53 protein-coding genes and 2 pseudogenes (1 of these 55 running past the window's edge) are annotated in these 48,565 nt (G+C 64.0%); 21 read left to right on the top strand and 34 right to left on the bottom strand.

The genetic code is table 11. The features are described 5' to 3' along the window. Positions 1-165: 165 nt before the first annotated feature. Positions 166-810: a glutathione S-transferase gene (locus LCM4576_RS22430; RefSeq protein ID WP_071034695.1), complete on the top strand. Its 645-nt coding sequence runs from the start codon at positions 166-168 to the stop codon at positions 808-810. A gap of 77 nt (positions 811-887) precedes the next feature. On the opposite strand, the gene LCM4576_RS22425 is transcribed toward LCM4576_RS22430, so the two are convergent. Continuing rightward, entirely contained in the window at positions 888-1,331 is a 444-nt protein-coding gene (locus tag LCM4576_RS22425; protein WP_071034694.1) for a MarR family winged helix-turn-helix transcriptional regulator, read from the bottom strand. A gap of 149 nt (positions 1,332-1,480) precedes the next feature. Here LCM4576_RS22425 and LCM4576_RS22420 point away from each other — a divergent pair, with 149 nt between their 5' ends. Next, positions 1,481-2,353 (top strand): alpha/beta fold hydrolase, encoded by an 873-nt coding sequence (locus LCM4576_RS22420; protein WP_071034693.1) that lies wholly within the window; start codon positions 1,481-1,483, stop codon positions 2,351-2,353. Positions 2,354-2,435: 82 nt separating this feature from the next. On the opposite strand, the gene LCM4576_RS22415 is transcribed toward LCM4576_RS22420, so the two are convergent. Continuing rightward, on the bottom strand, positions 2,436-3,665 hold the full coding sequence (locus LCM4576_RS22415) for an MFS transporter (RefSeq protein ID WP_071034692.1): 1,230 nt from the start codon (positions 3,663-3,665) through the stop codon (positions 2,436-2,438). Positions 3,666-3,827: 162 nt separating this feature from the next. On the opposite strand from LCM4576_RS22415, the gene LCM4576_RS22410 reads away from it, so the two are divergent. Continuing rightward, positions 3,828-4,697 carry a helix-turn-helix domain-containing protein gene (locus LCM4576_RS22410; RefSeq protein ID WP_040989658.1) on the top strand — a complete coding sequence of 290 codons (870 nt, stop codon included), beginning with the start codon at positions 3,828-3,830 and terminating at the stop codon, positions 4,695-4,697. 125 nt (positions 4,698-4,822) lie between these two features. Then, positions 4,823-5,390: pseudogene (locus LCM4576_RS22405) on the top strand (dihydrofolate reductase family protein). Here the strand turns inward: LCM4576_RS22405 and LCM4576_RS22400 are convergent. The 8 genes from LCM4576_RS22400 to LCM4576_RS22365 all read right to left on the bottom strand — a co-directional run bounded on the left by LCM4576_RS22400 (position 5,391) and on the right by LCM4576_RS22365 (position 11,785). Next, the gene (locus tag LCM4576_RS22400) at positions 5,391-6,326 is read right to left on the bottom strand and encodes a ribose-phosphate pyrophosphokinase (RefSeq protein WP_071034691.1); all 936 of its coding nucleotides are present in this window, start codon (positions 6,324-6,326) and stop codon (positions 5,391-5,393) included. A 183-nt stretch (positions 6,327-6,509) separates the two neighbouring features. Beyond that, positions 6,510-7,133: a hypothetical protein gene (locus tag LCM4576_RS22395; protein WP_040989655.1), complete on the bottom strand. Its 624-nt coding sequence runs from the start codon at positions 7,131-7,133 to the stop codon at positions 6,510-6,512. Between the two features lie 55 nt (positions 7,134-7,188). Further along, positions 7,189-8,340, bottom strand: coding sequence for a Xaa-Pro peptidase family protein (locus tag LCM4576_RS22390; RefSeq protein ID WP_071034690.1), 1,152 nt, complete (start codon positions 8,338-8,340; stop codon positions 7,189-7,191). A gap of 1 nt (position 8,341) precedes the next feature. Further along, positions 8,342-9,130, bottom strand: coding sequence for a peptidoglycan editing factor PgeF (pgeF, locus tag LCM4576_RS22385; protein WP_071034689.1), 789 nt, complete (start codon positions 9,128-9,130; stop codon positions 8,342-8,344). 86 nt (positions 9,131-9,216) lie between these two features. Next, positions 9,217-10,284, bottom strand: a complete 1,068-nt coding sequence (locus LCM4576_RS22380; protein WP_071034688.1) for a class I SAM-dependent methyltransferase — start codon at positions 10,282-10,284, stop codon at positions 9,217-9,219. Beyond that, positions 10,281-11,135 carry a prolipoprotein diacylglyceryl transferase gene (gene lgt / locus LCM4576_RS22375; protein WP_116390099.1) on the bottom strand — a complete coding sequence of 285 codons (855 nt, stop codon included), beginning with the start codon at positions 11,133-11,135 and terminating at the stop codon, positions 10,281-10,283. Before lgt ends, LCM4576_RS22380 begins: the two co-directional genes overlap by 4 nt. 90 nt (positions 11,136-11,225) lie before the next feature. Continuing rightward, positions 11,226-11,528 carry a type II toxin-antitoxin system RelE/ParE family toxin gene (locus LCM4576_RS22370; RefSeq protein WP_041012784.1) on the bottom strand — a complete coding sequence of 101 codons (303 nt, stop codon included), beginning with the start codon at positions 11,526-11,528 and terminating at the stop codon, positions 11,226-11,228. Then, entirely contained in the window at positions 11,525-11,785 is a 261-nt protein-coding gene (locus LCM4576_RS22365; protein WP_041010205.1) for a type II toxin-antitoxin system ParD family antitoxin, read from the bottom strand. Before LCM4576_RS22365 ends, LCM4576_RS22370 begins: the two co-directional genes overlap by 4 nt. 138 nt (positions 11,786-11,923) lie before the next feature. On the opposite strand from LCM4576_RS22365, the gene LCM4576_RS22360 reads away from it, so the two are divergent. From LCM4576_RS22360 to LCM4576_RS22350, 3 genes are all read left to right on the top strand, one after another. Then, entirely contained in the window at positions 11,924-12,226 is a 303-nt protein-coding gene (locus LCM4576_RS22360) for an accessory factor UbiK family protein (RefSeq protein ID WP_071034687.1), read from the top strand. Positions 12,227-12,539: 313 nt separating this feature from the next. Further along, positions 12,540-13,040, top strand: coding sequence for a YbjN domain-containing protein (locus tag LCM4576_RS22355; RefSeq protein ID WP_040989643.1), 501 nt, complete (start codon positions 12,540-12,542; stop codon positions 13,038-13,040). Between the two features lie 18 nt (positions 13,041-13,058). Beyond that, complete coding sequence (locus LCM4576_RS22350) at positions 13,059-13,418, top strand: tRNA-binding protein (RefSeq protein ID WP_040989641.1); 360 nt, start codon at positions 13,059-13,061, stop codon at positions 13,416-13,418. On the opposite strand, the gene LCM4576_RS22345 is transcribed toward LCM4576_RS22350, so the two are convergent. The 4 genes from LCM4576_RS22345 to LCM4576_RS22330 all read right to left on the bottom strand — a co-directional run bounded on the left by LCM4576_RS22345 (position 13,410) and on the right by LCM4576_RS22330 (position 17,388). Beyond that, entirely contained in the window at positions 13,410-14,474 is a 1,065-nt protein-coding gene (locus LCM4576_RS22345) for a glycosyltransferase family 1 protein (protein ID WP_083361467.1), read from the bottom strand. The genes LCM4576_RS22350 and LCM4576_RS22345 overlap by 9 nt on opposite strands. 207 nt (positions 14,475-14,681) lie before the next feature. Further along, positions 14,682-16,097, bottom strand: a complete 1,416-nt coding sequence (locus LCM4576_RS22340) for an ATP-binding protein (protein WP_116390098.1) — start codon at positions 16,095-16,097, stop codon at positions 14,682-14,684. A 51-nt stretch (positions 16,098-16,148) separates the two neighbouring features. After that, on the bottom strand, positions 16,149-16,868 hold the full coding sequence (locus LCM4576_RS22335) for a response regulator (protein ID WP_071034686.1): 720 nt from the start codon (positions 16,866-16,868) through the stop codon (positions 16,149-16,151). After that, complete coding sequence (locus tag LCM4576_RS22330) at positions 16,855-17,388, bottom strand: MarR family winged helix-turn-helix transcriptional regulator (protein WP_071034704.1); 534 nt, start codon at positions 17,386-17,388, stop codon at positions 16,855-16,857. Before LCM4576_RS22330 ends, LCM4576_RS22335 begins: the two co-directional genes overlap by 14 nt. Before the next feature lie 260 nt (positions 17,389-17,648). Here LCM4576_RS22330 and LCM4576_RS22325 point away from each other — a divergent pair, with 260 nt between their 5' ends. The 3 genes from LCM4576_RS22325 to LCM4576_RS22315 all read left to right on the top strand — a co-directional run bounded on the left by LCM4576_RS22325 (position 17,649) and on the right by LCM4576_RS22315 (position 19,771). Next, positions 17,649-18,542, top strand: coding sequence for a branched-chain amino acid aminotransferase (locus LCM4576_RS22325; protein ID WP_071034685.1), 894 nt, complete (start codon positions 17,649-17,651; stop codon positions 18,540-18,542). Between the two features lie 146 nt (positions 18,543-18,688). Next, positions 18,689-18,997 (top strand): hypothetical protein, encoded by a 309-nt coding sequence (locus tag LCM4576_RS22320; protein WP_040989635.1) that lies wholly within the window; start codon positions 18,689-18,691, stop codon positions 18,995-18,997. Between the two features lie 132 nt (positions 18,998-19,129). Then, positions 19,130-19,771: an MBL fold metallo-hydrolase gene (locus LCM4576_RS22315; RefSeq protein WP_041010202.1), complete on the top strand. Its 642-nt coding sequence runs from the start codon at positions 19,130-19,132 to the stop codon at positions 19,769-19,771. An 85-nt stretch (positions 19,772-19,856) separates the two neighbouring features. Here the strand turns inward: LCM4576_RS22315 and LCM4576_RS22310 are convergent, their stop codons facing one another. The 3 genes from LCM4576_RS22310 to LCM4576_RS22300 all read right to left on the bottom strand — a co-directional run bounded on the left by LCM4576_RS22310 (position 19,857) and on the right by LCM4576_RS22300 (position 21,162). Further along, the gene (locus LCM4576_RS22310; RefSeq protein WP_040989633.1) at positions 19,857-20,270 is read right to left on the bottom strand and encodes a BA14K family protein; all 414 of its coding nucleotides are present in this window, start codon (positions 20,268-20,270) and stop codon (positions 19,857-19,859) included. Positions 20,271-20,501: 231 nt separating this feature from the next. Further along, positions 20,502-20,714: a cold-shock protein gene (locus LCM4576_RS22305; protein ID WP_006202521.1), complete on the bottom strand. Its 213-nt coding sequence runs from the start codon at positions 20,712-20,714 to the stop codon at positions 20,502-20,504. A gap of 235 nt (positions 20,715-20,949) precedes the next feature. Continuing rightward, positions 20,950-21,162, bottom strand: coding sequence for a cold-shock protein (locus LCM4576_RS22300; RefSeq protein ID WP_071034684.1), 213 nt, complete (start codon positions 21,160-21,162; stop codon positions 20,950-20,952). A 453-nt stretch (positions 21,163-21,615) separates the two neighbouring features. Here LCM4576_RS22300 and LCM4576_RS22295 point away from each other — a divergent pair, with 453 nt between their 5' ends. Next, positions 21,616-22,008 carry a Kazal-type serine protease inhibitor domain-containing protein gene (locus LCM4576_RS22295; protein ID WP_071034683.1) on the top strand — a complete coding sequence of 131 codons (393 nt, stop codon included), beginning with the start codon at positions 21,616-21,618 and terminating at the stop codon, positions 22,006-22,008. 298 nt (positions 22,009-22,306) lie between these two features. Beyond that, positions 22,307-23,941 (top strand): tetratricopeptide repeat-containing sulfotransferase family protein, encoded by a 1,635-nt coding sequence (locus tag LCM4576_RS22290; protein WP_071034682.1) that lies wholly within the window; start codon positions 22,307-22,309, stop codon positions 23,939-23,941. 145 nt (positions 23,942-24,086) lie between these two features. Here LCM4576_RS22290 and LCM4576_RS22285 read toward each other — a convergent pair whose 3' ends face one another. The 7 genes from LCM4576_RS22285 to LCM4576_RS22255 form a co-directional block, all read right to left on the bottom strand. Next, positions 24,087-24,440, bottom strand: a complete 354-nt coding sequence (locus LCM4576_RS22285) for a DUF1428 domain-containing protein (RefSeq protein ID WP_071034681.1) — start codon at positions 24,438-24,440, stop codon at positions 24,087-24,089. 100 nt (positions 24,441-24,540) lie between these two features. Further along, on the bottom strand, positions 24,541-24,957 hold the full coding sequence (locus LCM4576_RS22280; RefSeq protein ID WP_071034680.1) for a glyoxalase/bleomycin resistance/extradiol dioxygenase family protein: 417 nt from the start codon (positions 24,955-24,957) through the stop codon (positions 24,541-24,543). A 150-nt stretch (positions 24,958-25,107) separates the two neighbouring features. Continuing rightward, positions 25,108-25,290 (bottom strand): hypothetical protein, encoded by a 183-nt coding sequence (locus tag LCM4576_RS22275; protein ID WP_040989628.1) that lies wholly within the window; start codon positions 25,288-25,290, stop codon positions 25,108-25,110. Between the two features lie 93 nt (positions 25,291-25,383). Beyond that, a complete protein-coding gene (locus LCM4576_RS22270) occupies positions 25,384-25,773 on the bottom strand; it encodes a nuclear transport factor 2 family protein (protein WP_071034679.1) in 390 nt (129 codons plus the stop codon). 111 nt (positions 25,774-25,884) lie between these two features. After that, positions 25,885-27,411 (bottom strand): ABC-F family ATP-binding cassette domain-containing protein, encoded by a 1,527-nt coding sequence (locus tag LCM4576_RS22265; RefSeq protein ID WP_071034678.1) that lies wholly within the window; start codon positions 27,409-27,411, stop codon positions 25,885-25,887. Between the two features lie 437 nt (positions 27,412-27,848). After that, positions 27,849-30,944, bottom strand: a complete 3,096-nt coding sequence (gene uvrB, locus LCM4576_RS22260; protein WP_071034677.1) for an excinuclease ABC subunit UvrB — start codon at positions 30,942-30,944, stop codon at positions 27,849-27,851. Positions 30,945-31,260: 316 nt separating this feature from the next. Then, positions 31,261-32,511, bottom strand: a complete 1,251-nt coding sequence (locus tag LCM4576_RS22255; protein WP_407067391.1) for a hypothetical protein — start codon at positions 32,509-32,511, stop codon at positions 31,261-31,263. Between the two features lie 236 nt (positions 32,512-32,747). Here LCM4576_RS22255 and LCM4576_RS22250 point away from each other — a divergent pair, with 236 nt between their 5' ends. Further along, positions 32,748-33,662 (top strand): CapA family protein, encoded by a 915-nt coding sequence (locus LCM4576_RS22250; protein WP_320411868.1) that lies wholly within the window; start codon positions 32,748-32,750, stop codon positions 33,660-33,662. An 82-nt stretch (positions 33,663-33,744) separates the two neighbouring features. After that, on the top strand, positions 33,745-34,716 hold the full coding sequence (locus LCM4576_RS22245) for a DUF3137 domain-containing protein (protein WP_071034674.1): 972 nt from the start codon (positions 33,745-33,747) through the stop codon (positions 34,714-34,716). 3 nt (positions 34,717-34,719) lie between these two features. On the opposite strand, the gene LCM4576_RS22240 is transcribed toward LCM4576_RS22245, so the two are convergent. Beyond that, the gene (locus tag LCM4576_RS22240; protein ID WP_071034673.1) at positions 34,720-35,202 is read right to left on the bottom strand and encodes a YegJ family protein; all 483 of its coding nucleotides are present in this window, start codon (positions 35,200-35,202) and stop codon (positions 34,720-34,722) included. Between the two features lie 179 nt (positions 35,203-35,381). Between LCM4576_RS22240 and LCM4576_RS22235 the strand changes: the two genes are divergently transcribed. Then, positions 35,382-36,008, top strand: a complete 627-nt coding sequence (locus LCM4576_RS22235) for a hypothetical protein (RefSeq protein WP_041012796.1) — start codon at positions 35,382-35,384, stop codon at positions 36,006-36,008. A gap of 9 nt (positions 36,009-36,017) precedes the next feature. Here the strand turns inward: LCM4576_RS22235 and LCM4576_RS22230 are convergent, their stop codons facing one another. Together LCM4576_RS22230 and LCM4576_RS22225 are read right to left on the bottom strand one after the other, a co-directional pair. Continuing rightward, entirely contained in the window at positions 36,018-36,533 is a 516-nt protein-coding gene (locus LCM4576_RS22230; protein ID WP_071034672.1) for a hypothetical protein, read from the bottom strand. 140 nt (positions 36,534-36,673) lie between these two features. Beyond that, positions 36,674-37,801, bottom strand: coding sequence for a hypothetical protein (locus tag LCM4576_RS22225; protein WP_071034671.1), 1,128 nt, complete (start codon positions 37,799-37,801; stop codon positions 36,674-36,676). A 1,037-nt stretch (positions 37,802-38,838) separates the two neighbouring features. Between LCM4576_RS22225 and LCM4576_RS22220 the strand changes: the two genes are divergently transcribed. After that, on the top strand, positions 38,839-39,777 hold the full coding sequence (locus LCM4576_RS22220) for a diacylglycerol kinase family protein (protein WP_071034670.1): 939 nt from the start codon (positions 38,839-38,841) through the stop codon (positions 39,775-39,777). Positions 39,778-39,848: 71 nt separating this feature from the next. Here LCM4576_RS22220 and LCM4576_RS22215 read toward each other — a convergent pair. The 3 genes and pseudogenes from LCM4576_RS22215 to LCM4576_RS22205 form a co-directional block, all read right to left on the bottom strand. Continuing rightward, a pseudogene (locus LCM4576_RS22215) lies at positions 39,849-40,765 on the bottom strand (NAD(P)-dependent oxidoreductase). Continuing rightward, the gene (locus LCM4576_RS22210; RefSeq protein WP_071034669.1) at positions 40,762-41,973 is read right to left on the bottom strand and encodes a mandelate racemase/muconate lactonizing enzyme family protein; all 1,212 of its coding nucleotides are present in this window, start codon (positions 41,971-41,973) and stop codon (positions 40,762-40,764) included. Before LCM4576_RS22210 ends, LCM4576_RS22215 begins: the two are co-directional and overlap by 4 nt. Further along, positions 41,970-43,586 (bottom strand): GMC family oxidoreductase, encoded by a 1,617-nt coding sequence (locus LCM4576_RS22205; protein ID WP_071034668.1) that lies wholly within the window; start codon positions 43,584-43,586, stop codon positions 41,970-41,972. Before LCM4576_RS22205 ends, LCM4576_RS22210 begins: the two co-directional genes overlap by 4 nt. 189 nt (positions 43,587-43,775) lie before the next feature. Here LCM4576_RS22205 and LCM4576_RS22200 point away from each other — a divergent pair, with 189 nt between their 5' ends. Next, positions 43,776-44,171, top strand: a complete 396-nt coding sequence (locus tag LCM4576_RS22200; protein WP_040989615.1) for an acyl-CoA thioesterase — start codon at positions 43,776-43,778, stop codon at positions 44,169-44,171. Positions 44,172-44,289: 118 nt separating this feature from the next. Beyond that, positions 44,290-44,493, top strand: a complete 204-nt coding sequence (locus tag LCM4576_RS22195) for a hypothetical protein (RefSeq protein WP_052469074.1) — start codon at positions 44,290-44,292, stop codon at positions 44,491-44,493. Positions 44,494-44,661: 168 nt separating this feature from the next. Here LCM4576_RS22195 and LCM4576_RS22190 read toward each other — a convergent pair whose 3' ends face one another. After that, positions 44,662-45,030, bottom strand: coding sequence for a helix-turn-helix domain-containing protein (locus tag LCM4576_RS22190; RefSeq protein WP_040989613.1), 369 nt, complete (start codon positions 45,028-45,030; stop codon positions 44,662-44,664). Positions 45,031-45,120: 90 nt separating this feature from the next. Here LCM4576_RS22190 and LCM4576_RS22185 point away from each other — a divergent pair, with 90 nt between their 5' ends. Both LCM4576_RS22185 and LCM4576_RS22180 read left to right on the top strand, forming a co-directional pair. Continuing rightward, complete coding sequence (locus LCM4576_RS22185; RefSeq protein WP_071034667.1) at positions 45,121-45,726, top strand: NADPH-dependent FMN reductase; 606 nt, start codon at positions 45,121-45,123, stop codon at positions 45,724-45,726. Positions 45,727-45,912: 186 nt separating this feature from the next. Continuing rightward, positions 45,913-46,278 (top strand): avidin/streptavidin family protein, encoded by a 366-nt coding sequence (locus LCM4576_RS22180; RefSeq protein WP_071034666.1) that lies wholly within the window; start codon positions 45,913-45,915, stop codon positions 46,276-46,278. Positions 46,279-46,405: 127 nt separating this feature from the next. Here the strand turns inward: LCM4576_RS22180 and LCM4576_RS22175 are convergent, their stop codons facing one another. Beyond that, a complete protein-coding gene (locus LCM4576_RS22175; protein ID WP_083361465.1) occupies positions 46,406-46,813 on the bottom strand; it encodes a helix-turn-helix domain-containing protein in 408 nt (135 codons plus the stop codon). A 98-nt stretch (positions 46,814-46,911) separates the two neighbouring features. Here LCM4576_RS22175 and LCM4576_RS22170 point away from each other — a divergent pair, with 98 nt between their 5' ends. Beyond that, positions 46,912-47,892: a zinc-binding dehydrogenase gene (locus LCM4576_RS22170; RefSeq protein WP_071034664.1), complete on the top strand. Its 981-nt coding sequence runs from the start codon at positions 46,912-46,914 to the stop codon at positions 47,890-47,892. A 34-nt stretch (positions 47,893-47,926) separates the two neighbouring features. Here LCM4576_RS22170 and LCM4576_RS22165 read toward each other — a convergent pair whose 3' ends face one another. Then, on the bottom strand, positions 47,927-48,244 hold the full coding sequence (locus LCM4576_RS22165) for an autotransporter outer membrane beta-barrel domain-containing protein (protein ID WP_071034663.1): 318 nt from the start codon (positions 48,242-48,244) through the stop codon (positions 47,927-47,929). A 244-nt stretch (positions 48,245-48,488) separates the two neighbouring features. Continuing rightward, positions 48,489-48,565, bottom strand: the 3' portion of a protein-coding gene (locus LCM4576_RS36860; protein ID WP_071034662.1) for a hypothetical protein. The gene runs 118 nt beyond the window's last position; 77 of the gene's 195 nt are visible here — the last part of the coding sequence; its start codon lies beyond the right edge, outside the window; it ends in the stop codon at positions 48,489-48,491.

Below are 48,565 nucleotides of genomic sequence, written 5' to 3'. Positions count from 1 at the left end.
CCAAACCGGACAACTTGATTAGCTACCGACAGCGCTTGGGCTGGAAGGCTTGGCAGGGGCGGTTTCCAGCGACGAAAGCATAACCGGAAGTCCCATTTGCAACAATGTAGGATCGGGCGGTTCCCAGCCGTCCTGCGGCATGCAACCAGACCCCAGGGGACCAATATGAAACTCCTGTTCAGCCGCAATCCCAATCCTCGCCTCGCGGTCGCGACGGCACGCTATCTCAAGGCCAAGATCGCGTTCGCGTTCRCATCGCCGATGGCGCCCGGGYAGGCCGAGCGCTACCATGCGCTCAATCCCAACCTGACCTTGCCGATATTGGTCGGCGCGGGATGGAGCCTGTGGGAGGCGGACGCCATCGCCTGCCGGCTTTCGCGCGAGATGCGTTCGGATTTCTGGCGCAGCGGGGACGACGAGCCGGACATGATCCGCTGGATGAGCTGGGGCAAGGAGCGGTTCGCCTTCGCTTGCGACATGGTGCATTTCGAGCGCGGCACCAAGCAGCGCTATGGGCTGGGTCCCATCGACCAGGCGCTGGTCGAGGAGGGGCTGAGGCAGTTCCACAAGGCCGCGGCAGTGCTCGAGCCCGAGCTTTCCGCGCGGGAGTGGCTGGTCGGCGCTTCGATCTCCTATGCGGACTTCCGCATGGCGACGTTCCTGCCGTTCAATGATGTCRCCGGATTGCCGCTCGACGACTATCCGGCGATCCGCCGCTGGTACGGCYGGCTGGAGGCGATCGACGCCTGGCGCGACCCATTCCAGGGGTTGGAAGCGCCGCAACTGCCGCCGGTCAAGGTCGAGGCGTGACCCGCATATGCTGAACCTATCAAGGCGTCCGGGACGCAAACCCGCCCGGTCGAGCCCGCTCTCTTTTTTCGTATATCTCAGGCGGGGTCGACCTCCAGGCCGCCATTCAGCGCATCGCGCAATGCCTGGATTTGCCGGTTCAAGGCATCGAGCTCAGCCAATTTCATGCCTGAGCGCTCGATCAGCGTCTCGTTCAAGCAGTTGCACTGGACGAGCAGAGCCCGGCCGCTGGGGGTCAGGTCGACCTGGACTTGGCGCTCGTCGGCCTGGCTGCGCTGCCGGGTGACAAGGCCAGCCTGCTCCATTCTTTTCACCAGCGGCGTGATGGTGCTCGATTCCAACGCGAGCCGATGCGCGATGCTGCCCACCGACATGCCGTCCGCCTCTCCCAGCGCGTTGAGCACGAGATATTGCGGATAGGTGATGCCCATCCCGTCCAGCATGGGCTTGTAGGTGCGGTTGATCGCCATCGAGGTGGCATAGAGCGTGAAGCAGAGCTGATTGTCCAACGGGAGAGGCACGGCGCATTCCTTTTGCCGACTGAGAACTCATTGTATACCACGAAAAATGATATCGCGATACATATTCTTGTGGACAAGGCTTCCGATCTCCGTTACGCATATAGTTATCGCGATATTGTTTATCGTGATATCAACTGAAGGAGATTGAGATGAGCTTGCAGACCACGTCAGGGCAGACCAATTCAGGCTCGGGCAGCGGCACGGTCACCACCAAGGACGGAACGCAGATCTTCTACAAGGATTGGGGGACGGGCCAGCCGATCGTCTTCCACCATGGCTGGCCGCTGAGCAGCGACGACTGGGACGCCCAGATGCTGTTCTTCCTGTCAAAGGGTTACCGCGTCATCGCGCATGACCGACGCGGCCATGGCCGTTCCAGCCAGACCGACACAGGCAATGAGATGGACACCTATGCCGCCGACGTGGCGGCGCTCGCCGCGCATCTCGACCTCAAGGACGCCATCCATGTCGGCCATTCGACGGGCGGCGGCGAGGTGGCGCGCTATGTCGCGCAATATGGCGGYGCGGGCCGCGTCGCCAAGGCCGTGCTGATCGGCGCGGTGCCGCCAATCATGTTGAAGACGCCCGCCAATCCAGGCGGCTTGCCGATCAAGGTGTTCGACGGTTTCCGCGCGGCGCTGGCGGCCAACCGCGCCCAGTTCTTCCATGACGTGCCGGCGGGACCGTTCTACGGCTTCAACCGTCCCGGCGCCCAGGTTTCCGAAGGCGTAATCGACAATTGGTGGCGCCAGGGCATGATGGGCGGCGCCAAGGCGCATTACGACTGCATCAAGGCCTTCTCGGAAACCGACTTCACCGAAGACCTGAAGACAATCGACGTGCCGGTGCTGGTCATGCATGGCGACGACGACCAGATCGTGCCGATCGCGGACTCCGCGCTCATCTCGATCAAGCTGCTCAAGAAGGGCGAGCTCAAGGTCTACAAGGGTTTTCCGCACGGCATGGCAACGACCCACGCGGACGTCATCAACGCCGACCTCCTGGCCTTCTTCAAGGCCTGAGGCCGGTCGCCAAACACGAAGGCACCCGCCAGGCGGCGGCGGGTGCCTTGATCCTTGGAAGCCGTTCGAGGTGGCTGGGCAATCAGGCCTTCCGCGCTTCCTTCATGTTGGGCAGGAAGACCGTCAGCAGGCCGAGGAAGGGCAAATACGAGCAGATCTGGTAGACGAAGTCGATGCCCTTCATGTCGGCGACGACGCCGAGCACCGCGGCGGCGATGCCGCCCATGCCGAAGGCGAAGCCGAAGAAGATGCCGGCGATCATGCCGACGCGGCCCGGAACCAGCTCCTGCGCGAAGACGACGATATTGGAGAAGGCCGACGACAGGATCAGGCCGATCAGCACGGTGAGCACCATCGTCCATTCCAGATTGGCGTAGGGCAGCGCCAGCGTGAAGGGCAGCACGCCGACGATCGAGAACCAGATCATCGCCTTCTGTCCATAGCGGTCGCCGAACGGTCCGCCGAGCAGGATGCCCAGCGCCGAGGCGCCGAGGAACAGGAACAGCATCACCTGGCTCATCTGCACCGAAACGCCGAACTTATGGATGGCGTAGAAGGTGTAGTAGCTGGAGAGCGAGGCGATATAGGCGTTCTTGGTCAGCACAAGCAGAGTCAGCACGGCCAGCGCCCACATGACCTTCTTGYGCGCGAAGGGCGAGACATGGGCAGCCTGCTTGCGGCTGGCCATCGAGGCGCGCAGCCGGCTGTACCAGCCGCCGACCCGCCACAAGACGACGATGCCGATCAGCGAGCCGACGGCGAACCAGGAAATGCTGGCCTGGCCGAACGGCACGACGATGAAGGCGGCGAGCAGCGGGCCCATGGCCTGGCCGAAATTGCCGCCCACCTGGAACAGCGACTGCGCCAGGCCGAAGCGGCCGCCGGAAGCAAAACGGGCGATGCGCGAGGATTCCGGATGGAAGATCGCCGAGCCGATACCGATCAGCGAGGCGCCGATCAGGAGCAGCCAGTAATGGCCGGCATGGGCAAGCACCACCAGGCCGACCAGCGAGGAGGCCATGCCCCAGGGCAAGGAGTAGGGCATCGGCTTCTTGTCGGTGATCATGCCGATCACCGGCTGCAGCAGCGAAGCCGTCACCTGGAAGGTGAAGGTCAGAAGGCCGATCTGCCAGAAATCGAGACCGTAATTGTCCTTGAGCAGCGGATAGATCGCCGAAAGCAGCGACTGCATGATGTCGTTGACGCAGTGGCAGAAGCTCACCGCAAGAATGACGGTGAAGGCCGTCGTTTGCGCCGAGATGTTGCTTGCCGGCGCCGGTGCGGCGACGGAGGTGGCGGTCGTATCGGTCAAGGCAATGCTCCGTAGTCTTGTTGGAGCATGATCTTTTCCGAAAACCGTTTCCACTTTTCGGGATCATGCTCTAGGCGGCGAACCGCAGCCGGCCTTATAGGCCCGTTGCCAAGCGACTTCTTTCGTGGTTTGGTCCAATAGTTTCGCAAGTGGGCCACATCGATGCCGCATGGCAAGGAGATATTCAAGGGCGACGCCGCCGAGCTCGGCCGGCTGCATGAAAGCCGCTGGCAATGGCTGGAACAGGCCGTCGGGCCGGCGGTGGCGCTGCCGACAGAATATCCGGACGGCTACCACGTGCCGCGGCACCGCCACAGCCGCAGCCAGTTGCTGCACGCGCTGGTCGGCGTGGTCCTGGTGACGACCAGGCACGGGCGCTGGATGGTGCCGCCCGACCATGCGATGTGGATACCGGCCGGCACCGAGCATTCCGTCGAGATGCTGGGCGACGTCTCCATGCGGTCGGTCTATGTGATGCCGGACGCCATTCCCGGCTTACCGGAGGGCCTGCGCGTCGTCGGCATCACCGAGCTGATGCACAGCCTGATCGTCGAATCGGAGAAGCTGCCGCAGGGGAGTGAGCTCGAAGGGCGCGCCGCCCTCGTCATGGGTCTTCTGCTGCATGAGATCCCGAACCTGCCGGAACGGCCGCTCGGCCTGCCTTTCCCGTCCGATCCGAAGCTTGCAGCGCTCTGCCGGCGCTTCGTCGCGGCCCCGTCGCCGCGTGCGACGATCGACGAATGGGCGGATGCCGCAGGCATGAGCCGGCGGTCCTTCACCCGCGCCTTCCACCGCCAGACCGGACTGTCGCTGTCGACCTGGCGCCAGCAGGCCTGCCTGTTCGCGGCGCTGCCCAGGCTCGCCGACGGCGAGCCGATCACCAGGGTGGCGCTCGACCTCGGCTATGACAGCGTGCCGGCCTTCACGACCATGTTCAAGCGCATGCTCGGCACCTCGCCGCGCGGCTATATGCGCGGCGCGCGCGATGTCGGTGAAAACCCGCGCCGCACAGGTGGTCCGATCGCCGCGTGAGACAGCGCCGCCAGCATTGAGTTGATGTGTCGGTTCTCAATCTGGGTTCCGTTTGCCAAATACTGATTGCAAACTGCAATCGGTTATGTTCCTCTTTGTGAGGAGGYAAAATCGGAGGAACGCTGGTGGCCACGATTGTCTATGCCATGCTGACATCGCTGGACGGCTACATCGCCGGACCGAGTGGAAGTATTGACCTGCCGGTCCCGGAAGAGGAATTGCACCGGCATTTCAACGACGAGATGCGACGGACGTCGATCGCGCTTTGCGGGCGCAGGATGTATGAAACCATGCGTTTCTGGGACAGCCCGGAGCGGGAGATCGCCGCCGAGGTAGGTCGAGCGGGATTTTGCGCATGCCTGGCGGGAGACGCCGAAGGTCGTGTTTTCGACCACGCTTCGGGAGGTTGGGCCGAATGCCCGTCTGGTGAGGGGTGATGTCGAGGYGGTTGCAAGGTCGCTCAAGGCGGACACGGACGGCGAGATTTCCGTCTCCGGCGCCGAGTTGGCTGCCCATCTTGTCCGCGCGGGCCTGATCGACGAATACCGGCTTTACATGCATCCGGTCGTGCTGGGCGGCGGCAAGCCGTACTTCCGGTCCGGCCTGTCGCTGGCGCTGAAGCCGCTCGGTACGGAGCGCCTTGCGCAAGGCGTCACGCTGCTGCGCTACGCRCCCGGGGTAGCCAGTTTCTGATCAATCGAACAGGCTCGACACCGACTCCTCGGTCGCGGTGCGCGAGATCGCCTCGCCCATCAGGTCGGCGATCGAAATGACACGGATGTTCGGCGCGTCGAGCACGCCCTGCGTCGGCTGGATCGAATCGGTGATCACCAGCTCCTGCAGCTTCGAGCCGGCGATACGGGCGACGGCGCCRCCAGAGAGCACGCCATGGGTGATGTAGGCGGTGACGGAGGTCGCGCCGTTGGCGAGCAGCGCGTCGGCCGCGTTGCAAAGCGTACCGCCGGAATCGACGATGTCGTCGATCAAGAGGCAGTCCTTGCCGGCGACCGCACCGATGATATTCATGACTTCCGATTCGCCGGGACGCTCGCGGCGCTTGTCGACGATGGCGAGCTGCGCATCGAAGCGCTTGGCGAGCGCGCGCGCCCGCACCACGCCGCCGATGTCGGGCGACACGACGACGACATTGCCGAGCTGCTTGTATTTGGCCTTCACGTCGCGYGCCATCACCGGCACCGAGAACAGATTATCGGTCGGGATGTCGAAGAAGCCCTGGATCTGGCCGRCATGCAGGTCGAGCGTCAGCACGCGGTTGGCGCCGGCGCGGGTGATCATGTTGGCGACGAGCTTGGCCGAGATCGGCGTGCGGCCGGAGGCGCGGCGATCCTGCCTCGCGTAGCCGAAATAGGGGATGACCGCCGTGATGCGTCGCGCCGAGGAGCGCATGAAGGCGTCCATCATGATGAGYAGTTCCATCAGATGGTCGTTGGTCGGATAAGAGGTCGACTGCAGGATGAACACATCCTCGCCGCGCACGTTTTCCTGGATTTCGACGAAGATTTCCTGGTCGGCGAAGCGCCTGACGCTGGCCTTCCCTAACGGGATGTTGAGATAGCGAGCGACCGCTTCGGCCARCACCCGATTGGAATTGCCCGCGAAAAGCTTCATGCACCGTTCCTGGTGAAGGATGGAGAGGCCGGAGAGACTCTCATGAGCCTTTTATGCGGGCTTTTAGCGGCCCGCGCCGGTATTGCAAGCCTCGTTGTGGGGAATCCTTGCGGCGACCGCAACAAACAGGGAAAACATCGCAAGCCGGCAACAGTTTGGTCGGCAACAGTTTGGCCTGTCCGGTCAACCGGCGCCGCCGCTGCCCAGCCAGGCGGCGAACTGGTCGATCGTCTGGTCGGCAATGGCCTGCATGGTGGCGGGCGCTACCGCGGGCCAGCCTTCGCCGCTGCCGACGGAGGGCGCCTTCTGCTGGCCATTGATGCGGTGCAGGCGGTTTCCCGAGGGATCGTAAATGTCCCAGACATAGATGACGGTCGTGTCCTTACCCTCGGACATCGTCGAAAAATAGCCCTTCAGCACATGCGTCGCTGTCTGGTCCGTGCTGCCGACAAGCGTCAGGCCACGCTGTTTGGCACGGGCCTGCAGTTCCGCCGTCAACGGTGCCGCCGCGTCCACCGATGCGCCGACGATCGGCGCCACCTGCAGCCGCGTCCTGGCGAGGGCGGCGGTCTGGGCGGGCGTTGCGGGCTTTGCAGGTGCCGTCGTCGCAGTGGCGGTCGACGGAGCCGGCGCGGTCATGGTCGGAGTGGTGGCCGTCGTCGATGTGCCCTGCGGGGTGGCCGAAGACTGGGCCGAGGCCGCCGGCGGGGTGATCGCCGAAGGTTCGAGCACGTCCTTGGCGTTGGTGCAGGCGCCGAGCGCCAGCGCCGCAAGCAATGACACGGTCGTCACCCGCGATCGTCTCATTTGCCTGAAAGCTCCCTACTGGCGAACGCCCCCGCGTGAACCAACCATTATGGATTCACTGCACGATCAAGTCGAGATCATGGCGCGACAGCGGCTTCGGCGCCGATTCCGTCGTAAGGTAAGTCCGGCCAAGCGTCATCGCGGTCTCGGTCTCGGAGTCCATGATGATCATATGCGCGAACAGCGTCATATTGGGYGCGATCGGCTCCGGATTGCCCTGGTAGAACATCGGCATGTCCATCCAGGACGGCGTGAAGCGGGCGCCGACCGAATAGCCGCAGGCATTCAGCCGGTGCTTGGTCAGATTGTGCGCTTCGAGCGTGCGGGCATGYGCGTCGAAGACATCGCCGAAGGTGTTGCCCGGCGTCATCGCCTTTTCGACCGCGAGCAGGGCGGCGCGGGAAGCGTCAAACAATTCCTGGTGACGCTTCGACACCTTGCCCGTGAGTACGGTGCGCATCATCGGGGCATGATAGTGGTGGAAGACGCCGGCCCATTCGAGCGTCAGCTGGTCGTTCTTGGTGAGCTTGCGGCGGCCGGCCTTGTAGCGGCAGAGCAAGGCATCGGCGCCGGAGCCGATGATATACTCGTTGGCGGGATAGTCGCCGCCGCCGGCAAAGACGGCCCCTTGCATGGCGGCAAGGATGAGCCCTTCGTCGCCGCCTTGCTTGATCAGCGGGAGTGCGGCATCCAGCGCGTCGTCGGAAAGATTGGCGGCCTTTTCCGCCTTGGCGATCTCGGCCGGGCTCTTGAACAGGCGCAGCCGGCCGACGATGCCGGAAGCATCCGCGATCTGGCCGAAGGTCTGCAACTGCTCGTCGAGGCGCCGGCCATTATAGGCGGTCAGGCCATGGGTGTCGTATTCGACGCCGATGCGGGCGCCGAGCAGGTCGAGGTCGTTGAGCAGGTTGCGCAGGTCGATCGCCGGGTTGGCGCCCTGACGATCGGTCCACAGCACGATGTTTTCGATGGTCGAGGTATGGCGTGCTTGCCTCAGATCGGCCGAACGGGTGAGCAGCACCATCGAGCCGTCGGCCTTCACCACCAGGCACTGGAAAAAGCAGAAGCCGAATGTGTCGTAGCCGGTCAGCCAGTACWTGCTCTCCTGCGCGAACAAAAGCACGGCGTCGAGCTTCTTCTCGGCCATTTCGATCAGCAGCCGATCGCGTCGCGCGTCGAATTCCGAACGTTCGAAATGCAGCGCCATTTTACTCTTTCTCCAGAACGATTGCCGAAACCTGGCGCCCGTAATCCGCTTCCTTGCGGTGTGTGGTGCGCCGGTAGGAATAGAAAAGCTCTTCTTCCGCGTAGGTGCAGCGGCCAAGGCCTTCGGCGGTCACGCCAGCCTTGCGCAGCCGGTCGACCGTATATCGGTTGAGGTCGAACATCGAGTGGCCGGTCGTCTTCGACGGTCTGAAATAGCGGTGATTGCCGGCGTCGGCTTCGACGAAGCGGGCGACGAATTCCGGCCCGACCTCGTAATTGTCGGGGCCGATCGAGGGGCCAAGCACGGCGACGATGCGCTCGCGGCGGGCGCCGAGGGCTTCCATCGCGGCGACCGTGTTTTCGAGCACGCCGGTGAACGCGCCCTTCCAACCGGCATGCGCCGCGCCGATGACGCGCGCCCCGGCGTCGGCGAAGAGAACCGGCCCACAATCGGCCGTCGAGGCGCCGATGGCGATGCCGGGACGGTCGGTGACGATGGCGTCGGCCTTCGGGCGAGGACCGGCGAAGGGTTCCCTGGCGACAATGACATCCGGCGAGTGGATCTGGTGCGCGGTCAACAGATGATCCGCGGGCACGCCCATCCAGGCGGCGACGCGCCGCCGGTTCTCGGCGACCAGTGTCTGGTCGTCGCTGGAGCCGGTGCCGATGTTGAGCCCCCGGTAGATGCCGTCGGAGACGCCGCCGATGCGGGTGAAGTAGCCGTGGCGCATGCCCGGCACTTTTTCAAGCAGCGGCGAGCGTACTGGATCGGGTCTGGTYTGATTCAGCATGGTTGGGTTTGTCGTCCGTRCAAGGCGGGTTCGTCAAGGCGAAGTTCGGAGAACGAAGCGGACCAGATGGCGAGGCCGCTCGGCGATCAGGTGGCTTTCGCCGCCGGCAGGACCTTCATGACCTTGAACAACTCGCCCATCGCGTCGGGGCCGGCCAGGCGTTCGACCGCGTCGGAAATGGCTTGACGCGTCTCGGTATCGCCATCGGCGCCGAGCGTGCCGGCGCGCTCGAGCAGGCCCATGCCGAGCAGGAATTCGCCCTGGGTCGACAAGTGCACCTCGAGACCGTGAGCGCGCGCCATCTCGGCAAGCGCGGCGAAATCGACATGGGCTGTGAGGTCGGCTTCGCCAGGATTGGCTAAAACGTCCTCGCGCTGGTGCCGGCGCAGCGCCTGGAAAGTGTCGCCGATCCCCGGCTGAAGGTGGCCGTAGTCGATGAAGAGGCCGGCGCCGCCCTGGCCGGCTATGCGCTCGGCGATCTGCGACATCAGCGCCGAACGGGCAGGGGCCACTTCGACGATAGCGCCTTGCGGCGCGTCGGCAGCGGCGGCCGGCAGCAGTGCCGGGTCGACAGACCCCGCGCCAGCGAAGAAGTGCAGTTCATCGGCGCCGTCGAGGCCGACAACACGCTCGCGCCAGCCCGCGCCGACATAGACGAACTGCCGGATCGGCACAGCGTCGAACAATTCGTTGCCGACGATGAAGAGCGGCTGCCGCGGCAGCGTGTCGATGGTCTGGTGCCAGGCAGGCGCCGCGCTCTGGCCGGCAAGCGTCTGCTTCTGGATCTCGGCCAGGCGCGGGCTGGTCTCGATCATGGCGAAGGAAGCGCCAGCGACGAGCGCCGGGTCGAGCCGCGACCATGTGCGCAGCATGTCCTTCATCAAGGTGCCGCGGCCGGGACCGATCTCGGCAAAGGTCGCGGGCAGAGGCCGGCCCTCGCCCTGCCAGGCCTGGTAGAGCCAGACGGCGACGAGCTCGCCGAACATCTGGCTGATCTCGGGCGCGGTGATGAAGTCGCCGGCGGCGCCGAAGGGCTCGCGCGTCGTGTAGTAGCCCTCGTCGGGATCGAACAGGCAGAGCGCCATATATTCGCTGACCGGGATCGGCCCCGCGGCGCCGATCAGGCCTATGATGCGCTTTTTCAGCCGGGTCATGCCGCCCGCGGCTGTGGCGCCGGCTTCGCGGTGACCATCGCCCAGATGCCGGCGAGCACCATCGGCGTGGACAGGATCATGCCCATGGTCAGCCAGCTGGTGCCGAGCAGGTAGCCGAGCTGCTGGTCGGGCTCGCGGAAGAACTCGACGAAGATGCGCGACAGGCCGTAGCCGCAGATGAAGGCGCCGCCGACGAAGCGCGGCGTCTTGAGCTTGAGGCGCGAATGGGTGAGGAAGCGCAGCACCAGGAACAGCACAAGGCCTTCGAGCAGCGCCTCGTAAAGCTGGCTGGGATGGCGGGTGAACGGGCCGCCATTGGGGAATTCGATTGCCCATGGGACGTCCGAGGGTCGCCCCCACAGCTCCGAATTGATGAAGTTGGCGACGCGCACAAGGCCGAGCCCAACGGGCACGCCGGCGGACACCACGTCGAACAATGTCCAGGTGGGAATCCGGCGCTTGAGCGAAAACAGCGTCATGGCGAGGATGACGCCAAGCAGGCCGCCATGGAACGACATGCCGCCCTGCCAGACCGCGAAGATGTCGAGCGGATGCGCGATGTAGCGCGGCAGGTCGTAGAAKAGCACGTAGCCGGTGCGTCCACCGAGCACGACGCCGATCGCCGCCCAGACGATGAAGTCGTCGAGGTCCTCGGGCTTCATCGGCAGATGGCCGTCCGGCCACAGGCGCGGGTTCGTCACCAGCCGCTTGGCATACCACCAGGCAAAGAGGATGCCGACGATATAGCCGACGCCGTACCAGTGCACCGCGAGCGGCCCGATTTGGACGATGACCGGGTCGATGTTGGGGAAGGGCAGGGAGGCCAGCGGCAGCAGGAAATATTCGCTCAACGGTGTCTCCGGGGCGCGGTCACGATTGGGCGCGGACCATGCGGCAGGGTTTTGGCGCGGTCAAGGCAGCGCCGATGCCGCAGCCGACCGTCAAGTCTCAGGGAACAGAATCCGCTCATAATCCGTCGCGCCGTGAAGGATGTGCAGCACTTCGACGGCATCCATATGGATGCGGAAGAAAATCAGATAATTGCCATACACCCGACGACGGATGCCGGAGGATTGATGGCGGGCGACCAACTGACAACGTTCCGGCATTGTGCATAGTTCAATGCAGGCATTGCGCAATTCACGAACGAAGGTCATTGCCCGGAATGGGTTGTCGCCCGCGATGTGATCGCCGATAGCCTCAAGGTCGCTCTCGGCCTCGTCGGTAAATACCAGCCGTTTCACCTACGCTTCTCGGCCATCGCCTTATATTTGCTCTCCAGGCGATCGAACACGTCTGCGGCAGGCTTCACGCGTCCTGCATCTGCGTCAGCGACGCCTCGCGCGAGTGCAGCGTCAAGCGCGGCGAGACGTTTCTCCCTTTCTTCCACAAGGCGGACACCTTCGCGCAACACTTCGCTTTTCGAATTGTAGCGGCCGGTGCTGACGAGCCGGTTCACGACGTTTTCCAGGCGCTCACCGAGATCTGCACTGATTGCCATGACATACTTCCTAGGACTCTCACCGAGATAATAATAGTTATTGAGCGGCTTGCCAACAGGAGCAACCGCTCCGCGTCAGATGCGCTTGCATTCCGCGTCGCGCGCCACTACGTCAAAACGACAAAGCGAGGATCTGCCATGGCGACCGGACCGAACCGCATTCTCGACGAATTCGCAAAGATCATGACCGACGCGGCGGGCGCCGCGCAGGGCGTGCGGCGCGAGGTGGAGACGGCGTTCCGGGCGCAGGCCGAGCGCATGCTGAACTCCATGGATGTGGTGYAGCGCGAAGAGTTCGAGGCCGTCCGCGAGATGGCGGTCAAGGCGAGGGAAGACAACATCCAGCTGGCGACACGCGTCGAGGCGCTCGAGGCCAGGCTCGCCGAACTGACCGGACAGGCCGCACCTGCGGGTGCCGCGAAGCTCCGCGCAAAAAAATAATCGTTAAACTTTTCCACATAGCGCGATCCGAAAAATCGCTTTGCCGTGAATCGCTTACCGGCATTGCATGAATCTTTGTGACAGCCACCTTTCCACATGCGGATGACGCAGTGCGAAAAATTGGGCTGTTCACGCGACTCCCGATCAATAGACTGAATTTGTTGCATGATTCGAAGCAGGGTCATGCGCCGGGCGGTGGGGTCCGGTTGGGTCTTTGCGTTGGAAAGTCCTGACCGTCCGAGTTCTAGACAAGATTGTTCGTCGTGTGTGCCCCGCGGAGCGTGTGGCGCTCCCCTGAACACAGGAAGCATTCATGGAACTCCTCGAACTCGAATTCTCCCGCGAAATCCACCCGGTGGATGTCATCGAGCAGGTGGCCCACAACAACGACTGGTCCTTCGAACGCGCCGGTGACGATGAGATTTCGATTTCGGTCGCCGGCAGCTGGACGGACTACCACGTCTCCTTCTCTTGGATGGAGGATTTCGAGGCGCTGCATCTGGCCTGYGCCTTCGACATCAAGGTGCCGGAGACGCGCGCGCTTGAAGTGATGCGGCTGTTGTCGCTGATCAACGAGCAGATGCTGTTCGGGCATTTCGATCTGTGGGAACAGGAAGGCGCCATCATGTTCCGGCAGTCGCTGCTGCTTGCTGGCGGGGTCGAGCCGTCGAGCCAGCAGGTCGAGGTGCTGTTGTCCTCGGCGTTAGAGGCCTGCGAATGCTATTTCCAGGCCTTCCAGTTCGTCGTCTGGTCGGGTACATCGGCCAAGGACGCGCTCTCCAGCGTGCTCTTCGAGACCCACGGAAACGCCTGAACCAAACCGACACCGCCGATGAGTTCCAGCAGCGAGCGCAARCCCGAGATCAGCTTTGCCGATTTCGACCGTGTCGACATCCGTGCCGGCACGATCGTCGAGGCCGAGCCGTTTCCGGAAGCGCGCAAGCCGGCGATCAAGCTGAAGATTGATTTCGGTCCGGCCATCGGAGTGAAGAAGTCGTCGGCGCAGATCACCAAATACTACGCGCCGGAAACGCTTGTCGGCCGTCAGGTCTTCGCGGTGGTCAATTTCCCGCCGCGCCAGATCGGCCCGTTCATGTCGGAAGTGCTGACGCTCGGCTTTCCCGATGAAGAGGGCGCCGTCGTGCTCGGCGCCATCGAGCGCAAGGTGCCGGACGGCGGGCGTTTATTCTAGGACGAGCCTGGGGCGACCTGGAGCCAGCCTATCCTGATCGGCGCGTTTGCTTGGCATCCCCAGCGCTTCATCGACCACGTCGAGGAACATTCCGGCGCAGGCCTGCCAGCTGTAGCGCATCGCGCGCTGGCGGGCTTCGGCGCGGTCGACGTGAAGCGCCTTCATCGCCGCTTCGCCCAGGTCGTTCGACACGGCTCCGCCGATGYCGTCGCCGACAATGTCGATCGGTCCGGTCACCGGGAAGGCGGCGACCGGCGTTCCGCTGGCCAGCGCCTCGATGATGACGTTGCCGAAAGTATCGGTGCGGCTCGGGAACACGAAGACATCGGCCGAGGCGTAGATCTCGGCCAGCTCGTCGTTCGGGCGGTGGCCGAGGAAATGCGCGTTGGGATAGCGCGCCTTGAGTTTTGCCAGTTCCGGTCCTTCGCCGACGATCACCTTGCTGCCGGGCAGATCGAGATCGAGGAAGGCGGTCAGATTCTTTTCGATCGCGACGCGGCCGACGCACAGGAAAACCGGGCGGGGAAATCCGGTTTCCTTGCGCTTGTCCGGCCGGAAATGGTCGGTGTCGACGCCGCGCGTCCAGGGCCTCAGCTTGTTGAAGCCGCGGGCCGCGAGATCGTCCGCCAGCGATTGCGTTGCGACAAGCGTGCCCTGTCCGGAATTGTGGAAGTCGCGCAGCCAGTTGTAGGCCCAGCTCTCCGGCACCGGCAGGCGGGCGCTGAGATATTCGGGAAAGCGCGTGTGATAGCTGGTGGTGAAGGGGCGGCCCACCTTTCGGCAATGGCGACGCGCCATGATGCCGAGCGGACCCTCGGTGACGATGTGGATGTGGTCGGCCTTGGCGGTGTCGATCATGCGCGCGACATGACCCGGCGTCGTCAGCGCCAGCCGGATGTCGGGATAGGTCGGCATCGGCAAGGTGCGAAAGAGGTTCGGCGTCAGGAAATCGAGCTCGACGTCGAAAGGTTTCAGCGCCTCGGTCAGACGTTCCAGCGTGTGCACCACGCCATTGACCTGCGGCCGCCATGCGTCGGTGACCATCAGGATGYGCATGGCGGTCCTTTGCCGGCATGGCTATCGAGCATGCCGGCGCGGTGCCGGAACGGCAGCCAGGCAGCARCCCGCGCCTCGCTCCAGCGCACCCGGGTGGGCACCGGATCGAAGCGGGGCGGCAGGGCCGAATCAACGAAGGTCGCGCGCTTCATGCGCGCTCTTGACCATGATTTCATGACGGGCGGATGAAGCCTGTCTTGACCGGTCTTACGCGGGCACCTTGATGACGGCGCGCAGGCCGCCGAGCGGGCTGTCCTCGAGGCTGATGTCGCCGCCGTGGCTGCGGGCGATGTCGCGGGCGATCGACAGGCCAAGTCCCGTGCCGCTGGCGTCGAGGTTGCGCGCTTCGTCGAGCCGCAGGAAAGGCTTAAACACCTCTTCGCGCTTGTCGGGCGCAATGCCGGGACCGTCGTCGTCGATGGTGACGGTGAGCGAGCCGCGACCGTGATTGGCGTGGACCTCGACGGTCTTGGCGTAGCGGAAGGCATTGCCGATGACGTTCGACARCAAACGGGCAAAGGCGTTCGGYCGCACATGCACGGCCGGATCGCCTGTCAGCGTYGTCGTGAGCTTGCAGCCGCGCAATTGCGCTTCCTCGCCAAGCTTCTGGAAGTAGGCGTTGAGATCGAAACGGCCAGTGTCCTCCGCCGCCTCGCCGCGGGCAAAGGAGAGATAGCCTTCCAGCATCGACTGCATGTCGTCGATGTCCTGGTTCAGCGCGGCCTTGGTCTCCGACTTGCCGCCGGCCAGCGCCAGTTGCAGCTTGAATCTTGTGAGGATGGTCCTGAGGTCGTGGCTGACGCCGGTCAGCATGGCGGTGCGTTGCTCGATCTGGCGCTCGATGCGCTCACGCATCTGGATGAAGGCGAAACCCGCGCGGCGGACCTCCTCGGCGCCGCGCGGGCGGAAATCGCGCGGCATCGGCCGGCCCTTGCCGAAACTCTCGGCCGCCTCGGCGAGCGTCAGGATCGGCCTGATCTGATTGCGCAGGAAGGGGATGGCGATCATCARCAGGACCAGCGAGGTGCCGACCATCCAGATCAGGAAGATGTGGGTGTTCGAGGCATAGGCCTGGCTGCGCCGCACGAAGACGCGCAGCACCTTGCCTTCGAGCTGGACGCGAACCTCGACGACGTTCGAGTTGCCGACCGTGTCGATCCAGAACGGACGGTTGATCTGTCTCGTGATCTCCGACGACAGCGCCTCGTCGAGGATCGAAAAGAACGGCTTAGGGCCCGGCGGGGGCAGCGGATCGGGCGGCAACAGATCCACCTTCAACTGCATGCGGTCCTGGGCGATGCGGATGATGTTGGCGTAATCGGCGTCGTGCGGATAGGTCTCCATCATGTCGATGACGGCCGCTATGTCCGAGATCGTCGCCTGCGACAGGCGCTGGGTGACCGTCTGCCAGTGCCGCTCCATGAAGACGAAGGCCACCACCGACTGCAGCAGGATCATCGGCGCGATGACGATAATCAGCGAGCGGGCGTAGAGCCGCTTCGGCATGTAGAGCGCGACCAGGCGCCAAAAGCGGTTCCAGGCGCGCGGCATCGCCCTCAGCGTCCGCAGCACGAGATCGCCGGGGCCGCCTCCTTCGGGCTTTTCCAGTTGCGTGGTCGCCATTCGCCCTTCCGCTCGTCGATGGCCGTTCAGCAAAGGGCCTTCGACGGTAGTTTATTCGACGCTGAGCCGATACCCAATACCGCGCACCGTCTGCAGCCACACCGGATTGGATGGATCGCGCTCGATCTTGCGGCGCAGCCGGTTGATCTGCACGTCGATGGTGCRCTCGCCGACATCCGATTCATCGCCCACCAGTTCATGGCGCGGTATGGTCTCGCCMGCCCGCGCGGCGAAGATCGCCAGGATCTCTTGCTCGCGGTCGGTCAGCTTAAGCGCCTCGCCGCCGCGCTTCAATTCACGCTTGGYGATCTGGAACGTGTAAGGCCCGAACACCAGCTGCTCGACCTTAGGGGTCGCGGCGGGGCCGCCACGGCGCAGGATGTTGTTGATGCGCAGGATGAGCTCGCGCGGATCGAACGGTTTCGGCAGGTAATCATCGGCGCCGGCTTCCAGCCCGGTGATGCGGCTGTCGGTCTCGGACAGCGCCGTCAGCATCAGGATCGGCACGTTCTTCTCGGCCCGCAGCGCCTTGGTGAGATCGACGCCGGTCTCGCCCGGCATCATGACATCGAGCACCAAAAGGTCGAAGTCGAGGCCGGCGAGCTTGCGCCTGGCCTCGCCGGAATTGCCGGCGACGGTGACGCGAAAGCCGTTCTCGGACAGATACTGCTTGAGCAGGTTGCGGATACGCGTGTCGTCATCGACAACCAAGAGGTGCGGCGCGTCATCGTCGGGCGCGGCCGGATGATCAACCTTCTCAATGGTCTCCATGGTTCTTCCCCGATGTTTGCGCAGGCACAATGTCGATCTGCGCTCTTAGTTCCGGATTGACCATTGCTTCCAGGAATCGCTCGATCGTGGCGCGCTCRGTGGCTCCGGAATCCTCCAATGCCGCACGGATGCGGCGCGACTGTGGCCGCGCCAGCGCCAAGGCCAGCGCGCGGCCCCTGGCGGTCGGGTAGAGTTCGCGCTGCCGGYGATCGCGCGGACCCTGCACCTGGACGATATGGTCGGTGTCGATCAACTGCTTCAAGACCCGCGCCAGGCTCTGCTTGGTGATCTTCAGCACATCGAGCAGTTCGGCGACGGTGAGCCCGGGCCTGCGGTTGACGAAGTGCAGCACGCGATGATGAGCGCGGCCAAAGCCGTATTCGGCGAGTATCTGGTCCGGGTCGGAGGTGAAATCGCGGTAGGCGAAGAAAAACAGTTCGATGATGGCAAAGTCGATGCCGTCCTCGTCGGCGATCGCCGTCCTGATCGGTTTTCCGGCTGCGGGGCTTGGATCCGTCATCATTTCTCCATGCGAGGCGGGAATTATGTCAGTACTATTGACGTAATTTCCGGGCAATGATAATTTTTGACAAGCTTTTCGGCGGATTGCGAACGAAAAGGCAAGTGGAAGCCGTTTTTCCGGAACTTCCTGAGTTTGCCACGAATTGAATATCCGCCTACGCTTTCATGCATTGGCCAACGTTTCGGATCCTGTGGCGGGCCGGTACGGAAGGCTTTAAAACACAACGATTTGCGGGCGGCCGCCCGCGGGAGGTTTCCATGGCATCCGTTCCCTTCGATCAATTGGACGGCTTCATCTGGATGAACGGCGAGTTCGTCAAATGGGCCGACGCCAAGATCCATGTGCTGACCCATGGCCTGCACTATGCCAGCGCCGTCTTCGAAGGTGAGCGCGCCTATGGCGGCCAGATCTTCAAGCTGACCGAGCATAATGAGCGCCTGCATGAATCGGCGCGCCTGCTCGGCTTCAAGATTCCCTATCCGGTCGCCGAGATCGACGAGGCCTGCCGCACGCTTTTGAAGAAGCAGGGTTTCCAGGACGCCTATGTGCGCCCGATCGCCTGGCGCGGCAGCGAGCAGATGGSCGTCTCGGCGCAGAACAACCGCATCAACTGCGCCATCGCCATCTGGCAGTGGCCGAGCTATTTCGACCCCGCGCAGAAACTCAAGGGTATCCGCCTCGATGTCGCCGAGTGGCGCCGGCCCGATCCGCGTACCGCGCCGTCAAAGTCGAAGGCCGCCGGCCTCTACATGATCTGCACGCTCTCCAAGCACGCYGCGGAGGCCAAGGGCTACGCCGACGCCATGATGCTCGATTGGCGTGGCCAGGTGGCGGAAGCCACCGGCGCCAACATCTTCTTCGTCAAGGACGGCAAGATCCATACGCCCACACCCGACTGCTTCCTCGATGGCATAACCCGCCGCACGGTGATCGGCCTGGCGAAGGATCGCGGTTTCGAAGTGGTCGAGCGCGCCATCATGCCTGAGGAGCTCGAAGGTTTCGAGCAGTGCTTCCTCACCGGGACGGCAGCTGAGGTCACGCCGGTCTCGGAGATCGGTCCGTACCGATTCGAGGTTGGCGAGATAGCCAAGACATTGATGAATGACTATTCGGCTGCGGTGCAGCCAAAGCATGCGATTGCCGCAGAATAGCGATAGTCACAGCTTTTTTGTGCAATAGGGGCGGTTTTCGGGCCGCCCTTTTTATTTAAGCTTTCACGCATTTGACTTTCGAACGGTTCGGCGTCTCATGATGGTGTCGGCCCTTGGAGGCAGGCGGCTATGGAGGGACTAGTTACATGGACAGCAACACGATTATTCAGATCGTTGTACAGGTAATTGCCGGCGTTATCGGTGGCCAGGCGGTTGGCGCTGCGCTGAAGCAGGCGGCGATGGGCCAGCTTACCAAGATCCTTGGCGGCGCCATCGGCGGYGTCGGCGGCGCGGCCATTCTTGGCAGTCTGCTTGGTGGCGGTGGAGTCGACGCAGCGGCAGCGGCGGGTGGAATCGGCAGCGCGCTCGACCTGAAGAACCTTCTTGGCGGCGTGGGCGGCGGTGCCATCCTGACCGGCATCATCGGCGCGGTCATGAACGCGATGAAGAAGTAAGGCCTCTCGCTTCAGGTTTTCAAATGGGCGGCTTCGGCCGCCCATTTTCGTTTCCAGGATATTTGTTCTGGCCCGCAGTGGACGCGCCTAGCACGCCTGTCTACATCAGGGCGAAACTTGGAAAGGAACGTTATGGGTCAGCTTAATGCCGGTATCGTGCCGGTCACGCCGTTCCAGCAGAACTGCACCATCCTGTTCGATATGGACGACAAGACGGGCGTCGTCGTCGATCCCGGCGGCGATGTCGACCAGATACTGTCGGTGCTGAAGGACAATGCCATCACCGCCGGCGCGATCTGGATCACGCATGGCCATATCGACCATGCCGGCGGCGCGATGGAGCTGAAGGACGCGCTGGGCATCGACATTATCGGCCCGCACGAGGCCGACAAGCCGCTGCTTGCCAATCTCGAGAACCAGGCCAGGCGTTTTGGCCTCACCGATCCGGTGCGCAATTGCGTGCCGGATCGCTTCCTCACCGAAGGCGAGACTGTGTCGTTCGGCGAGCATGTGTTCGAAGTGCTGCATTGCCCGGGACATGCGCCGGGCCACGTGGTCTACTACAACCGCGCGGCTAAATTCGCGCATGTCGGAGACGTGCTGTTTCGTGGCTCGGTCGGGCGCACCGATCTGCCCGGCGGCGACCATGCCGCCCTGATTGCCTCGATCAAGCAAAAGCTTCTGCCGCTCGGCGACGATGTCGGTTTCATCTGCGGCCATGGTCCAGGCAGCCGTTTTGGCGATGAAAGGCGGACCAATCCGTTTCTGACCTGACCTGCAAGCAAAGAAAAGCGCCGCTCGAGGCGGCGCTTTCGTGGGCAGGGAACCCAGCGATTACTCGGAGCTTCGGTAGCTTCGGTCAGTTGGCGACGCAGAAATGCTGGGCGCCGTCATTGCCGGTGAAGGTGCCGGTGCGCGAGTTGAAGGTGCGGTAACGGTCCGAGCAATACTCGTACCAGCCGCGGGTCCACGGCTCGGCGTAGCGGTCGGCATAGACGTAGCGGGGCTGCTGCACGTAGTAGCGGCGCACCGGCCGGTCGACATAGTAGTCGTCACCATAGGCCGGCTCGTAATAGCGCGGACCGGGGTTGCTCAGCGCGCTGCCGATCAGGGCGCCTGCCGCGAGGCCGACGACACCGGCGGCGAGGGCGTCGCCGCCGTGGCTGCGATGATGGTGCCAGCGCCAGTCATCCGCATTGGCCGCCGAGAAGGTGGCCAAGGTGGTCGCGGCAATGCCAACGCTCAGGATGGCGGTCTTGAGAAAGCGGTTCATTTTCGGTCTCCTTCACGCCGGCCCGCGCATTTTTTCGGGGGATACGGGCCGGCTTTAGCAAAGGTTAATAGAAGACCGTGGCTGAACGGAGGCTGAACGGAACTCGGCCCAAGCGATTTTTGAAGCTGGCGATTTTCGAGCTAGGGCGATTTCGAGGCTTGGGCACAGCCCTGTACCGGGCGGGAGCGGTCCCGCCTGGCGTAGCCTCCGTCGGATCCGTCGCGAGTCGGCTTAGCCGATCGACAGATTGACGGCCTTCGGACCCTTGCCGCGCTTGTCCGGCTCGGTGTCGAATGTCACTTTCTGCCCATCCTCAAGACCGGGAAGGCCCGACGCCTGCACGGCCGAAATGTGGACGAAGACATCCTTCGCGCCATCATCGGGCGTGATGAAGCCGAAGCCCTTGGCATGGTTGAAGAATTTGACGGTGCCGGTCTGCGGCATGGGAAACTCCTTTGATCCCATCAAGTCAAGTCTCGGGCCGGCAAACTGCCCGAGAGGAAATTTGTCCTTTATTTTAGCGCTATCGGCAAGAGAAAGTTTTCGCCTGCCGATCCAAGCATTTGCGTGCGAAAAAGGCGCGACGATATCGTCGCGCCTTCGCAATTTCGGGCCTGCCCGCAAGCCGATTTATGATCCCGCCGCACCATTGCATCCGCAAGGACAGGCTGCTTCGAGATCAGGCGGCGCGCWGGTTGACCGCCTTCGGGCCCTTGCCCATGCGGTCCGGCTCGACGTCGAATGTGACCTTCTGGCCGTCGACCAACGTGCGCAGGCCGGACGCCTCGATCGCGGAGATATGGACGAACACGTCCTTGGCGCCGCCATCCGGCGTGATGAAGCCGAAGCCTTTGGTGGCATTGAAGAACTTTACGGTACCGGTCTGGGCCATTGGGGAAAACTCCTTCACCCGTGTCAGTCTTDTGGTTTGCCCGCTGCCTCGCGCCTTGGGCAAATCCCGGTGGTTGCTTCGGCGGTCATGCATTCGCGCATGGTCAAACCCCCCGCCGAAAAACGGGGTTGTCAGAGATTCACACTTGTCGGGGAAAGGTCGTCCAAAACGTGCCGCTCTCCGGGTCGCAAATGCCCGAACATGGTTTTTATTACACGGAAACGTGATGGTTGCAAGATGACGCTCGCGGGCGGCCTTCRGCGCGTCCAACGCTGGGGCTTCGATAGACCCRGCCTCATCACCGGTCATCGGCCAGAGACGGGCCAAGCATAGGCCAGAATGAGGGCGGCGACCGCAGGCCACGGTGGCTCCACAAACAGTGGTTGCGTTTACCGCGCAGGATGCGAGGATATCGCGAGCCGGCGTCACCGGGCCGGGACGGAGGAGGGACATATGAGATTTCTTGCGGTCTCGCGTCAGGGTTTTGTCATTCTCATCCTGTCCGCGCTGCTGGCGGCCTGTACCGTGGTCGTCGACGATGGCCCGCGCCCGCGCCCGCCCAGGCCGCATCCGCAGCTCTGCACCATGCAGTACCAACCGGTTTGCGCCCGGCGCGGCGGCGACCRCCAGACCTTCGCCAATGCCTGCCTGGCCGAACGGGAAGGCTACCGCATCCTGCGGGAAGGTGCTTGCCGTGATGGCGGCGGCGGTGGTGGGGAGCAGACGTTCTGCACGCGCGAATATGCTCCGGTCTGCGCCAGGYGCCACGGGCAAGTGCGCACCTTCCCGAACGCATGCGAGGCCCGCGCGGCGGACTATCGCATCGTCGGCGACGGACCGTGTTGAAAGGGACGGCGGTGTCCATCCGCGCAAATGGACACCGCGACGCGCGCTGACGCTTAAAGCGCGTCGCGCTGAAACGGATTTCCGGCGACGCGGTTTAAGTCTTTGTTTTGATGCATGTCGTTGTCCCATAACCGCTGCGCGCTTCTGGGCGACATGCATTAGTCTTGAATCTCTTGCCCGTATGGCTTAGGTCCGGCGGACCAACAAATACGGCAGGTTTCCCATTAGCAAAGATCACAGAAGAGCGGCAAACGCCGGCGGCAGGCCTGGTGGCTCRCCCAGCCCGCTCGATCCGTATGTGCAAAAGGCGCTGCAATTCCATCAGGCGGGGCGCCGCCAGGAGGCCGAGGCGCTCTACCGGCAGGTCCTTGGGCAGCAGCCTAACCATGCCGCGGCGCTGCATTTCCTCGGATTGCTGCTGCACCAGACCGGCAGGAGCGAGGAAGGGCTCGATCTCATCGAGCAGTCGGTGACGCTGCAGCCCGAGAATGCCGACTWCCTCAACAATATGGGCACGGTCATGCGCGATCTCGGGCGCGTCGCCGACGCGATCGATTTCTTCCGCGGCGCGGTGGATATCCGGCCCGACCAATTGGCCGCGCGCGACAATCTCGGTTCGTCGCTGACGCAGCTCGGCCAGTTCGAAGCGGCCGAGGAAATCTATCGCGGCACGATCGGCCGCAACCCGTTCCATGTCCGCGCACGCATCGGCCTTGCCGAGACGCTGCAGGAAGCCGGACGGCTGGACGAGGCGATCAAGCTGTTCCGCGAGGCGCTGTCGATCCGGCCGAAGGACGCCGAGCTTCTCTATGGGCTGGGCGTCGCGATGATGGAGAAGGGCAAGCTCGACGAGGCGGCGGATCTCGCCCGCCAGGCGCTGGCGATCGCCCCGAACATGGCCAAGGCTTGGCTGCTGCTCACGCAGGTCAAGCGCCAGACCGAGCGCGACAAGGAGCTTGCCGGCATGGAGGCCGARCACGCCAAGGCGCCGCAGGGCAGCCTGGCACGCATGCAGCTTTCCTTCGGCCTGGGCAAGGCCAATGACGACCTCAAGGATTATGGCCGCGCCTTCGACTATTTCGCCGAGGGCAATGCCATCCGCCGCAGGGCGATCGCCTACGATCCCGCGCGCACGCGCGGCGAATTCGAGGCGATGAAGGCGGCCTTCGACACCGCCTTCTTCGAGAAGCACCGGCCAAGCGACATTTCCGACGACACGCCGATCTTCGTCGTCGRCATGCCGCGTTCCGGCACGACGCTGGTCGAGCAGATCATCGCCAGCCACCCGCAGGTCCTTGGCGCCGGCGAGTTGAACATCCTCAAGACGGCCGTCGGCAAGCAGTTTCCGATGAGCATGCCGGGCGGCTTCCCCGGCGGTATCGCCGACATGCCCGACAAGGCCTTCGCCGAGGCCGGCCAGGCCTATCTCGACATGCTGCATGCCCGCTATCCGGGCTACCGCCATGTCACCGACAAGATGCCGGGCAACTTCCTGCTGGTCGGCTTCCTGCACATGATGCTGCCGAAGGCCAAGATCGTCCATTGCGCGCGCGACGCGGCGGCCACGTGCCTGTCGATCTTCAAGGTGCATTTCCGCGGCGACAGCCACCGCTACGGTTACGACCTCGGCGAGCTCGCCGATTTCCATAACCTCTACACCGACATCATGGCGCATTGGCACAAGGTGCTGCCGGGCGTCGTGCACGATGTGCGCTATGAGGATTTCGTCGCCGACCAGGAAGGGCAGACGCGGGCGTTGATGGCGTATCTCGGCCTGCCCTGGGACGACAAGCTGCTGTCCTTCCACGAGACGGACCGACCGGTGCGCACGGCTTCGGCCGCGYAGGTGCGCCAGCCCATGTATCAGGGCTCGGTCGACCTGTGGAAGCGGTATGGGGACCGGCTGAAGCCGCTGCTCGACAAGCTGGGCTGATATTGAGGTGAGGCCGGCCTGCGAACGGCGGTTCCCTGCGCTTCCGGTGCTCACGTACTTTAAGTACGCTCCGCTCCGGTTCTCGGGAACCACCATTCTCGACTCGGCCTGACCTCAATCTCAACCCAGCTTGGGGCAGAGTTCCTCAAAGCTCCAAGAACGGCTGGAAGCCGCCGAAGATCATGCGCTTGCCGTCGAACGGCATGGCTGACCAATCCATCTTGAGACGCGCGTCGGCCATCACCTTGGCCATGACCGCGTCGCGGCTCTGCCTGGACTCGTAAACGACCCAGGCGAAGATGACGACCTCGTCGTCCTTGGCTTGAACGGCGCGCGGGAACGAGGTCAGCTCGCCATAGGGCACGTCATCGCCGACGCATTCGACATAGGAGAGCGCGCCGTGCTCCATCCATATCGGGCCGGCGGTGTTGGCCAGCTTYTTGTAGTCATCGAGATTTGCCCTCGGCACGGCGATCACGAAACCATCGACATAGGACATGATGAGACTCCTTGGTGAAAAACAAGCGCCGGGTCGGCGGGGAACGACCCGGCGCGAGTGAGCGCGCCATCCCTCGGGGCGACGCCTGCTCGCTGGGAAATCACTTCACCGGCGCGTTCATCGCCCAGGCGACGCCGAAGGGATCTTTCACCTGGCCCCAGCGGTCGCCCCAGAACATCACCTGCAGCGGCGTGACGATCTCGCAGCCGGCATCGACCGCGCGCTTCCACCAGGCATCGATGTCGTCGCTGCCGAGATGGAGCTGCAGCGTGTAGCCCTGCGCCGCCTGGTGCGGATGGCCGTGTTCGGGATAGGCATCGCCCAGCATCAGCGTCGAGCCGTTGACATAGAGATGGATGTGCATGGTGCGGCCCTTGTCGTCCGGCGGATAGGCGAACACTTCCTCCGCGCCGAAAGCCTTCTTGTAGAATTCGGCGGCCTTGATGGCGCCGTCGACCTGCAGGTAGGGGGTCAATCCGCCAAGGACCTTGGCGCGGGGCGGGGTCTGATCGTTCATTCTCGTGTTCCTCTTCACGGGGTTTGATCGGGTTTGCCACCCAAGGACGGATGAAGCGGCGGCGATCCTACATGCCTCCCGAAAATTTCTTAAAGGGCCGGTTTCCGGCAGCTCGGGCGACCGGAGAACAATCGCATGGGATTTGCAGCTTTATATGACCTTCGCCGAGAAAGTGGCGGCGCGGCGGCTTTCGCGCGTTTCGAAAATCTCCGGAAAGCCGATGTCCTTGCGCAACTCGGCGGGCAGTGAAAGCAGGATGCGCTCGCTGCGGTAGCGGGCACGGGCCGCGGCATAGCGGTTGGCGAGACGGCCGATGGATGACAGTACCGACATGTTGGTTTCTCCCTGGTTGATGCCGGCATCATCGCGTCGGCATCCCAAGGACGAGGCGGCAACAAGCGATCCGACAGGTCGCTGCAATCTTTTTCAGAGCATCGACGCGGCCAGCGCGGTGTCGTAATATTCCACCATCTCGACGATCTCGCCGTCGCGCACCGTCCAGAAATTGGCGGTGCGCATGATGAACTCCTCGCCGGTGGCGCGGCGCGTCATGTGGATCTCGACCTGTGCCGCGACCTTGTCGCCGCCGTCGATGATGTCGACCGGGACGAAGTGCCGGTATTCGAAGTCGTCGTCGAGCGCCAGCAACCTGGAAAGGAATTCCTGCTTGCCATGCGCGATGCCGGCATGGCGCGATTGCCTGGGATCGGCAATCCATCGGAACACGACATCCTCGGCGCACCGCGCCAGGGCACCCTCGATATCGCGGTCCGCATAGGCCTGGTAGAGATTGCTGACGATGTCCACTGCACGCATGGCCCGTTCCCTCCATGGCTGAGCGATTCAAGATGCTCCTTTTTTAGCAAGTGGAAAAGTATTGTCGGGCCGGCACTACTTTGAGTGCCGGCCCGGCTGATGCGCCGTCACTCAATTCGGCGTTTCGGCGACCGAGCGGAAGAACGCCTCCGGGTCGTCGACCTCAGTCAGCCGCCGCTTGTCGATCAGCCAGAAGCGGTTGCCGACGGCGCGGATGAAGGAGCGGTCATGCGAGGCGAGCAGGCAGCTCGCCTGGTGYGTCAGCAACTCGTCCTCCAATGCTTCCTGGCCGTCGATGTCAAGATGGTTGGTCGGCTCGTCGAGCAGATAGAAGTTGGGCTGGATGAGCCGGAGCACCAGCATCATCAGCCTCGACTTCTGTCCGCCGGACAGAACGCCGATCTTCCTCTCCTGCATCTCGATCGCGACGCCGGCGCCGGCGAGCAGCGAGCGGGCGCGCTGCTCGCCGACCTCGAAGCGGTGCGAGAGCATCGCCAGCGGCGTGTCCTCGCCGTCAATGCCCGACAGCGCCTGGTCGCTGTAACCGAGCACGGTCGACGGCGTCACCTTGACGTTCGCGACCGATCCCGGCTCGGCGACGGCGTCGCGGATCATCGCGATGAAGCGCGTCTTGCCGACGCCGTTGCGGCCAAGCAGCACGATGCGATCGCCCTGGCAGATGTGGCGCTTGCCGGTCCTGAACAGCAGCGTGCCGTCAGGCGTTTCGACCGCCGCGTCCTCGAGCGTGATCAGCACCTTGGCGTGGGTGCCGCGGTTCGCCAGCCTGATCGCGCCGGCCGAGCGCTCGCGATGCGCTTGTACGGCGGCATCCTCCAGCTTCTCGGCCCGATCCTTGAGCTGCCTGGTCTTCACCGTCAGAAGGTCGCTGCCGGAATTGATGCCGATGTTGTTGAGCTTGGCGGCCTGCTTGCGCAACTGCTGGGCGATCTTCATGTCGCGCTCGAACTTGCGCGCCGTCGAGGCGTCGAGCTCGTCGAGCGCCTGCCTGGCGCGCGAATAGGGCAGCGCGAACACCGGCGAGTCTTCGGGACGCAGGAACAGCGTGCGGYTGGTGGTGGCGTCGAGGAAGGCACGGTCGTGGCTGGCGATGATCACCGGCACCTCGCGCGGCAACGCGTTGAGCCATGTTTCCAGCTGGGCGATCCTGGCGAGGTCGAGATGATTGGTCGGCTCGTCGAGCAGCAGCATGTCCGGATCGGTGACCCAGACGCGGGCGATCAGCGCCAGCCGCTGCCAGCCGCCGCTCAGCGCCCGCATCGGCCGGCCGCGCATGTCTTCCGGCACTTCGAGCGAATCCAGCACCACGTCGACCCGCCAGAACTCGCTATCGCGCTGGTCGGCCGGCAAGGCGTCGGCGACGACGTCATGGAAGCCGCGGCCGAGCAATGCGTCGGGGACGGATTGCTCGACGTGGCCGACGCGCAGGCCGCGTGAACGGGTGATGTCGCCGGAGGTGGCTTCGAATTCGCCGGCCAGGCATTTGAGAAGTGTGGATTTGCCACGGCCATTGGCCGCGACGATGCCGAGCCGGTCGCCGGCGCCGATGGTAAGGTCGAGATTGGARAAGAGCGGCGCACTCATGGTGACGCCGAGGGATTTGAGGCTGATCAAGGCCATGTCGATTTCTCTGGTCTGCCCGGAGGCGCGCTCCGGTCCGATGCACTTTGACGGTGCGCCGACAGGCCATCAGGCCAAGCTCAGCGGCACCACGAAGGGCAGACCAAAAATCGAAACGGGAAGAGAACCCGGACCGTCCTGGTCAGCCCTGCAAGCAAGCTCGCAGGGCGCAAATCGGGCCACGCTGACGATGGTGATAGTAGTTCACGCAGCCCTCCTTYCAGAAGTTCGAGTTGGGGATTGGGTACACTGGGGAGGGGTTGGTGGCAAGTGGCGCCCTTCCCCTTCTCCCCTTGTGGGAGAAGGTGGATCGGCGCGACAGCGCCGAGACGGATGAGGGGTGCTCCAGCGGAGTGAGACGCTGGTGGCATCTGGAGCCCCCCTCATCCGTCGCCTTCGGCGACACCTTCTCCCACAAGGGGAGAAGGAAGAAGGCGCTACTGCCCCGGCCGTCCGGTCTTGCCCGGTCGACGCTTTTGGCGGCGCTCGTCGGCCGGGTCCTCGTAGGAGCCGATGCCCGAACGTTGGCGGACGATGGGTTTGTCGTCGCGGCCTTCCGGCGTGGGAGAAATTGGCTGGGGCTTCGCCGGCTTCTTTCCTTCCACCGGTTTCTCCGTTCGCCGCACCGTCATCTCGTCGAGCGAATTCTTGCGGAACAGCGGCCTGGTGCGGTCGCCGGGAATGCCGAAATCGGAGCCATGCGCTTCCTGCGCCGTCTGCTTCTTGAACAGCGAGCGCGACACCGCCCCTGCCGGCGTCGCCATGTCCGTGCCGGGGCCCATGTCGTCGAGCGAGGGCTTGGCGAAGAGGGGCTTCTTCACCGGCACGGCGCCGTCGGCGCCCATCTCGTCCAGATGCGGCTTGCGGAACATGTTGGGGCGGGCAGCCTTGGCCGCCTCCTCGGCGGCGCGGGCTTCGTCGAGCCTGCGGAACCGCTCCTGCTCCTCGGCGGTGCGGTGTTTGGCGACGCCCTTGTTGTGCTTGCCCTTTTCGCGCCCGGATGCAGGACTTTGGCTTTCCACCTCGCGCGCCAGCGGGTCGTCGGAGATGGCGAGCTCCATCTCGCGCARCCGCTTGATCTCGTCGCGGATGCGCGCCGCCTTCTCGAAGTCGAGATTGGCGGCGGCATCGCGCATTTGCTTGTCCAGCGCCTCGAGATGGGTCTTCAGATTGTTGCCGATCATCGCTCCGGCATCGTCGGTGAACTGCGAGATGTCGGCGCGGACATGGTCCTTCTCGTAGACCGAGTCGAGAATGTCGGCGATGCGCGACTTGACCGATTCCGGCGTGATGCCGTTGGCGGCGTTCCACTCCATCTGCTTCTCGCGGCGGCGGTTGGTCTCAGCCATCGCCCGCTCCATCGAGCCGGTGATCTGGTCGGCATAGAGGATGACCTTGCCGTCGACGTTTCGCGCGGCGCGGCCGATGGTCTGGATCAGCGAGGTCTCCGAGCGCAGGAAGCCTTCCTTGTCGGCATCGAGGATGGCGACGAAGCCGCATTCGGGAATGTCGAGGCCCTCGCGCAAGAGGTTGATGCCGACCAGCACGTCGAAGGCGCCGAGGCGCAGGTCGCGCAGGATCTCGATGYGCTCCAGCGTGTCGATGTCGGAATGCATGTAGCGGACGCGGATGCCGTTCTCGTGCAGGTATTCGGTCAGGTCCTCGGCCATGCGCTTGGTCAGCACGGTGACCAGCGTCCGGTAGCCGGCCCGGGTGGTGTCGCGGATCTCGCCGACGACGTCGTCGACCTGGCTCTTGGYCGGACRCACCTCGACCGGCGKGTCGATCAGGCCAGTCGGGCGGATGACCTGCTCGGCGAAGACGCCGCCGGACTGTTCCAATTCCCAGGCACCCGGCGTCGCCGAAACCGCGACCGAGAGCGGGCGCATGGCATCCCATTCCTCGAAACGCAGCGGCCGGTTGTCCATGCAGGAGGGCAGGCGGAAGCCGTACTCGGCCAGCGTCGCCTTGCGGCRGAAGTCGCCGCGATACATGCCGCCGATCTGCGGCACGGTGACATGGCTTTCATCGATAAAGATCAGCGCATTGTCCGGCACATATTCGAACAAGGTCGGCGGCGGCTCGCCCGGCTGGCGGCCCGTGAGATAGCGCGAATAGTTCTCGATGCCGGCRCAGGAACCGGTCGCCTCCAGCATCTCCAGATCGAAGCGCGTGCGCTGCTCCAGGCGTTGCGCTTCCAGCAAACGGCCAGCCTTTTCAAGCTCTTGCAAGCGGTGCTTGAGCTCTTCCTTGATCGACTTGATGGCTTGATTCAACGTCGGGCGCGGCGTCACATAGWGCGAGTTGGCGTAGATCTTGACGCTCTTCAGCTCGCCCGTCTTCTGGCCGGTCAGCGGATCGAATTCGGTGATCGATTCAATCTCGTCGCCGAACATCGAGATGCGCCAGGCGCGATCCTCAAGGTGGGCCGGGAAGATCTCGATCGTGTCGCCGCGCACGCGAAACGAGCCGCGCACGAAGTTGACGTCCTGGCGCTTGTATTGCTGGGCGACGAGGTCGGCCAGCAACGAGCGCTGGTCGAGCCGGTCGCCGACCTGCATCTGGAAGGTCATCGCCGTATAGGTCTCGACCGAGCCGATACCGTAGATGCAGGACACCGAGGCGACGATGATGACGTCGTCACGCTCCAGCAGCGAGCGCGTTGCCGAGTGGCGCATGCGGTCGATCTGCTCGTTGATCGAGGATTCCTTCTCGATATAGGTGTCGGTACGTGGGACGTAGGCCTCCGGCTGGTAATAGTCGTAGTAGGAGACGAAATACTCGACCGCGTTCTCGGGGAAGAACTTCTTGAACTCGGCGTAGAGCTGCGCGGCCAGCGTCTTGTTGGGCGCCAGGATCAGGGCAGGGCGCTGCGTCTCCTCGATCACCTTGGCCATGGTGAAGGTCTTGCCCGAGCCAGTGACGCCGAGCAGCACCTGGGTGCGGTCGTTCTGCTCGACGCCTTCGACGAGGTCCTTGATGGCGGTCGGCTGGTCGCCGGCCGGTTCGAAATCCGACACCATCTTGATGGCGATGCCGCCTTCCGATTTTTCCGGTCGGGCCGGACGGTGCGGCGTCCAAAGCTGGCCGTCCTTGTGCAGCGGATTGCCGGATTCGATCAGCGCCGACAGCGCGGCGACGGTCGCGGTGACGCCGCTCGAGGAAACCTGCTCGGCGTCCTCCAGGCTGATGTCGAGGCCGGCCACCGGATTGAGGCCGGCGGCCGCGCGTTCCTTGGCCGAGGCTGCGCCGCCCATCGAGGTGCCGCGCGCGGTGCGCCCGGGCGCCGACGAGCGTTCGGGGATCTTTTTGGGAGCTTTCGCCTTCGGCTGCTTTTCCGCCTCGCGCTCGATCTCCCCGACCCAATCGGAGATCGAGCCGGTCAGCGGCGCGCCGGAAAATTCGGCCTGCGGCGCCTCGGCGAAACCACCCGGCTTCAACGGCTCGGCGGCGTCGAGGAATTCGGTCAGTGGGCTGCGCCGCTTCGGCGCGCCGTCTTGCGAAGGCGTCTTCTTGTCAGGATGTCTGGCCATGCCCCGAATATGGGTGGACTCGGCCAAAATGGAAAGAGCCGAGTGCATGGGCGCCGGCCGGGCGCGGACGCTGCTGACAGAAGGCTGTCAGGAGGGGCGTCATGATCCGATGGGAGAGCGAACGCCGACCTCAAAGGTTCTTCGCCCCCGCCAGAGGCGGGGGAGAGGTGTCCGCGAAGCGGACGGAGAGGGGGCTTCGTAAGGCGGAAGCCCTTCTCCTTGAGGCGCTTTCGCCGCCCGAACCGGCGCTCCCCTCTCCGTCTCGGCTTCGCCGAGCCACTTCTCCCCCATTTCATGGGGGCGAGGAACCCAAGACTCAGTTGAACCACAGCGCGAAGGTCAAGAATCCGGCGCCGCCGAACTCGCGCTGGATCTGGTCGAAATCGTCGCTGCTGAGGATCCTGCCGCTTTCGAGATAGGGCGCGATGCCGGGGCCGGTGATCGACAGCACGAGGTCAAAGGGTTTCGGCTCGTCGAAGAAGCGCTTCATGTTGATGCCCTTGCCGGCGATGCGGAAATGCGGCAGCAGCGCGCGGCCTTCGAGAAGGTCCTCGGCCAAAGTCAGCGTGGCGAGCCAGGCCTGCACCTGTTCCTCGCCGACCTCGAGGCCGGTCAGCGGATTGAGGCCCTTCTGCTGCGGTCCCGGCAACCATTCGCGGTCATTGTCGGTCTCGGCCAGGATCGCTTTCCAGTCCTCGCGCGACAGCCGGATCATCTCCAGCAGGTGGCGGCGCGCGGYCTGCCGGCGTTCCGGCTCGATCACCGGCCAGTTGACGAGATGCACCAGCGAGATGAAGTCCGCAAAGCGCCATTCCGAGGCGAACATGTTGCCGCTCATGCCGCCGTCCAGCGRCACCAGCGCGTCCTGCAGCGGCAGTTTGGCGCGCGGGAAGAGCATGTGGAACGAGCCGTCGAAGGCATTGCGGAAATCATGCGCCAGCCAGAAATCGGCCTGCGCCATCAGGAATTCGGCATAGCCTTGCAACCAGAAACCGTCGGCGCGGTCGAAGCGGAAGGTGAGCGAAGGCGCCGCATTGCCGGTGTCGATGCCGCCGCGTGAGAGCGACGCCATGATCGCGGCGAAGCTTTCGTCCGGCGCAATCGTGCCGTCTTCGTTGAGATCGATGCCGGCGCGGGTGAGATCGACGACCATGCCGATGTCGGCATCTTTTGGCACGGAGCCCAGCGTGGCGGCGGATTTTTCGAGCCGGTCGCGGAAGGCGACCAGGATGGCGCGGAATTCTTCGTAGGTCAGCGGCTGCGGGTTGGGGTTGTCGGGCACGGGCAACTGCATCAGCGGCAGCATGAAGGATTTCGGGCTCTCGAAACCGTGGCGATGCAGGCCGCCGGCGAGAAGCTCGAGCGCGGTGAAGAATTCGCCGGCGCCGGCCGCATAGGCCGAGGCCGGGTCCTTCGCCGCTGCCGCTTCCAGCGTCGACAATGCCGTGTTCCGCTCGGCCACGCTCTTCGCCTCGAACATGGACTTGGCTGCGTCCGGCATCTCCGCCCAGGCGAAGGACGCCGGCAGGACTGCAAACAAGGTTGCTGCAAGGATCGCTCTAAGCATCGTCATCGCCCTCCACTGCCGGCGAGCATACACGCATTTCGGTCGCGGGGTGACCCGCTTCAACCGGCCTGCCAGACAGTCTACACAGGTCGAAACTGGATGGACCCRTGTCGAACTATCCGCTTGCCTACAAACTGTCGTGGCTGCCGCGCCTGCTGAGACCGTCGCTTGGCGGCGACAGAAGCGGGTTTACGGCGTCCGCGGCGGTGTTGCTCGATCCGAAGCCCAGGCGGACGGTGYGGCTGGCCTTCGTCGGCGACATCTCTGCGGTTGCCAATCGCGATGCGCCGGAATGCGCTCCGGCCATCACGACGCTGCTTTCGTCCGCCGACCTCGTGGTCGGCAATTGCGAAAGTCCGATCGTCGAGCGCGCATATGCGGCGATGGGCACGTGGCTCGGCACGCATCATGCGATGAGCGAGCGTTTCCTGGCCGATGCGCTCGCAGCCGCCGGCATCGCGCGCGGCAGGCTCGTTCTGTCCCTGGCCAACAACCACATGCTCGACCAGGGCATCGCCGGTTTCGAGGAAACGCTCGCGGCGCTGAGCCGGCTCGGGATCCGAACCATCGGCACGGTTGCCGGCGGACCTGTCCAGCGTCATGCGGCCGGATCGCTGACGATCGGCTTTGYGGCCTTCACGCTCTGGCGCAACACGGGCGCCGCGCCGTTCGAAGAACGCATCTCGATGCATGCCGCCGAATGGCCGCGCGCCGCCGTTTCCGGCATCGACCTCACCTGCGCCGTGCCGCATTGGGACTGGGAGTTCCGGCACTTTCCGAGGCCGGAGACCCGAGCGCTGGCGAGGCGGCTGGCTGATCATGGCGCCCGGCTGATCACCGGGCACCACGCTCATGTCTTGCAGCCCATCGAGCGCATCGGCGACAGCGTGATCGCCTATGGGCTTGGCGATTTCCTCGGAACGGCCCTTGCCAGGCAGCCATGGCCCGGGCGCATCGGCTCCATTCTTATTGTCGATGTCAGCGCCGATGCCGCCACGCGCGGCGCCATAGCCGCCTACCGGCAGCACTTCTTCATGCGCCTCGCCGATAGAGGTCATGAGCGGCTGGTGCCGGTCGAGGCTCTGGATGGCGCGCTCAAGCACCGGGTCGCGGCCCGGCTGGAGGCGATTTTTCCAATGTCGCAGGCCTAGCCGCCGACCGCAGCGAGCGCAGGCGACTTTCGCGTGAAAAGCGCTATCATGGCCGCGTCTCAGTGGCGGCCGGGGGTGGGCCATGGAAGCAGCGGATTTCATGCCGAGCGAGGCGGTGATCGCGGGGATCAGGCACGGCATCGAGGACTATGAGGCGAAACGGGCGTCGGTCCAGCGGCAGGTGCGCTGGCGGGTGCCGGTGTTCGTCGGCCTGGTCGTCGTCTTCGTCGCGCTGATAGCCTGGCTGTTCAACGCCGCCGCCGATCCCCACGAACAATGGCTCTCGACGCCGCATGTCTTTCTCTATCTCGGCGGCATGGTTGTCGCGGTGCTGCTCTATTTCCAGGCGCTGAGGCCGGCGACCCGGCTGCAGCAATCCTTCCGCGACACGCTGCTGCCGATGATCTTCGGCTTCGTGCGCGACGTGCGCTACCAACATGGCGCGCGGCCGAGCTCCTTCGACAGGATGCCGCGCGAAACCGTCGCCGCTTTCAGCCGGCAGAGCTTCGACGACGTCATTTCCGGACGCTACGAGGATTTTCCGTTCGAGCTCTACGAGGCGAGACTTTGGGAAGGCTCCGGCAAAAGCGAGACGACCGCCTTCAAAGGAGTCATCGTCGCCTTCGAGACCATCGAGCCGTTCCCGGGAACACTGGTCGCGGCGCGCAAGGCCGGCAAGGTAACGCACTTCTTCCGCGGCATGTTCGCCTCAAAGATGCAGGAGCTGTCTTCCGGCGTCGACGACCTCGATGACACCTATGAATTCCGCACCGACAATGTCGAGGCGGCGCGGCCGCTGGTGACCGGCCGGATGGCGCAGGCGCTGACCTGGCTGCGCGAGACATGGCCCTACGACCAGGCGCGGGTGGCGCTCAGCGGCAGCGACGGCTTTCTGTTGATGCCGCGGTCGAAGAACTTCTTCGAGCTTCCGGATATCTCGCAGCCGATCGATTACAACGCGCATGTCGCGCCGATGATCACCGATCTCGGCGCCATGCTGGCCACCGCGGCGCTGGTGCGCAAGATCGGCGCGAGGGATCAAGTGAGCGGATAGACCTCAGCAGTCGAAGCCGTATTGGGTGCRCATGTACTCGGCCTCCTCCTTCGACATCTTCTTCAACATCACGCAGACGGTGAAGCTGCCGACCTGACGGCCGTTTTTGGTATAGCCCCAGTCGGATATATCGTCCCTGGTGAATTCGATGTTCTGGCCGAGGACGACGTTGCGGACGATTTCCGGCTCGTTCGCCAATATGCCGACGAAGCCGGTGTCGGTCCGCTTGAAGGGGATGACCCAGAAATGCTCCGTCGCATTGCCGTCGGCGATCATCACTTTCAGCTTGAACTTGTCGGTTCCCGGCGGCGGAGTGTCGGATAATGCCAGGAATTCATCCAGGCTGGATCGCGCCTTCTCGATCGCCGCCGCCATCTCGGCGTCGTCGGAGGCGATCATCATGGCCTTGTCGTCGCTTTGCGCGCGGACGTGCAAAGGAACGAGCGCCAGCAGCAGGCATAGCGCGATACGAACGGCAATTGTCATGACACCCCCCGGTCAAGGCCAATATCCTTGCGTATTATCTTCGGGCAATGCGCCGGCTTTATCAATCGGAGAACCGGCCCACGACAATTGTCATCGGGGAATGATAAGAGGCGGCTTCGGCCGCCGAAACGAGGCCGCCATCGAACGCGGTGACCGRAACAGCGCGGAGAGGACAGGATATGCGACTGAGATTGGCGGCAGCGGCGCTCGCGGCGATCATGCTTTACTCGGGGCCCGCCCGTGCCGAGGACCCGAAGGCCTTCAAGCTGACGATCGACGGCGTGAGCGTCGACATCGATCCGGGCGAGGATGTCGACGTATCCTTGCCCGGCGGCAAGACCAGCAAGGTAAGGCTCGAGCACAATGATTTCGCCACCTTCTCAGGCGGCACATTCTCCTTCGTCCATCCGAGCACCAATTCGGTGACCAAGACCGATCTCGGCGACGGTATCGCGCAGTATCTCATGGCTTCGGCGCTCGGCACCCTCGTCGTGGTGCAGAAATACGACAAGATGAACCCGGTCTCCCTCAACCAGCTGATGCTRCAGGAGATGACCAAGGAAACGGTCCAGGCGGGCGGGCAGYTGACGCAGCAGCCGACGACCCGCAAGCTTGCCGACGGCAAGGAACTGACCGGCCTCAAGGCTATCGTGAAGACGCGCACCGACAGGGCGGATTTCGAGATCGTCGGCTTCGGCACCGCCGATCAGGGGCTGCTCTTCATCACGCGCATCGGCGATCAGGACAATGCGACCGAACAGCCGCTGATCGACAAATTCTGGGAGACCCTGAAAATTAAACTATAGTGATCCGGATCAAAGACCCGTCAGACCCGCCAACCAGGTCGCCGAGCGCTTCGCCGCGTCCACCGTCGCGCCGGCGGCGCGGCTAAGGTCGGTCTTGACCACGGCATAGCCGGCCTTGGTKCGGTAAAGCACGGCGCGGCCGCCATCGACCGATCCGTCGAAGGCGACGGGCTTCGCCGATTCCGTTTCGCTCGCGGTCACCGTTCCGCCGACCGGAACGCTCGGGCGATGGTCGAGCTCGGGCGGCAGCGGGGCGATGGTTTCGACGACGCGGTTCCTGGGCTTCAGATCCGGCCTGGAGGCTTTCGCGGCAAGCTCGGAAGAAGAGGCCGAGCCCTTGACGCGGCAGATGCCTGAAACCAGCGGATAGTTGAAATTACGCTGATGCAGCATCTGGCTCTTCATCGCCGCCTCGCAGTCGGCGACCGTCGCCCATTTGGCCGGCGTCTCGCCGATATATTCGCACAGCTTGGCGTCGCAGTCGCAGCCGACGATGGTCATGGCGACAAGGGCGGTCTTGATCACGGTCTTGTCCCTTCGAAATTTCTCCCCATCCCACTCGCATCAATCCATGCCGAACAAGGCGGGATTTGGCCGCGATTGTGAAATGTGGATGACGCGACGTTTCCGAAGGTTGCTCAGCCGACGACTGTGACCGAAATGCCTCAGTCATCGGCATAGACATGTTCCAATCTGGCACCGGCCTTGGCCAGGGCCGGCAGGACGAAGTGCAGCTTGCGCACGGCGACGGTCAGCGCGGTGCGGCGTGTGTCGGGCGATACCGGGATCGGCTGGCTGAACAGGATTCGCGAGCCGTCGGGAGCGGTGATCTCCGCATCTGAGGTCACCGTGATCATGATCTCGTCATTGCCGCCGATCTCGACGAAGGAGATTCCCTCGTCGATCAGGCGCGGGATCGTCCCGGTAAAGGCCTGCGAGCGGCCGGTGACGAAGATGGTGCCGTCACCGCCGAGATCGCGCTCGAGAAGCGTGTCCGGCTCGTTGCGCGCCGCCTCGCCGACCGGACCCTTGGCCCAGACATGGATGTCGGGCGGCCCCGGGTCGTCGGCGGTGGCCAATGCCGATCTGCCCAGATCGGCGCACCATTGCTTGACGGTGTCGGCGAGGCCGAAGGCGAGCTTGCGTTCGCTGGTGCGGAGGGAGTCGTCGCCGGTGGCGGGCTCGACGGCAAATAGCCCAGCGCGCTTTTCGGCATAGGGAAATTCATACCACGGCGTCTTGTCGAGAAAGGCGGCATAGTCGCCGGCGACCTTCGCCTGGTAGATGTCGGCGGCAATGCGCTTGCCGGCGGTCGCCTCGGTGATGCGGCCGACGGTGTTCTCGTAGGCCCATTGAAGGGCGTAGTCGATCGTAAGGCCGATGCCGGTGAGTGTCGGCATGACGTAATCGGCGGTGTTGAAGCCGTGGACGGAGCTTGCGCGGATGATCGCCGCATAGTCCTGCCAGTAACGGCCTATGTAGGACAGGTAAGGAAAGCCGCTTGGCTGGTCCTCGTCGACGAAGGCGGCATAGTCGCGCGCGGCGTGGACGGCCGCCCATTTCGGGTAGGCGAGCCACGACCTGGGCGATCGATARCCCGGTATCGCCTGCCGGACCTTCACGGCCAGCTCTGCTGGYGGAGCGCCGTCTGCGATGCCTGGCAGGGGCGCTTTATCGAGGGCAGGGATGGTGAGGAAGCCGTAGRCCAATCCGACGATCGGGATCAGCACGACGGGGAYGATCAGCCAGAGGATTGTCTTGAAGAGTCGCCTCAGCCAGCGCAGCACGAACATGTCAGGCTGCGCCCGGATCGATCGGGCGGCAAAGGTCCGCATGGTCGGCGGAGATGCCGGCGAGGGCAAACTTGCGGATCAGCGGCATGAAGCATCCCTCTTCACGTCACGCTGAACGTTAGAGCAATTCCAGGAAAAGTGTGAGCGGTTTTCCGTCCGGAATTGCGTAAGAACAAAGAGGTAGTGCGTTTCGCCGTTTCCGTGAAACGGTGAAGCGCCCTATCCGATTTTGACGCGGGGAACAGCCAGGCTCCGCAACAAAGCGCGAAAGGGGTTACCGACGGTGGGTCTATCCCGCGGGTGCCGCTCRCCCGTCTGGCGACGCAACGCAGCAGACTGCCCGGCAAGCAGATCTCAAAAAGACAGTCGGCGCTGGGATTTCTCCCAGCGCCTCCCTGTCAGATCAGGAACCGGTTAAGGCAGCAACTTCCGTAAAGTCGTCGCGCCAGGCCAGCCTTGATTTTGACGGTCCTGCCAGTCGCCACCCGAGGGCAGCTCCCGTTCCRGACCACGCCGATCTCCACCCTTGCGGGCTTCGCCCAGCGTGCCATCGAAGGTTTTTCCCGGCCTTCATGGCAGCATCGGTCCGCCGTCGGCGTTGGCACGCTTTCCGCGGCACCCGTAGGTCTCGGCATCCGTCCCTCCAGCAGGCGAACCTGCTCTCGTTCTGGGCCGTACGGGCCTCAGGAAATCCGCCTTGCGCTTTTGCCTTTCGGCTGGGGCGTTCAGTGGCCGCCTGAGATGGGTTGAATGTACGCCGGGTAAGCGGTTCAGGGAATGCCGGGGTGCCTGTGGATAGCGGGATTATCGGGGACCAATGGCAAAAGCCTCGGAATTCGGTGGCCGAACCCCTTAGACAGCCTGCCCGCTTTTTTAGCGACCTTGGATGTTGGAGCCTTGCTCAGCCGCCCGGTCCGCGTTTCAATGTCGGCAAAAGAGTTCGGGTCGGCAAAAGAGTTTGGGCCGGCAACAGAGTTTGGGCGCCAGCGCGGGCTCAGCCGCGCATTTTTGCGTGACGTGCCTCGGGGGAGGTCGGTTTGAAGGTCGGGGTGGTRCTCAATCCGATTGCCGGCGGCGGCAGGCTCAAGCGGCATTGGGCGGAGGCGGCGGCGTCGCTCAAGACGAATTTCGGTGATTTCGAGTTGCGCGAGACGCAAGCCAGCGGCGACGCCGAGCGACTGGCGATCGACCTCGCCGCCGTCGGATGCGACTTGGTCATCGCCGCCGGCGGCGACGGTACCGCCAGCGAGGTGGCCGACGGGCTGCTGCAGGCGCAGGACGAGACCGGCCATGAAAGCGCGCTTGGACTTCTGCCCTGCGGCACCGGCATCGACTTCGCGCGAGGGCTCGGCATGCCGCGCTCCATAGGCGCGTCGGTCAAGCAGATCGCCGATGCCAAGGCGCGGAAGGTCGATGCCGGGCGGGTCTGTTACATCGACGATCATGGCAAGCTGGCCAGCCGCCACTTCATCAACATCGCCAGCCTCGGCCTGTCCGGCGCGACGGATCGCGCCGTCAATGCCGACAAGCGCAAGGGCAGGGTCTCGACCAAGGCGCTGTTCTTTTGGCGCACGGTGCTGGAGTTCATCCGCTACCGCTTCCAGGACGTCAGGATCACCATAGACGATGGCGAGCCGGTCGAGGCGCGCATGGCGCTGGTGGCGGTCGCCAACGGCAAGTTCTTCGGCGGCGGCATGATGATCGCGCCCGACGCCGAGCTGTCGGACGGACAGTTCGACATCGTCATCGTGCGGGCGGCGAACAAGCTCGGCCTGATAAGAGACATCCGGCTTCTTTATGGCGGGCGTCACCGCAATCATCCGGCGATCACCATCCTGCGCGGCCGCAAGGTGCTGGTCGAGCCTTTGGGCGATGCCGAGAAGAACGGCGCGCTGGTCGATATCGACGGCGAGTCGCCGGGCCGGATTCCGGCGACTTTCGAGATCCTGCCCGGCGCGCTGACGCTGAGATGTTGAATCAACGGCCTCGGGGACGGATTCCGGCGATGCGGCCAGGCTCTTGAAATGGCTGGCTAAAAATCTGTCGGCTATATCTCCAGCCTGGCCGGGAAGCCGGGCGCGCGAAGCTCTGTGCCGACGGCATCCTCGAGCAGCTTGACGATCTTGGTCGACCAGGCGTCGCCRCCATAGGCGCGCTTGCCTTCCTCGAAAATCGCGTTGACGCGCGACGCCAGATCGAGCGGCGCGCCGAAATCCCTGCCCATGGCCAGCGCGAAGCCGAGATCCTTCAGCGCCAGGTCCATGGTGAAGCCGATGTCATAGGAGCCGTTGAGCACGAGCTGGCTTTCGGTCTCATGGACGAAGCTGTTGCCGGAAGAGGCGACGATGGCGTGGTAGGCCTGGGCGAGGTCGAGCCCGCCCTGTTTGGCGAGCATCAGCGCCTCGCCGGCGGCGACCAAATGGATGAAGGCCAGCATATTGGTGATGACCTTGATCACCGCCGCCGAGCCGACAGGACCCATCAGGAAGGACTTCGCGCACATCGCCTCGATGGCAGGCCGGTGACGTTCGTAGAGCGTGGCGTCGCCGCCGACGAGCGCGGTGATCTTGCCCGCCGCGGCCAGATGCACGCCGCCGGTCACCGGACATTCCAGCGTCTCGATGCCCTTGGCCGAGGCGAGGACTGCGAGGCGAACGATCTCGTCGCGGCCGTTGGTCGACATCTCGATCCAGGTGCCGCCCGCGGGCAGGCCCTGGAGCAATCCCTCCGGGCCGGCGAGCACCGCCTCGCTGACCTTCGGCGAGGGCAGGCAGGTGATCGCGTTGCCGGCACGGGCGGCGGCGTCCGCCGGGCTCGCCGCCGCCGTGGCGCCGAGCGCGACGAGGCGCTCGACCGCCGCCGGGTCGCGATCGAAGACGGTGACGGCAAGCCGTTGCGCAGCAGGCTGGCGGCGAGATTGCCGCCGAGATGGCCGAGGCCAATGAAGGCGTAGGCCAGGGTCACGGCATCAGCGGCGTCTGCATCATCTGCAGATGCAGGTCCTTGCCGCTATAGGGATGCGCCTCGCAGACCACCTCGTTGAGCTCGACGCCGAGGCCGGGCTCCTTCGACGGGATGACGTTGCCGTCCTGCCATTCGATCTTCTTCTTGAGCAGGGTGGCGTGGAAGCCGTCCCACTGCTTCAGCGATTCCAGGATGAGGAAGTTGGGCAGCGTCACGGCAAGCTGGATGTTGGCGGCGCCGACGATCGGGCCGCAATAGCAGTGGGGCGCCACCTGGATGTGGTAGGCCTCGGCCATGGCGGCGATCTTCTTGGTTTCGAGGATACCGCCGGAGCGGCCGAGATCCGGCTGCAGGATGGTGGCGGCGCGGTTCTCGATGACGCGGGCGAATTCGGATTTCGTCGTCAGCCGCTCCCCGGTGGCGATGGGGATCGAGGTCTGGCGGGCGACCTGAGCCATCACCTCGGGCATATCAGGCGGCACCGGCTCCTCGAACCACAGCGGATCGTAGGGCTCGATGGCGCGGGCCATGCGCAGCGCGCCGGAGGCCGTGAACTGGCCATGYGTGCCGAACAGGATATCGGCCCTGGTGCCGACCGCCTCGCGGATCGCCTTGATCATGCGCGCCGACAGGTCGATGTCGATCAGGCGCGGCTGGTGGCCGTCATAGGCGGTATAGGGGCCGGCTGGATCGAGCTTCACGGCGTTGAAGCCCTGCTCGACATATTCCAGCGCGCAGGCCGCTGCCATATCGGGATCGTTGTAGACATTCTGGCCGCGCGCATCCTCCGAATGGACGCTGCCGGTGTGCGGATAGAGATAGGTGTAGGAGCGCAGCGTCTCGTGCACCTGGCCGCCGAGCAGCTTGTAGATCGGCTTGCCGGCTTCCTTGCCGACGATGTCCCAGCAGGCCATTTCCAGCGCCGAGAAGCAGCCCATGCCGGAGACGTCGGGGCGCTGGGTGAAGCCGGAGGAATAGGCGCGGCGGAAGAAATTCTCGATGTCGTGCGGGTCGCGGCCGACGAAATAGCGTTCGGCCATGTCCTCGATCATCCTGGCGGTGACATGCGCCGAGAAGGTCGCGTTGTAGGCCTCGCCATAGCCGACGACGCCGCCATCGGTGGTGAGCTTGACGAAGATGAAATATTTGCCTCCGATGCCGGGCGGCGGGTTGCCGACAACCCAGGTCTTCACGTCGGTGATTTTCATTTCTGATCCTCCAGAACCAGGTCGGCGCCTTTCCATCCGGTGAGGATCGAGGCGGCGTTGGTGTTGCCCGTGATGTTGTCGGGGAAAATCGAAGCGTCGATGACGCGCAGGCCCTCGAGCCCATGCACCCGAAGCCGTGGATCGACGACGGCGCGTGATGCATCAGGCCCCATGCGGCAGGTCGAGACCGGGTGGTAGACGGTCCCCGAGCGTTTCCTGAAATCCTGGATCAGGTCGGCGTCCGACTGGACCGACGGTCCTGGCAGCACCTCTTCCTCGATGATCTCGGCCATGGCCGGCATCGCGGCGATCTTGCGCACGAACTTTACCGCCGCCAGCATCTCGTCGACATCGGCATTGGTCGAATAGGCATTCGCGGTGATCCTCGGATAGTCGCGCGGATTGCTCGAGCGGATCATGATCTCGCCGCGGCTCGAAGGCCGGCAGTTGGACAGGCCGATCGAGAAACCCGGCCACGGGTCGGGCGTCAGGATCGGACGCTCGCCGCTCTTCGGGATGACGGTCGAGAAAGCCTGGAAATAGAGCTRCATGTTCGGCCGCATCATCGACGGATCGGTGCGGAAGAAGCCGCCGGCATTGTTCATCGACAGCGACAGCGGACCGGAGCGCAAGAGGATGTATTGCATGCCGACCAGAAGCTTGCCCCACCATGGCCGCAGGATCTGGTTCAGCGTCGGCAGCTTGCCCTTGAAGGTGTAGTTGATGCCGACATGGTCCTGCAGATTGGCGCCGACATTGTCGTTGGCGTGGACGACCGGGATGCCGAGACCAGCCAGCAGCGTCGCGGGGCCGACACCGGAGAGCTGCAGCAGTTGCGGCGAGTTGATCGAGCCGCCGGAGAGGATCACCTCGCGGCTCGCGCGCGCCGTCTTCTTCTGCCCGTTCTGCTCATATTCGACGCCGACGGCGCGCTTGCCCTCGAACAGGATCTTGGTCGCCAGGGCGTTGGTCTCGACACGGACGTTGGCGCGCTTCATCGCCGGCCGCAGGAAGGCGCGGGCCGCCGACATGCGGCGGCCGTTCTTGGTCGTGATCTGGTAGACGCCGACGCCTTCCTGGGAGGCGCCGTTGAAGTCCGGATTGAACGGCAGGCCCGCCTGTTCGGCGGCGGCGAGATAGCGCTTGGTCAGCGGGTGCACGGCGCGCGAACAATCGGTGACGCGCAAGGGGCCGCCGACGCCGCGCCATTCGTCGGCGCCGGCCGCATTGTCTTCCATCGCCTTGAAGGAGGGCAGCAGGTCGTCATAGGCCCAGCCAGGATTGCCGGCGGCGGCCCAGGCATCGAAATCCTCGCGCGCGCCACGGATGAAGACCATGGCGTTGATCGAGCTCGAGCCGCCAAGCAGCTTGCCGCGCGGCCAATGGTCGGCATTGCCGGCGAGACCGGGATCCGGCTCGGTCTTGTAGTTCCAGTTGACGGCCGGGTCGAAGAAGGTCTTGCCGTAGCCGAGCGGCATCTGGACGTAGAAGCGCCGATCGGTCCCGCCGGCCTCCAGCACCAGCACCGAGAAGCGGCCCGAAGCTGACAATTTGTCGGCAACGACCGAACCGGCCGAACCGGAGCCGACGACGATGAAGTCATAAGTCTGCATGATGGAAGGGCGGGCTCCGCAACGTCGGGCTTACCCTAGACATTGCCGGCTCGCGGCGTCGCCGTGGCTTCCGGCATGGCTTGTGAAAAAAGCGACCGGCGCGGTGGCGCACATTTCGCTTTCACCAGAGCTTGCGACATGGCGGTCGCATTGCTACGCAACAACAACTGACCTCCCAAGGATTTCGCCATGGTGCATTACGCGGACGGAAAACCTCTTGGCGATCTCACGCTGAGGACGCTCGCCATGCCGTCCGACGCCAATGCCGCCGGCGACATCTTCGGCGGCTGGGTGATGGCGCAGATGGACCTTGCCTGCGGTATCCGCGCCGCCGAGCGCGCCAAGGGCCGCGTCGTGACGGCGGCTGTGAAGGAGATGTCTTTCGCCAAGGCGATGAAGATCGGCGACACGCTCTGCATCTACACCCATGTCGAGCGCGTCGGCCGCACCTCGATGGTGCTTAAGGTCGAAGCCTGGGCGCAGCGTTACCTTTCCGACCTGATGGAGAAGGTCACCCATGCCGATTTCGTCATGGTGGCGCTCGACGGCGAGGGCAAGCCGAAGCCGGTTCCGGCCGAGGCCTGACGCGACCTCCGATTCTCCCAAACCCCGCGGTTTGTAACAACGCCCGCGCGGGAGACGAGCTCCGCGACATCCAATGGTTGCCTTCCCCGCCCACTTTGGGGGTGGCGGAGGAAAGACAATGCGTCAACATATGCTGAACGGGTGGCTCGTCGTAGCCCTTGTCGCCCTGGTCTGCCTGCTTGGCATAACGGCCTATATGGAGGTCAGGAGAGACCTTCCGCGCGTCGCATGCGTGAGGGACTTGAAGGCGATCGGCAAGAAGGTCGCGCAGCCGGAGAACTGCTCGACGACGTGCTGCGGCAGCGCCATCCCAAGCGCCTGATCCGTGGCCGGCTGAAGACAGTCGTCCTTGTCGAGACGGTTGCGCGGAGACACACGWGGCTGACTACGGGGCCGCGGCGGATCCGATCAAAGCCGGAAGGTACGACAGACCCGGGGCCGGACCGTACGATTCATCTACTGGTTCAGAAACCTTTGAACTATAAGGGGTTCAGGCCTGTTGGCTGTCGAATTTGGCGCGCGCCTCGCGGACCCGATTGGTGTTTTTGCGCGCCCATTCGCCGAGTGCGCCGACCGGCACGAGCAATTCATGACCGAGCTCGGTCAGTTCGTAATCGACACGTGGCGGAATGGTCGGAAACACCTTGCGCGTGACGAAGCCATCGCGCTCCAGGCCGCGCAAGGTGGTGGTCAGCATCTTTTGCGAAATGCCGCCGACGGCGGCGCGCAATTCGTTGAAGCGCATCGCGCCGTCGCCCAGCTTACCGACCACGAGCACGGTCCATTTGTCGCCGACCCGTTGCAGGATTTCCGACACGGCCCGGCAGTCCTCGGTGATGTGCGGGTGCCTCAGTAACAAAAACGTGCCTCCTTGCGCGCCGATTTGTCAGTATCACATATAGCGCCGGTATCCAAACGATACCAGAAATTGCCGCAAGGAGAGCCCCTTATGTCCAAGCCCAAAATCGCCATTGTCGTCGGTTCGACCCGCGCCGCCCGCTTCGCCGACGTGCCGACGCAGTGGATTGCCAAGATTGCCAAGGCGCATGCCGATATCGACGTCGAGATCGTCGATCTGCGCGACTGGCCGCTGCCCTTTTTCGACGAGGTCGCTTCTTCCGCCTGGGCGCCGTCGCAGAACGAAGTGGCGCAGCGCTGRCAAAAGAAGGTCGCCGAGTTCGACGGCTTCATCTTCACCGCCGCCGAATACAATCATGCGCCGACCGGTGTCTTGAAGAACGCCATCGATTACGCCGCCAACGAATGGAACAAGAAGCCAGCCGGCTTTGTCGGCTATGGCTCGGTTGGCGGCGCGCGCGCGGTYGAACAGCTCCGCCTGATCGCCGTCGAGTTGCAGATGGCTCCGGTCAAATCGGCCGTGCACATCGCCTGGGGCGATTTCTTGGCTGTCCGCCAGGGCGAGAAGAAGCTCGAGGACATCGAGCACCTGAACCAGGCGGCCACAGCACTCGTCAACGACGTCGCCTGGTGGGCGAAGGTGCTGAAGGCGGCGCGCGCCGCCGACGCGATCGCCGGCGAAGCCCAGGCCGCGTAACGAGCCTGCGTAGAATCATCCTCCCGAAGGGCGGCGCTTGCGCCGCCCTTTTTCATTTTCGGGTGCCGGAGCTGCCTGTCTTGCTTGGATCCCGACCACGTTTTGGCGGTCACTTGACCGCCCGGAACGGCGCGTTAGATGCAGGCCCGAATCCGCGGGAGACGAAGACAGTCGTGGAGGAGCGGAATGCCTTGGCTTGGCAGATGGCGTAATCAGTATGGGTCCGTCCTCGACATAACCGGCGAGGACGGTGGCCGGATTGAAGGCACGTTTCGCACGGCACTCGAAGACAGCAGCTTCTATGGACAGACGGTGCCGATATTCGGCATCGCACATGGCGACGTGATCGGAGTGACGGCCGCCGGCGAGGGCRCGGCCGGCCCCGCCGCGGTGAGCTACACCGGCATATTGCGGGACGGCAAACTGGAGACGATGTGGCTGACGGTGGCAGGCAGCACCATCACCGGCAAGGAGGGCGAAATCGCTTCCCGCAAGCGGGTCGGAACCTGGCGTGCCTTCGGGACCAGCCTCGACACCTTCGTCCGAGAATAGCCGAACAGCTAATAGGCACTAAGCGCCTTTGCTTCGCGCTCCAATGTCCCGTGATTTTGGCAGCGCTTGGCGATCAGTCCCAAATTTGCGTGACATCTACGGCAAGCCACCGCTTGCGCCGCCCTTTTTAATTCGGGGCAGCCTCGGTGRCGCGCCTTGGCCTGATGATGCAGTCGGCAAGATGCGGCCGCTCGTCCAATTCGTCGGCGTGGTGCTGTCCCCACTGACAGAGCGCGAGCAGGATCGGCTCGAGGCTGAGGCCGAGCCGCGTCGCTGAATATTCGACGCGCGCCGGGATCTCGGCGAAGATCTCGCGGCTGACGAGGCCATGCTCCTCCATCTCGCGCAGCTGGTCGATCAACACCTTCTGGGTAATGCCGGGCATCAGCGCCTTGAGTGCCGAAAGCCGGCGCGGACCGTCGAAGAGATAGTAGAGGATCACCGCTTTCCAGCGACCTGAGATCACTTTCAGCGCGCGTTCGGCGGGGAGCATCGGCAGTCGCTTGATCACGCGTTTCTTGGTGATTTGGGGCATGGTCACCTCCTGGTGTGCAGCGGACAAATCCGTGTGTAGCGGCGACTGCGCAGATAGTGGCAAAGACCGGCTGACGCCATAGCAATCGGAGCCCTGCCATGAAAGCCTTGCAGTTCAACCGCTTCGGCGGTCCGGAGGTGATGGAGGTCGTCGACGTRCCGACGCCCGTCGCGCAAGCCGGCGAGGTGCTGGTCAAGGTGGAAGCGGCCGGCATCAACTTTTTCGAGGTGCTGATGCGCGCGGATCGCTACGCGGCCACGCCGAGCCTGCCGGCGTTCCCTGGCGTCGAAGTCKCCGGCACGGTCGAGACGGTCGGCGAGGGAGTAGATCCGGGCCTGTTCGGACGCCGCGTGGCGGCGCCGCTGTTCGTGTCGGTCCGGCCGTTCGGCGRCTATGCCGACTATGTGGCGATCGACGCCAGCCTCATCGTGCCGCTGCCGGATGTGCTTTCCTTCGAAGATGCGACCGCCCTCATGGTGCAGGGGCTGACCGCCTTGCATCTCACGCGGCAAAGTCCGCCGGCCGGCAGGACGGTGCTGGTTCCCGCTGCCGCCGGTGGCGTTGGCTCGCTGCTGATCCAATTGGCCAAAGGGCAGGGCGCTCGTCGCGTGGTCGCGCTGGCCGGCGGGGCCGCCAAGCGGGATTTCGCCCTCTCGCTCGGCGCCGATGTGGCAATCGACTCCAGCGCGCCGGACTGGCCGGCGCGAGTGCGCGAAGCGAGCGATGGCGCAGGCGCCGAAATCGTCTACGATACCGTCGGCGGCGCATTGACCAAGCAATTTCTCGACGTCCTGGCACCCGGCGGCGAGCTGGTGTTTGCGGCGCTCGGCCGGTTTCAACTGTCGGCTTCGGACCTCGAGGCGATGATCGGCCGCAATCAAGCGCTCAAAGGGTTTGCCCTGCTGCCGCTTTTGTCTCCAGACATTTTGAGGACAAGTCTTTCCGAGCTGTTCGACCTTGCGGCGCGTAGCCGCTTGAAGGTGGCGATCGGCGGCCGCTTTCCGCTGCATCAGGCAGGCGAGGCGCATCGATTGCTCGAAGAGCGCCGCGCCACCGGCAAGGTCGTGCTGCTGCCCTGACAGCCAGCCTTTTTCGACCTATCGTCGCCGGCAGCTACCACTTCACGCTGAAGCCGACGGTGCCGCCGAAGGCATGGCTGTCGCCGAAATCCTCGAGGCTCGAGCGTGCGAGCAGCTCGCCATGGACGGCGTAGCGGTCGTCGGCCCAGCTCAACGAGCCGCCGAAACCGAGACCGCCCCAAAGCGGCTGCGACTTGCTGGTCAGCCTGGTGCCTGAAACGTCGACATCGGTGCCGTCGAGGAAGTCGTAATAGAGGTTGGCGATGCCGTAGACATGCGAGCGGCTCGTCTGACCCGCCTTGTCCTGCCACTCGCTCTCATAGTCGGCGGAGAGACCGAGGCGGCCGGTCATAAAAGCAACATTAGTCATCTTGAATATGGTAAGTATAAATATGGGTATTTTCTTAAACACCTCATTCGGCTGTATGGGACGATAACGGAACCCAGGCGGTCCGGCCCGCTTATCATGGTGACACAGGATTTGCGGGCCGGACCTTGCCCCGTGGCGTGGCCGTCCAGGGCAACATGTGGTTAGCTTCACCCTCGGCGGCTAACACTGACAATCGATAGTCCGGATGAGCACGCGCCGAGGTCGATCAGGCGGAACCGCGTTCAAGCTCCGCCGACAGCTGGGCAGGGTCGGAAACGCCACGGCCGAAAAGCGCTATGACCC

It is taken from the genome of Mesorhizobium sp. LCM 4576 (genome assembly GCF_001854815.1).
Classification (GTDB): Bacteria; Pseudomonadota; Alphaproteobacteria; order Rhizobiales; family Rhizobiaceae; genus Mesorhizobium; species Mesorhizobium plurifarium.
The sequence above is the reverse complement of the archived record's forward strand: the minus strand, read 5'-3'. Positions and strand labels throughout refer to the sequence as shown.

What these genes read in the sequence shown, in the direction of transcription:
- LCM4576_RS22410 (WP_040989658.1), top strand. Translation starts at nt 3,828, where the DNA reads ATGCCGCATGGCAAGGAGATATTCAAGGGCGACGCCGCCGAGCTCGGC.
- LCM4576_RS22395 (WP_040989655.1), bottom strand. Translation starts at nt 7,133, where the DNA reads ATGAGACGATCGCGGGTGACGACCGTGTCATTGCTTGCGGCGCTGGCG.
- LCM4576_RS22380 (WP_071034688.1), bottom strand. Translation starts at nt 10,284, where the DNA reads ATGACCCGGCTGAAAAAGCGCATCATAGGCCTGATCGGCGCCGCGGGG.
- LCM4576_RS22365 (WP_041010205.1), bottom strand. Translation starts at nt 11,785, where the DNA reads ATGGCAATCAGTGCAGATCTCGGTGAGCGCCTGGAAAACGTCGTGAAC.
- LCM4576_RS22315 (WP_041010202.1), top strand. Translation starts at nt 19,130, where the DNA reads ATGGGTCAGCTTAATGCCGGTATCGTGCCGGTCACGCCGTTCCAGCAG.
- LCM4576_RS22310 (WP_040989633.1), bottom strand. Translation starts at nt 20,270, where the DNA reads ATGAACCGCTTTCTCAAGACCGCCATCCTGAGCGTTGGCATTGCCGCG.
- LCM4576_RS22305 (WP_006202521.1), bottom strand. Translation starts at nt 20,714, where the DNA reads ATGCCGCAGACCGGCACCGTCAAATTCTTCAACCATGCCAAGGGCTTC.
- LCM4576_RS22280 (WP_071034680.1), bottom strand. Translation starts at nt 24,957, where the DNA reads ATGAACGATCAGACCCCGCCCCGCGCCAAGGTCCTTGGCGGATTGACC.
- LCM4576_RS22275 (WP_040989628.1), bottom strand. Translation starts at nt 25,290, where the DNA reads ATGTCGGTACTGTCATCCATCGGCCGTCTCGCCAACCGCTATGCCGCG.
- LCM4576_RS22270 (WP_071034679.1), bottom strand. Translation starts at nt 25,773, where the DNA reads ATGCGTGCAGTGGACATCGTCAGCAATCTCTACCAGGCCTATGCGGAC.
- LCM4576_RS22245 (WP_071034674.1), top strand. Translation starts at nt 33,745, where the DNA reads ATGGAAGCAGCGGATTTCATGCCGAGCGAGGCGGTGATCGCGGGGATC.
- LCM4576_RS22200 (WP_040989615.1), top strand. Translation starts at nt 43,776, where the DNA reads ATGGTGCATTACGCGGACGGAAAACCTCTTGGCGATCTCACGCTGAGG.
- LCM4576_RS22195 (WP_052469074.1), top strand. Translation starts at nt 44,290, where the DNA reads ATGCGTCAACATATGCTGAACGGGTGGCTCGTCGTAGCCCTTGTCGCC.
- LCM4576_RS22165 (WP_071034663.1), bottom strand. Translation starts at nt 48,244, where the DNA reads ATGACCGGCCGCCTCGGTCTCTCCGCCGACTATGAGAGCGAGTGGCAG.